55 protein-coding genes (2 of these 55 cut by a window edge) are annotated in these 55,827 nt (G+C 63.2%); 32 read left to right on the forward strand and 23 right to left on the reverse strand.

Features of this window, described 5'->3' with window-relative positions:
* The 3 genes in view from hisH to hisB are tightly spaced (at most 3 nt apart) and all read right to left on the reverse strand, a layout consistent with a single transcriptional unit that may run on beyond the window.
* A protein-coding gene (gene hisH, locus AC0L3H_RS05045; protein ID WP_473492737.1) for an imidazole glycerol phosphate synthase subunit HisH crosses the window boundary here: on the reverse strand, positions 1–117 show its beginning. The gene continues 534 nt to the left of window position 1, outside the view; only the first 117 of its 651 coding nucleotides appear in the window; the start codon lies at positions 115–117; the stop codon falls past the left edge of the window.
* A gap of 1 nt (position 118) precedes the next feature.
* On the reverse strand, positions 119–595 hold the full coding sequence (locus tag AC0L3H_RS05050) for a DUF2628 domain-containing protein (protein WP_473492738.1): 477 nt from the start codon (positions 593–595) through the stop codon (positions 119–121).
* A gap of 3 nt (positions 596–598) precedes the next feature.
* The gene (gene hisB / locus AC0L3H_RS05055; protein WP_091592962.1) at positions 599–1,198 is read right to left on the reverse strand and encodes an imidazoleglycerol-phosphate dehydratase HisB; all 600 of its coding nucleotides are present in this window, start codon (positions 1,196–1,198) and stop codon (positions 599–601) included.
* A gap of 238 nt (positions 1,199–1,436) precedes the next feature.
* On the opposite strand from hisB, the gene hslV reads away from it, so the two are divergent.
* The 5 genes from hslV to AC0L3H_RS05080 all read left to right on the forward strand — a co-directional run bounded on the left by hslV (position 1,437) and on the right by AC0L3H_RS05080 (position 5,754).
* The gene (gene hslV, locus AC0L3H_RS05060) at positions 1,437–1,988 is read left to right on the forward strand and encodes an ATP-dependent protease subunit HslV (protein WP_473584706.1); all 552 of its coding nucleotides are present in this window, start codon (positions 1,437–1,439) and stop codon (positions 1,986–1,988) included.
* Positions 1,989–2,061: 73 nt separating this feature from the next.
* Positions 2,062–2,592, forward strand: a complete 531-nt coding sequence (locus tag AC0L3H_RS05065) for a GNAT family N-acetyltransferase (RefSeq protein WP_473584856.1) — start codon at positions 2,062–2,064, stop codon at positions 2,590–2,592.
* Positions 2,593–2,632: 40 nt separating this feature from the next.
* A complete protein-coding gene (locus AC0L3H_RS05070) occupies positions 2,633–3,232 on the forward strand; it encodes a DUF2585 domain-containing protein (protein ID WP_023796925.1) in 600 nt (199 codons plus the stop codon).
* Positions 3,233–3,236: 4 nt separating this feature from the next.
* Positions 3,237–4,550, forward strand: a complete 1,314-nt coding sequence (hslU, locus tag AC0L3H_RS05075; protein ID WP_023796926.1) for an ATP-dependent protease ATPase subunit HslU — start codon at positions 3,237–3,239, stop codon at positions 4,548–4,550.
* 244 nt (positions 4,551–4,794) lie between these two features.
* The gene (locus tag AC0L3H_RS05080; RefSeq protein WP_473584707.1) at positions 4,795–5,754 is read left to right on the forward strand and encodes a DUF1402 family protein; all 960 of its coding nucleotides are present in this window, start codon (positions 4,795–4,797) and stop codon (positions 5,752–5,754) included.
* 236 nt (positions 5,755–5,990) lie between these two features.
* Here the strand turns inward: AC0L3H_RS05080 and AC0L3H_RS05085 are convergent, their stop codons facing one another.
* Genes AC0L3H_RS05085 through AC0L3H_RS05095 form a run of 3 tightly spaced genes read right to left on the reverse strand, consistent with a single transcriptional unit; the run spans position 5,991 to position 8,705 of the window.
* Positions 5,991–7,220, reverse strand: a complete 1,230-nt coding sequence (locus AC0L3H_RS05085; RefSeq protein WP_473584708.1) for an NAD(P)/FAD-dependent oxidoreductase — start codon at positions 7,218–7,220, stop codon at positions 5,991–5,993.
* Positions 7,221–7,225: 5 nt separating this feature from the next.
* Positions 7,226–7,540 (reverse strand): Rieske (2Fe-2S) protein, encoded by a 315-nt coding sequence (locus AC0L3H_RS05090; protein WP_128244598.1) that lies wholly within the window; start codon positions 7,538–7,540, stop codon positions 7,226–7,228.
* A gap of 55 nt (positions 7,541–7,595) precedes the next feature.
* Positions 7,596–8,705: a fatty acid desaturase family protein gene (locus AC0L3H_RS05095; RefSeq protein ID WP_473584709.1), complete on the reverse strand. Its 1,110-nt coding sequence runs from the start codon at positions 8,703–8,705 to the stop codon at positions 7,596–7,598.
* Between the two features lie 165 nt (positions 8,706–8,870).
* Here AC0L3H_RS05095 and AC0L3H_RS05100 point away from each other — a divergent pair, with 165 nt between their 5' ends.
* From AC0L3H_RS05100 to AC0L3H_RS05130, 7 genes are all read left to right on the forward strand, one after another.
* Positions 8,871–9,902 carry a LacI family DNA-binding transcriptional regulator gene (locus AC0L3H_RS05100; RefSeq protein ID WP_023796930.1) on the forward strand — a complete coding sequence of 344 codons (1,032 nt, stop codon included), beginning with the start codon at positions 8,871–8,873 and terminating at the stop codon, positions 9,900–9,902.
* Positions 9,903–10,272: 370 nt separating this feature from the next.
* The gene (locus AC0L3H_RS05105; RefSeq protein ID WP_077374705.1) at positions 10,273–11,214 is read left to right on the forward strand and encodes a sugar ABC transporter substrate-binding protein; all 942 of its coding nucleotides are present in this window, start codon (positions 10,273–10,275) and stop codon (positions 11,212–11,214) included.
* Positions 11,215–11,372: 158 nt separating this feature from the next.
* The gene (locus AC0L3H_RS05110; RefSeq protein WP_473584710.1) at positions 11,373–12,449 is read left to right on the forward strand and encodes an ABC transporter permease; all 1,077 of its coding nucleotides are present in this window, start codon (positions 11,373–11,375) and stop codon (positions 12,447–12,449) included.
* Between the two features lie 2 nt (positions 12,450–12,451).
* Complete coding sequence (locus AC0L3H_RS05115) at positions 12,452–13,219, forward strand: ATP-binding cassette domain-containing protein (protein ID WP_023796933.1); 768 nt, start codon at positions 12,452–12,454, stop codon at positions 13,217–13,219.
* A 129-nt stretch (positions 13,220–13,348) separates the two neighbouring features.
* Positions 13,349–14,350 carry an inositol 2-dehydrogenase gene (gene iolG, locus AC0L3H_RS05120; RefSeq protein ID WP_473584711.1) on the forward strand — a complete coding sequence of 334 codons (1,002 nt, stop codon included), beginning with the start codon at positions 13,349–13,351 and terminating at the stop codon, positions 14,348–14,350.
* Positions 14,351–14,373: 23 nt separating this feature from the next.
* A complete protein-coding gene (locus tag AC0L3H_RS05125) occupies positions 14,374–15,168 on the forward strand; it encodes an SDR family oxidoreductase (protein WP_473584712.1) in 795 nt (264 codons plus the stop codon).
* Between the two features lie 214 nt (positions 15,169–15,382).
* A complete protein-coding gene (locus AC0L3H_RS05130; protein ID WP_473584713.1) occupies positions 15,383–16,474 on the forward strand; it encodes a 3-deoxy-7-phosphoheptulonate synthase in 1,092 nt (363 codons plus the stop codon).
* Between the two features lie 174 nt (positions 16,475–16,648).
* On the opposite strand, the gene AC0L3H_RS05135 is transcribed toward AC0L3H_RS05130, so the two are convergent.
* Positions 16,649–17,758, reverse strand: a complete 1,110-nt coding sequence (locus AC0L3H_RS05135) for a Gfo/Idh/MocA family protein (protein ID WP_473507880.1) — start codon at positions 17,756–17,758, stop codon at positions 16,649–16,651.
* A 154-nt stretch (positions 17,759–17,912) separates the two neighbouring features.
* Here AC0L3H_RS05135 and AC0L3H_RS05140 point away from each other — a divergent pair, with 154 nt between their 5' ends.
* The 9 genes from AC0L3H_RS05140 to phnN all read left to right on the forward strand — a co-directional run bounded on the left by AC0L3H_RS05140 (position 17,913) and on the right by phnN (position 27,472).
* Positions 17,913–18,758, forward strand: coding sequence for a MurR/RpiR family transcriptional regulator (locus AC0L3H_RS05140; protein WP_473507881.1), 846 nt, complete (start codon positions 17,913–17,915; stop codon positions 18,756–18,758).
* A 130-nt stretch (positions 18,759–18,888) separates the two neighbouring features.
* Positions 18,889–20,823: a bifunctional 5-dehydro-2-deoxygluconokinase/5-dehydro-2-deoxyphosphogluconate aldolase gene (locus AC0L3H_RS05145; protein ID WP_473584714.1), complete on the forward strand. Its 1,935-nt coding sequence runs from the start codon at positions 18,889–18,891 to the stop codon at positions 20,821–20,823.
* A gap of 35 nt (positions 20,824–20,858) precedes the next feature.
* Complete coding sequence (gene iolD, locus AC0L3H_RS05150; protein ID WP_473584715.1) at positions 20,859–22,709, forward strand: 3D-(3,5/4)-trihydroxycyclohexane-1,2-dione acylhydrolase (decyclizing); 1,851 nt, start codon at positions 20,859–20,861, stop codon at positions 22,707–22,709.
* A 44-nt stretch (positions 22,710–22,753) separates the two neighbouring features.
* Positions 22,754–23,671: a myo-inosose-2 dehydratase gene (iolE, locus tag AC0L3H_RS05155; RefSeq protein ID WP_473584716.1), complete on the forward strand. Its 918-nt coding sequence runs from the start codon at positions 22,754–22,756 to the stop codon at positions 23,669–23,671.
* Positions 23,672–23,719: 48 nt separating this feature from the next.
* The gene (locus AC0L3H_RS05160) at positions 23,720–23,938 is read left to right on the forward strand and encodes a DUF3329 domain-containing protein (RefSeq protein WP_473584717.1); all 219 of its coding nucleotides are present in this window, start codon (positions 23,720–23,722) and stop codon (positions 23,936–23,938) included.
* A gap of 6 nt (positions 23,939–23,944) precedes the next feature.
* The gene (iolB, locus tag AC0L3H_RS05165) at positions 23,945–24,757 is read left to right on the forward strand and encodes a 5-deoxy-glucuronate isomerase (RefSeq protein ID WP_473584718.1); all 813 of its coding nucleotides are present in this window, start codon (positions 23,945–23,947) and stop codon (positions 24,755–24,757) included.
* Between the two features lie 152 nt (positions 24,758–24,909).
* The gene (locus tag AC0L3H_RS05170; RefSeq protein WP_091592516.1) at positions 24,910–25,617 is read left to right on the forward strand and encodes a DUF1045 domain-containing protein; all 708 of its coding nucleotides are present in this window, start codon (positions 24,910–24,912) and stop codon (positions 25,615–25,617) included.
* 89 nt (positions 25,618–25,706) lie between these two features.
* The gene (locus tag AC0L3H_RS05175) at positions 25,707–26,846 is read left to right on the forward strand and encodes an alpha-D-ribose 1-methylphosphonate 5-triphosphate diphosphatase (RefSeq protein WP_473584719.1); all 1,140 of its coding nucleotides are present in this window, start codon (positions 25,707–25,709) and stop codon (positions 26,844–26,846) included.
* Complete coding sequence (gene phnN, locus AC0L3H_RS05180; RefSeq protein ID WP_473584720.1) at positions 26,843–27,472, forward strand: phosphonate metabolism protein/1,5-bisphosphokinase (PRPP-forming) PhnN; 630 nt, start codon at positions 26,843–26,845, stop codon at positions 27,470–27,472. The genes AC0L3H_RS05175 and phnN overlap by 4 nt, the downstream gene beginning before the upstream one ends.
* 49 nt (positions 27,473–27,521) lie before the next feature.
* Here phnN and AC0L3H_RS05185 read toward each other — a convergent pair whose 3' ends face one another.
* The 3 genes from AC0L3H_RS05185 to AC0L3H_RS05195 form a co-directional block, all read right to left on the reverse strand.
* On the reverse strand, positions 27,522–28,517 hold the full coding sequence (locus tag AC0L3H_RS05185) for an ABC transporter permease (RefSeq protein WP_077374661.1): 996 nt from the start codon (positions 28,515–28,517) through the stop codon (positions 27,522–27,524).
* An 82-nt stretch (positions 28,518–28,599) separates the two neighbouring features.
* Complete coding sequence (locus tag AC0L3H_RS05190; RefSeq protein ID WP_473584857.1) at positions 28,600–30,144, reverse strand: sugar ABC transporter ATP-binding protein; 1,545 nt, start codon at positions 30,142–30,144, stop codon at positions 28,600–28,602.
* Between the two features lie 222 nt (positions 30,145–30,366).
* The gene (locus tag AC0L3H_RS05195; RefSeq protein WP_023796948.1) at positions 30,367–31,329 is read right to left on the reverse strand and encodes a sugar-binding protein; all 963 of its coding nucleotides are present in this window, start codon (positions 31,327–31,329) and stop codon (positions 30,367–30,369) included.
* Positions 31,330–31,921: 592 nt separating this feature from the next.
* Between AC0L3H_RS05195 and AC0L3H_RS05200 the strand changes: the two genes are divergently transcribed.
* Positions 31,922–33,061, forward strand: a complete 1,140-nt coding sequence (locus AC0L3H_RS05200; RefSeq protein WP_473584721.1) for a LacI family DNA-binding transcriptional regulator — start codon at positions 31,922–31,924, stop codon at positions 33,059–33,061.
* A gap of 261 nt (positions 33,062–33,322) precedes the next feature.
* Here AC0L3H_RS05200 and AC0L3H_RS05205 read toward each other — a convergent pair whose 3' ends face one another.
* Positions 33,323–33,646 (reverse strand): winged helix-turn-helix transcriptional regulator, encoded by a 324-nt coding sequence (locus tag AC0L3H_RS05205; protein WP_473584722.1) that lies wholly within the window; start codon positions 33,644–33,646, stop codon positions 33,323–33,325.
* Between the two features lie 93 nt (positions 33,647–33,739).
* On the opposite strand from AC0L3H_RS05205, the gene AC0L3H_RS05210 reads away from it, so the two are divergent.
* Together AC0L3H_RS05210 and AC0L3H_RS05215 are read left to right on the forward strand one after the other, a co-directional pair.
* Positions 33,740–34,357 (forward strand): NAD(P)-dependent oxidoreductase, encoded by a 618-nt coding sequence (locus tag AC0L3H_RS05210; protein ID WP_473584723.1) that lies wholly within the window; start codon positions 33,740–33,742, stop codon positions 34,355–34,357.
* Positions 34,318–34,716, forward strand: a complete 399-nt coding sequence (locus AC0L3H_RS05215) for an imine reductase family protein (protein WP_473584724.1) — start codon at positions 34,318–34,320, stop codon at positions 34,714–34,716. The genes AC0L3H_RS05210 and AC0L3H_RS05215 overlap by 40 nt, the downstream gene beginning before the upstream one ends.
* Before the next feature lie 444 nt (positions 34,717–35,160).
* Here AC0L3H_RS05215 and AC0L3H_RS05220 read toward each other — a convergent pair whose 3' ends face one another.
* The gene (locus AC0L3H_RS05220) at positions 35,161–35,580 is read right to left on the reverse strand and encodes a hypothetical protein (protein ID WP_473584725.1); all 420 of its coding nucleotides are present in this window, start codon (positions 35,578–35,580) and stop codon (positions 35,161–35,163) included.
* A 234-nt stretch (positions 35,581–35,814) separates the two neighbouring features.
* On the opposite strand from AC0L3H_RS05220, the gene AC0L3H_RS05225 reads away from it, so the two are divergent.
* The 3 genes from AC0L3H_RS05225 to AC0L3H_RS05235 all read left to right on the forward strand — a co-directional run bounded on the left by AC0L3H_RS05225 (position 35,815) and on the right by AC0L3H_RS05235 (position 40,029).
* Positions 35,815–36,180 carry a hypothetical protein gene (locus AC0L3H_RS05225; protein ID WP_473584726.1) on the forward strand — a complete coding sequence of 122 codons (366 nt, stop codon included), beginning with the start codon at positions 35,815–35,817 and terminating at the stop codon, positions 36,178–36,180.
* Between the two features lie 136 nt (positions 36,181–36,316).
* Positions 36,317–38,872 carry a protein translocase subunit SecDF gene (gene secDF / locus AC0L3H_RS05230; protein ID WP_473584727.1) on the forward strand — a complete coding sequence of 852 codons (2,556 nt, stop codon included), beginning with the start codon at positions 36,317–36,319 and terminating at the stop codon, positions 38,870–38,872.
* 188 nt (positions 38,873–39,060) lie between these two features.
* Positions 39,061–40,029 carry a LysR family transcriptional regulator gene (locus tag AC0L3H_RS05235; RefSeq protein WP_473584728.1) on the forward strand — a complete coding sequence of 323 codons (969 nt, stop codon included), beginning with the start codon at positions 39,061–39,063 and terminating at the stop codon, positions 40,027–40,029.
* Between the two features lie 174 nt (positions 40,030–40,203).
* Here the strand turns inward: AC0L3H_RS05235 and AC0L3H_RS05240 are convergent, their stop codons facing one another.
* A complete protein-coding gene (locus AC0L3H_RS05240) occupies positions 40,204–40,806 on the reverse strand; it encodes an ArsR/SmtB family transcription factor (protein ID WP_473584729.1) in 603 nt (200 codons plus the stop codon).
* Between the two features lie 234 nt (positions 40,807–41,040).
* Here AC0L3H_RS05240 and AC0L3H_RS05245 point away from each other — a divergent pair, with 234 nt between their 5' ends.
* Positions 41,041–41,433: a GFA family protein gene (locus AC0L3H_RS05245; protein ID WP_123146189.1), complete on the forward strand. Its 393-nt coding sequence runs from the start codon at positions 41,041–41,043 to the stop codon at positions 41,431–41,433.
* A 45-nt stretch (positions 41,434–41,478) separates the two neighbouring features.
* Here AC0L3H_RS05245 and AC0L3H_RS05250 read toward each other — a convergent pair whose 3' ends face one another.
* Positions 41,479–42,984, reverse strand: coding sequence for a winged helix-turn-helix domain-containing tetratricopeptide repeat protein (locus tag AC0L3H_RS05250; RefSeq protein WP_473584730.1), 1,506 nt, complete (start codon positions 42,982–42,984; stop codon positions 41,479–41,481).
* 134 nt (positions 42,985–43,118) lie between these two features.
* Here AC0L3H_RS05250 and AC0L3H_RS05255 point away from each other — a divergent pair, with 134 nt between their 5' ends.
* The gene (locus AC0L3H_RS05255) at positions 43,119–43,364 is read left to right on the forward strand and encodes a DUF1127 domain-containing protein (RefSeq protein WP_473584731.1); all 246 of its coding nucleotides are present in this window, start codon (positions 43,119–43,121) and stop codon (positions 43,362–43,364) included.
* A gap of 137 nt (positions 43,365–43,501) precedes the next feature.
* On the opposite strand, the gene AC0L3H_RS05260 is transcribed toward AC0L3H_RS05255, so the two are convergent.
* The 3 genes from AC0L3H_RS05260 to AC0L3H_RS05270 all read right to left on the reverse strand — a co-directional run bounded on the left by AC0L3H_RS05260 (position 43,502) and on the right by AC0L3H_RS05270 (position 45,473).
* Positions 43,502–43,768 carry a hypothetical protein gene (locus AC0L3H_RS05260; protein ID WP_473584732.1) on the reverse strand — a complete coding sequence of 89 codons (267 nt, stop codon included), beginning with the start codon at positions 43,766–43,768 and terminating at the stop codon, positions 43,502–43,504.
* A 339-nt stretch (positions 43,769–44,107) separates the two neighbouring features.
* On the reverse strand, positions 44,108–44,986 hold the full coding sequence (locus tag AC0L3H_RS05265; RefSeq protein ID WP_473584733.1) for an ankyrin repeat domain-containing protein: 879 nt from the start codon (positions 44,984–44,986) through the stop codon (positions 44,108–44,110).
* Between the two features lie 163 nt (positions 44,987–45,149).
* Positions 45,150–45,473, reverse strand: a complete 324-nt coding sequence (locus tag AC0L3H_RS05270) for a winged helix-turn-helix transcriptional regulator (protein ID WP_027152084.1) — start codon at positions 45,471–45,473, stop codon at positions 45,150–45,152.
* A gap of 409 nt (positions 45,474–45,882) precedes the next feature.
* Here AC0L3H_RS05270 and AC0L3H_RS05275 point away from each other — a divergent pair, with 409 nt between their 5' ends.
* From AC0L3H_RS05275 to AC0L3H_RS05285, 3 genes are all read left to right on the forward strand, one after another.
* Positions 45,883–46,854: a quinone oxidoreductase family protein gene (locus AC0L3H_RS05275; protein ID WP_473584734.1), complete on the forward strand. Its 972-nt coding sequence runs from the start codon at positions 45,883–45,885 to the stop codon at positions 46,852–46,854.
* 53 nt (positions 46,855–46,907) lie between these two features.
* Entirely contained in the window at positions 46,908–47,036 is a 129-nt protein-coding gene (locus tag AC0L3H_RS05280; protein WP_023796963.1) for a hypothetical protein, read from the forward strand.
* A gap of 470 nt (positions 47,037–47,506) precedes the next feature.
* Complete coding sequence (locus tag AC0L3H_RS05285; RefSeq protein WP_473584735.1) at positions 47,507–49,252, forward strand: adenylate/guanylate cyclase domain-containing protein; 1,746 nt, start codon at positions 47,507–47,509, stop codon at positions 49,250–49,252.
* A gap of 259 nt (positions 49,253–49,511) precedes the next feature.
* On the opposite strand, the gene AC0L3H_RS05290 is transcribed toward AC0L3H_RS05285, so the two are convergent.
* The 6 genes from AC0L3H_RS05290 to AC0L3H_RS05315 all read right to left on the reverse strand — a co-directional run.
* Positions 49,512–50,588 carry an S-adenosylmethionine:tRNA ribosyltransferase-isomerase gene (locus AC0L3H_RS05290; RefSeq protein WP_473584736.1) on the reverse strand — a complete coding sequence of 359 codons (1,077 nt, stop codon included), beginning with the start codon at positions 50,586–50,588 and terminating at the stop codon, positions 49,512–49,514.
* A complete protein-coding gene (locus AC0L3H_RS05295) occupies positions 50,585–51,307 on the reverse strand; it encodes an SDR family NAD(P)-dependent oxidoreductase (protein WP_473584737.1) in 723 nt (240 codons plus the stop codon). Before AC0L3H_RS05295 ends, AC0L3H_RS05290 begins: the two co-directional genes overlap by 4 nt.
* Positions 51,308–51,651: 344 nt before the next feature.
* Positions 51,652–52,047 carry a (R)-mandelonitrile lyase gene (locus AC0L3H_RS05300; RefSeq protein ID WP_473584738.1) on the reverse strand — a complete coding sequence of 132 codons (396 nt, stop codon included), beginning with the start codon at positions 52,045–52,047 and terminating at the stop codon, positions 51,652–51,654.
* Positions 52,048–52,184: 137 nt separating this feature from the next.
* Complete coding sequence (locus AC0L3H_RS05305; protein ID WP_473584739.1) at positions 52,185–54,302, reverse strand: xanthine dehydrogenase family protein molybdopterin-binding subunit; 2,118 nt, start codon at positions 54,300–54,302, stop codon at positions 52,185–52,187.
* A complete protein-coding gene (locus AC0L3H_RS05310; RefSeq protein WP_473584740.1) occupies positions 54,299–55,297 on the reverse strand; it encodes an FAD binding domain-containing protein in 999 nt (332 codons plus the stop codon). The genes AC0L3H_RS05305 and AC0L3H_RS05310 overlap by 4 nt, the downstream gene beginning before the upstream one ends.
* 3 nt (positions 55,298–55,300) lie before the next feature.
* Positions 55,301–55,827: the 3' portion of a (2Fe-2S)-binding protein gene (locus tag AC0L3H_RS05315; protein ID WP_027152089.1), read on the reverse strand. Its footprint extends 112 nt past the window's final position; 527 of the gene's 639 nt are visible here — the last part of the coding sequence; its start codon lies beyond the right edge, outside the window — the gene reads right to left on this strand; it ends in the stop codon at positions 55,301–55,303.

The following is a 55,827-nucleotide window of genomic DNA, read 5'->3' on the forward strand; positions in this document are numbered from 1 at the left end:
GGCGTCGGCGGTCAGGTCGATGGCGGCGGCGATGCCGGCCTCGTGCGCGGCGCGCTCGAAGGCCTTGGTGGCCGAGCGCAAATTGCCCGAGCCATAATCGATGATCGCGACCCGCATGTCAGGGTCTTCCCGGCGTGTGCGTCAGTCCGAGCACCAAGCCTGTGTGTGCCGGCCGGGCATGGGCAGCGTCCGGAACGATGCGCGGCACCGGCGCTGGCTCATCCGCACGCGCTTCGGCTTCCAGCACATAGCGCGTATCGGCATCGTCGAGCCTGTCGGCCTCGACGACGCCCCATTCGTGCCAGCCACGACGGCGCAGTGCGGCGATCCGCAAGGCCTGCCCTTCCAGCCCGACATAAAGCGATACCAGCAGCGACAGCAGCGGGCCGGCCAGCCCAAGGCTCAGCCCTTCGGCAAGCATCGAAAGCAGAGCCATAGCGACAAACGCCAGTGCTGCCTCGATCCACAACCGGTGCCAGAGCAGCCACAGCGGCGGCACGAGGAAGCCAAGCCAGGAAAACCCATCACGGACAAAGGCCGTTGTGTCAGGCTTTTCGCCGCGGCCCGGCGGTTCCATCACGACATAGACGGCCATGGCCTATCCCTTCAGAGATCCCTTGGTGGAAGGAACCGCGTCAGGCTGGCGCGGGTCGCTTTCAAGCGCGAAACGCAGCGCACGCGCCACCGCCTTGAAGCAGGTCTCGGCGATGTGGTGATTGTTGGCGCCGTAATGGTTGGTGACATGCAGCGTGATGCCGGCATTTTGCGCCAGGGCCTGGAAGAATTCGCGCACCAGTTCGGTGTCGAACGTGCCGATCTTCGGCGACGAGAACACAACGTTCCAGACAAGGAAAGGACGGCCGGAAACGTCGATCGCCGCGCGCGTCAGCGTCTCGTCCATGGCGAGATCGATCGAGGCATAGCGCATGATGCCGCGCCGCTCGCCCAGTGCCTTGGCCAGCGCCTGACCGAGCGCGATGCCAGTGTCCTCGACCGTGTGGTGGTCGTCTATGTGGAGGTCGCCCTTGGCCTTGACCGTCATGTCGATCAGCGAATGGCGCGACAGCTGGTCCAGCATGTGGTCGAAGAAGCCGACGCCCGTCGAGATATCGGATTTTCCCGAGCCGTCGACCTGGACCGATACGGAGATGTCGGTTTCCCTGGTCTTGCGGCTTGCGTTGGCGGAACGGGGCGGCATGCTCATCCTTGTCCAGAGTTCAGGCGTTCAAGCGTCCACATGCTTGAAAGCGTCCACATGCTTGAAAACGAGAGCCTTCTAGCAGCATGATCCGGTGATTGCCAGTTGCCGTGCCAAGCAGTATCGAGCCTGGCCGATGACCGGTTGGCAATCGTCGGACCTATGCATACATAGGGTCGATCAAGTCACTCGTAATGCGCCAATCGCCTTGTCGGGACCGGTGCTGATCGGAGCAGAGATGTCGAACGAACTGACCATGCACGCCACGACGATCCTGACCGTGCGCAGGGGCGGCAAGGTGGTGATCGCCGGTGATGGCCAAGTCAGCCTTGGCCAGACGATCATGAAAAGCAACGCCAAGAAGGTGCGCCGAATCGGCAAAAGCGGCAATGTCATTGCCGGTTTCGCCGGCGCCACCGCTGACGCCTTCACGCTTCTGGAGCGGCTGGAGGCCAAGCTCGAACAGTATCCGGAGCAATTGACGCGGGCCTGCGTCGAACTCGCCAAGGACTGGCGCACCGACCGCTATCTGCGCCGGCTGGAAGCGATGATGCTGGTTGCCGACAAGTCGGTCTCGCTGGCGCTGACCGGCACCGGCGACGTGCTCGAACCCGAACATGGCGTCATGGCGATCGGCTCTGGCGGCAATTATGCGCTGGCCGCGGCGCGCGCGCTGATGGACACCGACAAGGATGCCGAAGAAATCGCCCGCAAAGCGATGCAGATCGCATCCGACATTTGCGTCTACACCAACAACAATTTTGTCATCGAAATCCTCGATGCCGCCTGAGCCGGCCGCTGGCCATGATCCCGAAAAGTGGAAATCGGTTTTTGCTTCGCTGACCTTCGGTTCGCATGAGATCATGGCCAAACAAGAAAATAGATATGATTTTCGACCGGTGACCGAGGCCGACCTGCCGATGATCGCGGCATGGCTGGCCGAGCCGCATGTCGCGGAGTGGTGGGACGATCCCGAGACGGAGATCGCCCAGATCCGCGAGCATATCGACAGCATTTCCGTCGAGCCGCTGATCATCGAGCTCGACGGCGAGCCGATCGGCTACATGCAGAGCTACGATCCGCATCTGGAGGACGGCCACCCCTACAGCGACCAGCCTTTCGGCACGCTCGGCATCGATCTGTCGATCGGCAGGCCCGAGCTTGTCGGACGCGGCCACGGCTCGGCAATTATCCGGCAGTTCGTGGAACAGCTGTTCGAGGAAGGGGCACCGCGTGTCATCATTGACCCGGATCCATCCAACGGACGAGCGATCCGTGCCTATCAAAAGGCCGGGTTCAGAGCTATCGATCGCAGGCAATCGGAATATGGCGACGCCGTGCTGATGGCAATTGACGCCGAAGAGGGCGACGCCCAAGAGGGCAATATCGAATAGGGTGACGCCGAATAAGGCGCCGAAGAGGGGCAGTAACAGCATGAGTACAAGCGGCGCCGACAAGACCGTCTCGGCCTATGAAGACAGCTGGCGGATGGGACTTCTGCTCGTCCTCGGCCTGATTATATTCCAGGCTGGAGCCCTTTACGGCATGGGCCGAACGCCGATCTGCGAATGCGGCTATGTCAAGCTGTGGCACGGCATCGTGCAGAGCTCGGAGAATTCCCAGCATATTTCCGACTGGTACACATTCTCGCACCTCATCCACGGCTTCCTGTTCTACGCGCTGGCGTGGGCTCTGTTCCCGCGCTCGCCGATCGGGCTCAGGCTGGCTTTTGCCGTCGTCATCGAGGGCGGCTGGGAGCTTCTCGAGAACAGCCCGTTGATCATCGAGCGCTACCGCGCCGGCACGATCTCGCTCGACTATTACGGCGACAGCATCATCAATTCGGTGGCGGACACGCTGGCGATGGTGCTGGGATTTGTGATGGCGCGCAGGCTTCCTATATGGGTGATCGTGACCCTCGCTCTCATCTTCGAATTCGGTGTCGGCTACATCATCAGGGACAATCTGACACTCAACGTGATCATGCTGCTGCATCCGTTCGAGTCCATCCGGCAGTGGCAAAGTGGAATTTAGCGACATGACCACATTCTCGCCCCGCGAAATCGTTTCGGAACTCGATCGCTTCATCATCGGCCAGAAGGACGCCAAGCGCGCCGTGGCCATCGCCTTGCGCAACCGCTGGCGCCGCCAGCAGCTCGAAGGCCAGATGCGTGAAGAGGTGATGCCGAAGAACATCCTGATGATCGGCCCAACCGGCGTCGGCAAGACCGAGATCTCGCGCCGCCTGGCGCGCCTTGCCGGTGCGCCGTTCGTCAAGGTCGAGGCGACCAAGTTCACCGAGGTCGGCTATGTCGGCCGCGACGTCGAGCAGATCATCCGCGACCTGGTCGAGATCGCCATCGGCCTGGTGCGCGAGAAGATGCGCGAGGACGTCAAGGCGCGCGCCCATATCAATGCCGAGGAACGCGTGCTGGAGGCGCTCGTCGGCAAGACGGCGAGCCCGGCGACGCGCGACAGTTTCCGCAAAAAGCTGCGCGACGGCGAGCTCGACGACAAGGAGATCGAGATCGAAGTGAGCGATACCGGCACCGGCGGCATGCCCGGCTTCGAGATCCCCGGCATGCCGGGCGCCAATATCGGCGTGTTGAACATCAACGACATGCTGTCGAAAGCGATGGGCGGCCAGAAGACCAAGACCCGCAAGACGACGGTGAAGGAATCCTACGCGGTGCTGGTCGGCGACGAGTCCGACAAGCTGCTCGACCAGGACGAGGTGGTGCGCAGGGCGCTCGAATCGACCGAAAACGACGGCATCGTCTTCCTCGATGAGATCGACAAGATCGCCTCGCGCGAAGGCGGCATGGGCGCCGGTGTTTCCCGCGAAGGCGTGCAGCGCGACCTGCTGCCGCTTGTCGAAGGCACCACGGTCGCGACCAAATACGGACCGGTGAAGACGGATCACATCCTGTTTATCGCATCGGGCGCGTTCCACGTTGCCAAGCCATCCGACCTGCTGCCCGAACTGCAGGGCCGTCTGCCGATCCGCGTCGAGCTGCGTGCGCTGGAGAAGGACGATTTCGTGCGCATCCTGACCGAGACCGAGGCCAGCCTGATCAAGCAGTACATCGCGCTGATGAAGACCGAGGGCGTCGATCTCGTCTTCACCGACGACGCCATCGATTCACTGGCCGGCATCGCCGTCGATCTCAACGCCAGCGTCGAGAACATCGGCGCCAGGCGACTGCAGACGGTGATGGAGCGGGTGCTGGACGAGATCTCATATGACGCGCCGGACCGCCACGGCACGTCGGTGACAGTCGACGCCGCCTATGTGGAGAAGCATGTCGGCGATCTGTCGAGAAACACGGATCTGTCGCGATTCATCCTCTAACAGGCGATCCATCCGCAAGAGTCGGACCGGCGGAGCCGGCACGTGTGGCCAAATGGAAGCATCTGGCCAGCTTTTGTCTTGCCGGGCGACGGGGCTCTCGACTCCCGTTGCAGCTTTACCTAGTTTGCCGGCAACACCAGCGCCGCGCAGCTTTTTGGATGCGCAAAGGACGCTGTACAGTTGGTTCTGCGCATGACCCCGAGAATCGGTTCCGAGGGTCATGCGTTGTTGCAGGCGGCGGCGCATGAAAAAAACGATCCTCGTCACTCTCGGGCTGACGCTGGCGACAGCCATGTTCGCCGCCGAAGCGGCGACGATGGTGCCGCCGGGCAACAGTCATGTCGAGCAGCCCAACATACCGGGCGCCTCAAGCCGGCGCACCCAGGCCACCAACACCACCTTCCAGTCGAAATACCGCAAGGTCTATGCGCTGCTGCAGCACGACGCCGGTCTTCGCGGCAAGATCGAGCAGGCAGCAGCGACCTATGGCATCGATCCTATGCATATCGTCGGCGCCATCGTCGGCGAGCACACCTACAATGTCGACGCCTACGACCGGCTGCAGACCTACTACGTCAAGGCGATCTCCTATCTGTCGAGCAAGCTGTCTTTCGCCTATGAAGGCGAGGACATCACCGATTTCGTGCAACGGCCGCAATTCCAGGAATGCGTCGGCAAATCGGATAGTTACGAGCTCTGGGAATGCCGCGAGCAGGTGTGGAACCTTTCCTTTCGCGGCAAGACTGTCGGCGGTGAGAGCTTCCCCGACGACCGCTTCGGCGCGACTTTCTTCCAGCCCTATTATGCCGGCCAGACCTTTGGCCTGGGCCAGCTCAATCCGCTGACCGCCTTGCAGATGAGCGATCTCGTGCACCAGGTGTCCGGCCTGCCGAAGCTCGACGTCGGCGATCCGAACGCGGTCTACAAGACCATCATGGATCCGGACCTGACCTTGGACTATGTCGCGGCGACGATCCGGAAATCGATCGATGCCTATCAGAGCATTGCCGGCTTCGACATATCGAGCAATCCCGGCATCACATCGACCCTCTACAATGTCGGCAATCCGGAACAGCGTGCGCATGCGCTGAAGGCCGAAAACGACAGGCGCCGCGCCGCGGGCGAACCGGAGAAGCTGCCCGAGGAAAATTACTATGGCTGGCTGGTCAACGACAAACTGCCGGAGCTCAACGCGCTGTTTTAGTGGGTGTTGAGATCTGGACTTTGAGCTCGAAGTCGCCTCTTCGCCGTTTGCGCTGCCCCTCATCGCCCTGCCGGGCACTTCTCCCCGTATAGCGACGGGGAGAAGGACGCCTTCGCAAAGGATTTCCCCAATCGCCCAGGGTTGCAGAAAGAACGCCAAGGTTGCGGCCAGCTTCTTTCTCCCCGTTTACGGGGAGAAATGCCCGGCAGGCTTTCGACAATCGGCACGCACCAGGCTCACGCCGCCAGCAGCGACTTCAGCTTGATCGTTTGCGAACCGAGCGCCTCAGGCGCCGGCTTCGCCCTTTTTGCGATCAGCATCTCGGCCAGCCTGATGTCGCGGGCGACAGAATTGCCCGGACCGATTCCGCTCGCCGCGACCAGCCTGCCGTCTTGCGCCAGGTGAAACAGGATGAAGGCGCCGTCGTCGAGGTCGCGGCGCACGACCTTGCTGCCCTCGTCCGACAGCCCAGATATCTGCAAGGTCAGGCCGTATTGATCCGACCAGAACCATGGCACAGCCGAGTGGACCTCACCGGCGCCAAGCATGTTGCTGGCCGCAAGCGCGCCCTGCTCCTGCGCGTTGCGCCAGGCCTCCAGCCGCACGCGCCGGCCGCCATAGACGGCAAGCGGAAACGAGCAGCAATCGCCGGCGGCAAAAATGTCCGGATCGCTGGTGCGAAGCGCGGCATCGACGGCTATGCCGTTGTCGATCGTCAGGCCCGCTTCTGCGGCAAGTCCGGTCACCGGCACAGCGCCGATGCCGATCACCGCCAGGTCGGCGACGATGTCCTGCCCGCCGGCAAGCGCGATGCGCACCTCGGCGCCGTCATCGGCAATCGCGGCGATGGCGTCGCCGCACAGGATTTTGACGCCTTCGGCTTCATGCGCCTGGTGGATGATTTTGGCGATCTCGGCCGGCACGCCGCGCATCAGGATGCGCGGCTGCGCCTCGATGACGGTGACAACGACGCCCAGTCTGCGTGCCGCGGCGGCGAGCTCAAGACCGATAAAGCCGCCGCCAATGATGGCGATGCGGTTTCCGGCGCGGAGATGGGCGCGAATGGCCAGCGCGTCGTTGAAGGTCCGGAGATAGGCACAACGCGGCCCGAGGCCCGGCATTGGCAGTCTGCGCGGCAGGGAACCGGTCGCCAGCAGCAGCTTGTCGTATGGCAGCGCCGAGCCGTCCGGCAGGCGCACGACATGCGCAGCACGGTCGATCGCCACCGCCTGAACCGAATGGATATGCCTTATCGATCTCTCGGCCAGGATTTTGTCGCTGGCGATCGCCTTGATCACCGGGGCATCGCCGGCCATCGCGTCCTTCGACAGCGGCGGCCGCTCATAGGGCAGATGCGGCTCGTCGCCGACCAGCGTCACCGGGCCATCATAGCCGAGATCGCGCAGCGCCAGGGCAGCCCGCCCGCCGCATTCGCCGGCGCCGATGATGAGCATTCCTTTCACCATCACCGTCACCCGATCTGAATGAGGATTTTGCCGGCGTCGAGTTTGACCGGATAGGTCCTGAGATTGACGCAGACCGGCGCGCCCCTGGCTGCACCGGTCTTGTAGTTGAAGCGGCCATTGTGCTTCGGGCATTCGATGATGTCGTCCATCACCAGCCCGTCGGCCAGATGCACCTTCTCATGCGTGCAAAGGCCGTCCGTCGCGAAATATTCGTCGTCGGGACTGCGATAGATGGCGAAGGTGCGGCCGCCATGGTCGAACCGCATCACGTCCTCTTCGTCGATGTCATCGGCACCACAGGCCTCGACCCAGTCGCTCATTGGTCCTCCCGGCAGAATTTTGCTTGGTCAACATGCCCCGGCACAGGCGCGCAAATCATTCGGCTGCTGCCGCGACAGCATCGTTGTCGTTGTGGAATTCCTCGCGATAAGGCTTGGCGGTCGGCGGCAGTTCGCGCTTGAGAAAATAGTCTTCATTGCGCAGCTGGCGCAGGAAGGCAGGCACCATCTCGCGATAGCCGGCCAGGATCGATGGCGTCGGCGCCGGCAGGTCCTGCTTGATCAGCTCATGCAGCCTCGGCAGCGCGTGATAGGGCACCATCGGGAACATGTGGTGCTCGACATGGTAGTTCATGTTCCAGTAGATGAAGCGGCTGATCGGGTTCATGTGGACCGTGCGGCTGTTGAGGCGGTGGTCGATGACATTTTCGGCGAGGCCGCCATGCTGCAGCAGGCCGGTCATGACGTGATGCCAGGCGCCGTAAAGCCTGGGCAGACCGACCAGCATCAAGGGCAGGAACGAGCCGCTATAAAGTGCCAGCGCGATTGTCGCGGCATAGATCGCGGTCCAGATGCGGGCAATGCGGATCGCCTTTGGCTGCTCCTGCTCGGGAATGAAGGTCTTTTCCGCCGGGCTGATGATGCCGGCCGCATTGCGCACCATGTCGCTCATGGCATGCCAGGCATCGACAATGCCGAAGAAATTGAGCACGACGCGCAACAGGTCCGGCGGGCGCATCACCGCGATCTCCGGATCGCGGCCGACGATGATCGTGTCAGTGTGATGCCGCGTATGGCTCCAGCGCCAGGTCACCGGGTTGCGCATGATCATGAAGCAGGCGATCTGATAGACCGCATCATTCATCCACTGCGTCCTGAAGGCGGTGCCGTGGCCGCATTCGTGCCAGCGTGAATCGGTGGAAGAGCCGTAGAGCACGCCATAGACGAAGAAGAATGGCACGCACCACCATGTGCCCCAGAACCAGGTGCCGCCGGCGCCGCTCAGGACCAGGGCGGAGAGCCAGATGATGGTGTCGCGGATCGCCGGCCCATCGGAGCGCTGCATCAGCTCCTTCATCTGCTTGCGGGGCACGTCGGTATGATACCATTCGGCCGCCGCCAGCCCGGTCTCGACGGCGCGCTTCGCGTCGCGGCCGAGCAGGCTGTAGTCTCGCCGGGACGGCATTGCGGATACTGTCGCTTCCATTGAGGCTGCCTCCGTCGGCATCCGTCGGAACGGGTGCCTCTGCCACAGGTGCTTATGCCCTAAAATAACGCCAAGCCGTGATAGGCTCAACATCATGAAGATAGTTTCTATCATTTCCCATCAGAATGATGTATAGCCTATGCCAGGCAATCAGGCAGGAAGCGTATGGCAAAACGGCCAACCATCACCGATCTGGCACGGATTTCGGGGGTCAGCGTCGCCACCGTCGATCGGGTGCTGAACAATCGCCTGCCGGTGCGCGAGGAAACCGCGCGCCGCGTCTATGAGGCCGCCACCAGCATCGGCTACCACGCCGCCGGGCTGATCAAGCAGCGGATGCGCCAGGAACTGCCGGAATACCGGCTCGGCTTTCTGCTGCTGAGGGGCAATGATGTTTTCTACAGCGATTTCGCCCGCGAGATCGAACTGGCTGTCTCCCAGTCGCAGCGCTTCCGCGGAGTCGCCACCATCGATTTCGCCAGTTCGCTGGCCCCGGACGAGATCGCCGCGCAGATGCGCAAGCTGGCGGCGAAATCCAGGGCAGTCGCCCTTGTCGGTCCGGACCATCCAACGCTGACGGCGGCCGTCGAGACCCTGAAGGCGAGGGGGCAACCCGTCTTCTCCCTGCTATCCGACTTTGCAGCCGGCATCCGCGAGGGCTATGTCGGCCTCGACAACCGCAAGGTCGGTCGCACCGCGGCCTGGATGATCGCCAGAGCGGCGAGGAAGCCCGGCAAGGTCGCCCTTTTCGTCGGCAGCCATCGCTTCCATGGCCATGAGCTGCGCGAGATCGGCTTCAGATCGTTTTTCCGCGAGCATGCGCCGGAATTCACGGTGATGGAGACGCTGGTCAACCTGGAAGCCAACCAGGTGACCCATGATGCAATGATCGATCTTCTGGCGCGGTACCCGGATCTGGCCGGCTGCTATGTCGCTGGCGGCGGCATGGAAGGCGCGGTTTCCGCGCTACGGGCGGCCAGGCCGGCAAACATGCCAGTGGTCGTCTGCAACGAGATCAACGCCGAATCGCGCGCGGCGCTCGCCGACAACATCCTGACCATGGTGATTTCGACGCCGCTGGCAGCACTATGCCGCGAACTTGTCGGGCTGATGGTGCATGCCATCGAGGCAGGCGCCGCCAATGCGCCGGGCCAGACCTTCCTGCCCTTCGACATCTATCTGCCGGAAAACATCTAGGCTCGGGCAGAACATCTGGGCTCAGCCAAGACATCCTGTTTAGATCGGGGCGTCGGCAGTGATGTGAACCATCAGCCTGATGGATTCTTGCAGAAGGTTTGCCGGCCCTCAGCCGCGTTGTCCGAAAAATCCGGCAGCCGCTTTCGGATTCTCCTTGACGCCCGCCCGAAGAATGGAATAAATATTTCACCAACTAGGTATTTTGGTTCTTTCGTTCCGGACATGCGTTTCAACGTAGGGCTCGGCCTCCCCAGCCAACGCGGAAATCGCCATCGGAAACGGAGAAGCAATCGGGAGAGATTCCCTGGGAGATCGGGGATTCCGGGTAGATCGGTGCAGCCGGACACCAATTCTGTGGAGGAGAAATAGAATGAAAAAGCTGCTGTTGGGCGCCGCATTCCTGGCGCTGATGAGCTCGTCCGCCCTCGCTGCCAAAATCGGCGTCTCAATGGCATTGTTCGACGACAATTTTCTTACCGTGCTGCGCAACGGCATGATCGAGCAGGCCAAAGGCATGGAAGGCGTCGAACTGCAGGTCGAGGACGCGCAGAACGACGTCGCCAAGCAACTCGACCAGATCAAGAACTTCGTCGCCTCGGGCGTCGACGCGATTGTCGTCAATCCAGTCGACACCTCGGCCACCCAGGCAATGTCGGATGCCGCCGCTGCGGCCAACGTTCCGCTGGTCTATGTCAACCGCGAGCCGGTCAATGTCGACACGCTGCCGGACAACCAGGCTTTCGTTGCCTCGAACGAGGTTGAATCAGGAACTCTCGAGACCCAGGAAGTCTGCCGGCTGTTCAAGGAAGCCGGCAAGACCGAGGCCAATGTCTATGTGATCATGGGCGAACTGTCGAACCAGGCCGCGGTGCAGCGCACCAAGGACATTGACGATGTGATCGCCACTCCCGAATGCAGCTTCATCAAGATCATCGACAAGCAGACGTCGAACTGGAAACGCGAGGAAGCACAGAACCTGATGACCAACTGGCTGTCGACCGGCGCGCCGTTCGATGGCGTGATCGCCAACAATGACGAGAGCGCCATCGGCGCCATCCAGGCCATGAAAGCTGCCAACATCGACATGAAGTCGGTTGTTGTCGGCGGCGTGGACGCCACCCAGGACGCGCTTGCCGCGATGCAGGCGGGCGATCTCGACGTCACCGTGTTCCAGGACGCGGCCGGCCAAGGCGCCGGGGCGCTGGACGCGGCGCTCAAGCTTTCCAAGGGCGAGGCGGTCGAGCAGAAGGTCTACATCCCCTTCCAGCTGGTCACGCCGGCAAACATCGACAAGTTCCTGCAGAAGAACTGAGGCAGAGGACCATTTTTCGATAGGGAGCGGCGCGTCAGAGCATCGAACCGTTTTGAGAATCCGATGTTCGAAGGACAAAAAACAGCGCCGCTCCTCTTTCGCTCATCGCCGTGGACAGCCGGCGGGAGGGCGACTGCTGCTGATGGAGGAAGCAAGAGTTGACACAGACAACCCATGGCGTCGGCGGATTGAGCTATGATGCGAAAAAGCGGACATGGCCTGCCGAATTCAACGTTTTCCTGGCGCTCATCATCCTGGTCGGCGCCTTCGAGCTGATAGGCCGCGTCTTTCTTGGCGACAGCTTTCTGTTCAACACCCGCCCCAATGTCGATACGATCTTCAACGAGGCGCGCCTGCAGATCATCATCCTGCAGGTGTCGATCGTCGGCATCATCGCCATCGGCGTGACGCAGGTGATCATTTCCGGCGGCATCGACCTTTCCTCTGGTTCGATCGTCGGCGCCACGGCGATGATCGCCATGAGTTTCGCCCAGGTGGCGACGGTCAACGGCAACCCTAATCCCAAGGCGGTGTTCCTCGCGCAAGGCTGGACCGACCTGCCGGTGATCGTGCCGGTGCTGGTCGCGATCGGCTGCGGCCTGCTGGCGGGCCTGGTCAACGGCACGCTGGTCGCCTACACGCGCATTCCGCCGTTCATCGCCACGCTCGGCATGATGGTCACGGCGCGCGGCATCGCCAAATGGTGGTCCAAGGGGCAGCCGATCTCGTTTCCCACCGAAAGTTTCGCCGCCATCGGCAAGGGGCTGATGCCGGTCATCATCTTCATATCGCTGGCGATTCTGTTCCAGCTGATCCTGTCATACACCAGGTACGGCAAGCACTGTTATGCCATCGGCTCCAACGAGGACGCCGCGCGCATGTCCGGCATAAATGTCCAGAACCACAAGATCCTCGTCTTCGTCATTGCCGGTATCCTCGCCGCGCTGGCCGCCGTGGTGCTGAGCTCCAAGAACCTCACCGCTCAGGCCGGCATGGGCGTGATGTACGAACTGGACGCGATCGCCATGGCGGTCATCGGCGGCGTCTCGCTGTCGGGCGGCCGCGGCTCGATCATCGGAACGGTGATCGGTGCGCTGATCTTCGGCGTCATCATCTCCGGCTTCACCTTCCTGCGCCTCGACGCCTACTACCAGGAGATGGTCAAGGGCGTGATCATCATCGGCGCAGTCGTTCTCGACCAGTGGCGCCAGCGCCTGCGGGCAATGAGGGCTTGATCATGTCAGACATCGTCCTGAAGACCGAAAACCTGACCAAATACTATGGCGGCGTGCATGCGCTCGAAAGCGCGAATTTCGAACTGCGCAAGGGCGAGCATGTCGCCATCATGGGTGACAACGGCGCCGGCAAATCGACCTTCGTGCGCCAGATCACCGCCGTCGAGCAGCGCACCAGCGGCAAGGTCTGGTTCGACGGCAAGGAAGTGAACTTCGCCGGCCCGATCGCGGCGCGCGAGGCGGGCATCGAAACGGTGTTCCAGAACCTGGCGCTTGCCGACGATCTCGACGTGCCGTCGAACCTGTTTCTCGGCCGCGAGAAGGTGCTGTTCAATCTCGGGCCTTTCTCGATCCTCGATCGCAAGTTCATGCGCAAGGCGACCGAGGCAGCGTTGATCCGCACGGCGGTCAAGATTCCCAACCTTTCCAACACCATCCGACACATGTCGGGCGGCCAGCGTCAGTGCGTGGCGATCGCCAGAACCGCTACCTTTGCGTCCAAGCTCATCATCATGGACGAGCCGACGGCAGCACTTGGTGTGCAGGAGACGATGCAGGTCGAAAACATCATCCGCACGCTGAAAGCCAATGGCGAGCCGCTGATCCTGATCAGCCACAACATGCGCCAGGTGTTCGACCTCGTCGACCGCATCGTGGTGTTCCGGCGCGGCCGCATCGTCGCCAATCTGCGCAAGCAGGACACCGACGGCAACGACATCGTCTCATACATCACCGGCGCCAAGACCGGGGAGGCCGAACTTGCGGCCTAGGGCGGATGCCGGCGCGGCGGGTCATCGGCCCGTCGCCGATCAGCCGAAATAAGAAAATCTACTGCGCCTTGCCCTGAACGGTGCAGTAAAGACGCACTTCCATTTCGAACCATCCCAAAGGAAATTTTCATGTCTCTCCGCTTCGCTCTTCTCGGCGCCGGCCGCATCGGCAAGGTCCACGCCCGCGCCGTCGGTTCCAATCCGCAGGCCAGGCTGGTCGCAGTTGCCGATGCCTTCGAGAAGGCGGCGACCGATCTGGCGTCGGCCTATGGCGCGGAAGTGCGCAGCATCGACGCCATCGAAAAAGCCGGGGACATCGATGCGGTCATTATCTGCACGCCGACCGACACCCATGCCGATCTGATCGAGCGGTTCGCCAAGGCCGGCAAGGCGATCTTCTGCGAGAAGCCGATCGACCTTGACGCCGGCCGAGTGGAAGAATGCCTGGCCGTGGTCGACAAGGCCGGCGCCACTTTGATGGTCGGCTTCAACCGCCGCTTCGATCCGCATTTCGCCGCCGTGCGCAAGGCGATCGACGACGGCGCCATCGGCACGGTCGAGATGGTGACCATCACCTCGCGCGATCCCGGCCCGCCGCCGCTCGACTATATCGGCCGCTCGGGCGGCATCTTCCGCGACATGACCATCCATGATTTCGATATGGCACGCTTCCTGCTCGGCGAGGAACCGGTGGCGGTCAGCGCCCACGCCTCGGTGCTGGTCGACAAAAAGATCGGCGAGGCCGGCGACTTCGACAGCGTCAGCGTCATCCTCGAAACCGCCTCCGGCAAGCAGTGCATCATCTCCAATTCGCGACGCGCCACTTATGGCTACGACCAGCGCATCGAGGTGCATGGCTCGAAAGGCATGGTTGCGGCCGAGAACCAGCGGCCGGTGTCGGTCGAGCTGGCCAATGAAAAGGGCTATACGCGCCCGCCGCTGCACGACTTCTTCATGACCCGCTACCTCGACGCCTATGCCAACGAGATCGCCGCCTTCATCGCGGCGGCGACGTCAGGCAACAAGGCGGCGCCGAGCGGTGCGGACGGGCTGGTCGCGCTGCGGCTGGCGGACGCGGCGCTGAAATCGGCGAGGGAAGGCAAGACCGTCCGCCTCGACAAGACAGTCTGACCATCAAGCACAGGAGCAAGGCGATGAACGGTTCCGCCGGTCGCAATTCAGAAACACGCGCCATCGTCACCGGCGGCGCGCAAGGCATCGGCTTCGCCGTCGCCGAGGTGCTGGCCGACGAGGGCTGCCGCGCCCTGGCGTTGGTCGGCCGTTCCAGGGAGAAGGGCGACAAGGCGGTCGCCGCACTTGCGAAAGACGGCGTCGACGCCATCTTCATCAGCGCCGACGTCTCAGTGGTGGCCGACTGCAAGCGGGTCGTGGAAACGGCGATCGCTCATTTCGGCACCGTCAATGCGCTGGTCAACGCCGCCGCCACCTCGGCCCGCGGCTCACTGGTCGAGACCTCCGAGGATCTTTTTGACCAGATCTTCCAGACCAATGTGCGCGGCCCCTTCTTCCTGATGCAGGGTGTGGTGGCGCATCTGCTCGACCGCAAGGCGCCCGGCTCGATCGTCAATGTGCTGTCGATGTCGGCGCATTGCGGCCAGTCGTTCCTGGCGCCCTACTCGTCGAGCAAGGGCGCACTGGCGACGCTGACCAAGAATGTCGCCAATGCCTATCGCAACAATCGCATCCGCTGCAACGCCGTGCTGCCCGGCTGGATGGATACCGAGGGCGAGGCGATCGTGCAGAAGAAATGGCACGACGCGCCGGACGACTGGCTGGAAAAGGCCGAGGCCGCGCAGCCGATGGGCCAGTTGGTGAAGCCGGCGCAGCTTGCCCGGCTGATCAGCTATATGATCAGCCCGCAGTCCGGCGTCATGACCGGCTCGCTAGTCGACTACGACCAAACCATTGCAGGGTCTTCGCCGGAGTAGCGTCATCTGAACGTGACAAGCGCCCCGGCTTCGGCTATAGGGCTGGCATGATCCACCTGACCGCCTCGTTCTGGTACTTTAGCTACGGCAGCTCGCTGGCGGCGGGAGGATTGCGCTCGATCTGAAGATTGCAGCAACAACATCCGAACAGCCGCCAGACCTGGCGGCTTTTTTGTTTTCAGCCGGCAGGTCTCCCAACCAGGAGCAGAAAGCCGTGTTGACCACCACAGATGATCTTCGGGTCAAGGAAATCCGAGAGCTGAGTACGCCGGACGACGTGATGCGGGAGATACCGCGCACGCTGACGGCGACGCGCACCGTTGCCGCGTCACGCAACGCTATCCACGCCGTGCTGACTGGCGCTGACGATCGGCTGGTCGTCGTCGTCGGCCCCTGTTCGATCCACGACCCGGTCGCTGCCGTCGACTATGCCAGCCGGCTGGCGGCGCTGCGCGAGAGCCTGTCGGACCGGCTGGAAATCGTGATGCGCGTGTATTTCGAGAAGCCGCGCACGACGGTTGGCTGGAAGGGCCTGATCAACGATCCCGACCTGGACGGCAGCTTCGACATCGACAAGGGCCTGCGGATGGCCCGCAACGTGCTCTCTGCTGTCAACAATCTTGGCCTTCCGGCGGCGACCGAATTCCTCGACATGGCCACCCCACAATACATTGCCGACCTCGTCGCCTGGGGTGCGATCGGCGCGCGCACGACAGAGAGCCAAATCCATCGCGAACTCGCATCCGGCTTGTCCTGCCCGGTCGGCTTCAAGAACGGCACCGACGGCAATTTGCGGATCGCCGCCGAGGCGGTGAAGTCCGCCGCCCAGCCGCACCATTTCATGGCGGTGACGAAGGGCGGGCGCAGCGCCATCGCGACGACGACCGGCAACCAGGACTGCCACGTCATCCTGCGCGGCGGCATTGTGCCGAACTATGACGCAACGAGCATAGCTGCCGCCTGCGCGGAACTCGGCCGGATCGGCGTAGCACCACGGCTGATGATCGACGTCAGCCACGCCAACAGCAACAAGAAGCCAGAGAATCAGCCGAAGGTAGCGGCTGACGTGGCGGGCCAGGTCGCGGCAGGCGACGAACGCATCATCGGCGTCATGATCGAGAGCAACCTCGTCGCCGGCCGGCAGGAGGTCATGCCTGGCAAGCCGCTCGTCTATGGCCAGAGCATCACCGACGGCTGCATCGACTGGACAACCACCGAGACGGTGCTGCACGGCCTTGCCGACGCCGTCGAGCGGCGCCGGTCAGCGCGACGCGCCCTGATCGCCAGCCGTCCGGGAGCCGCCTGAGGCGGTTGGCACGGAATGTTGCGGGCGGTTGCTACCTTGCTGCTTGGCTTTGAAAGGCCGGCGCCGCCCCTCATGGGCAATGAGGGGCTGCGTCAATATCGACAGTTGGCGCTCTCCAACACAAGCTCTCCCTTGCTCTGGCATGGGTGGCGTCGAGGCTCGGATTGCGGGTCGTTACCTCACATCCACCCAGCGCTGCTCCTCGAACGAGCGCGCCATGGCATGCACCGTGCGCTCGATCTCGAGGCCTTCGTCGAAATCGATGATCCGCGCCGGCTTGCCGGCCAGCCGCGTCAAAAGCTCGCGGCATTCGATGATCTTGAGGTCGTTGAAACCGAGGCCGTGGCCGGGCGCCGGCAGGAAGGCGTCGTAGGGCTTGTGGTGCGGCGCCACCAGGATGGTGCGATAGCCTTGCTCGGTCGGGCGGTCGGCTGTCACGTAAAGCTGGAACTCGTTCATCCGCTCCTGGTCGTACAGGATCGAGCCCTTCGAGCCGAAGATCTGAATGGCGATCCGGCCCTTGCGGCCCCAAGCCGAACGGTTGACCAGCAGTGTGCCGGCAATGCCGTTTTCGAGATGCATCAGCACGCTGGCGATGTCGTAGGTCTCGACCGCGCGACGCCCGCCTGATGCGACGCGGCGATCGGCATAGGGTTTTGCCATGTCGCACATGACGCGGGCGACGCGGCCGAACAGCACCGAGACCAGCGACAACGGATGCACGGCGAAATCGTCGAGCGCGCCGTAACCGGACGCCGCCTCGTGCTTCCAGAAGAACAGCGCCTCCGGGTCGGCCATGAAATCCTCGTCCATCTCGATGCGCAGATGATTGATTTCACCGATGATCTTTTCGTCGAGCAGCGCACCGATATGGCGGATGACCGGATTCTGGATGTAGTTGTAGCCGAGCGCGGCCACCTTGCCGGACTTTTTGGCCGCGGCCGCCATGGCTTGCGCCTCGGAAAAACTCGGCGCCATCGGTTTTTCGCACCACAGATGCTTGCCGGCTTCGAGGACGGCGATGGCCATCTCCGGGTGGAACTGGTTCGGCGTGGTCAGCGAGACGATATCGACGTCCGGGTCATCGACGACGGCGCGCCAGTCGCCGGAGCCCTTGGCGAAGCCGAACTCAGTTGCCCGGCGCTTGGCAAGGTCGTCATCGACCTCGCCGAGATGGACCAGCCTTGGCTTGGCCACGTCGGGAAAGATGGTGCCGACCGCGTTCCAGGCGATGGAATGGCACTTGCCCATGAACCCCGTGCCGATAAGACCGACTCCGACCATTTCCTTGTCTCCACTGCCAGAAAGGTTGCGTGGATGAATTAGTCCATTTTTTCCAGAAATGGAACGCATGGCTCATTTTTTATGGCCTTCTTGCACAGGCTCGCTATGATGGGGCATCACACGGCATCGACTGATGGACCTGGGCGGAGCGACGATGGACGAACGGGTGCCCCGCGATTTCGAGACGCTGCGTACGACGATCCTGGAACGGCGCCAGAGCCTGCCCAAGCGCATCGCGCAGATCGCCGCCTATGCGCTCGACAATCCCGACGATATTGCCTTCGGCACCGCCGCCAGCATCGCCGCCTCCGCCGGCGTCCAGCCTTCGACCTTGATCCGCTTCGCCCAGCAGCTCGGCTTCGACGGCTTCACCAGCCTGCAACTGGTGTTTCGCGAGCGCCTGCGCGAGCGCAATTCGTCCTATGATGAAAGGCTCGCGGCATTGCGCGCCAAGGCCGAGGAAGGCGCCGGTCACCGGGCGATTTTCAACGGCTTCGTCGCCGCGGCGAGTACCTCGCTCAACGATATTTCAGGCAGGTTGAACGAAGACCATTTCGAAGCTGCCATCGCCTTGCTGGCGAACGCGGAGACGATTTATGTGCTGGCCAAGCGCCGCTCCTATCCGGTCGCCTCCTACATCGCCTATGCGCTGGGCAAGCTCAAGATCCGCAACCAGCTGATCGAATCAGCCGCCGGCCTCAACGCCGAGATGATCAGCTTTGCTTCGCCCAGGGATGCCGTCATCGCCATCAGTTTCTCGCCCTATGCCCCGGCGGCAATCGAGGAGGCGCGCCTCATCTCGGAGCAAGGCGTTCCGATCGTAGCGATCACCGACAGTTCCTTTTCCCCGCTCGCCCAGTTCGCCAAAGTCTGGTTCGAGGTCGCCGAGGCCGATTTCGCCGGCTTCCGCTCGCTGTCGGCGACGATGGCGCTGGCCATGGCGCTGACCGTTGCGGTTGGCGAAAAGCGGCGCGACTCCGGCGGGAAGCGCAGGGCCTGACAGGCTACTTTTCAGCAAAGGAACGCGCGTTCCATATTGACTATCGATTGGAATTATTATTTCATATTGCCGGCGCCACGCTGCCGCTCGCGCGTGTTACCCAAGACAACAAGGCTGATGGGAGGTTCGAATGAGCGAAGCCGTGGACGCGAAACATGCGCCGCTCGACGTCATCACCATCGGCCGCGCCTCGGTCGATCTTTATGGCCAGCAGATCGGCTCGCGCCTGGAGGACATCACCTCCTTTGCCAAGTCGGTCGGCGGCTGTCCGGCCAACATCTCGGTCGGCACGGCGAGGCTCGGCCTGCGCTCGGCGCTGCTCACCCGCGTCGGCGACGAGCAGATGGGCCGCTTCATCCGCGAGCAGTTGACGCGCGAAGGGGTTTCGGTTGACGGCCTCAGGACCGATCCGGACCGGCTGACCGCGCTGGTGCTGCTGTCTGTCGAGGACGAGGGCGTGTCGCCGATGATCTTCTATCGCACCGACTGCGCCGACATGGCGCTTTCGGAAGACGACATCGATGAGACGTTCATCGCTTCGGCACGCGCGATCGTCGTCACCGGCACGCATCTTTCGCGGCCCAACAGCGACGCCGCGCAACGCAAGGCGATCCGTGCCATCAAGGCCACGGGCGGCAAAGTGGTGTTCGACATCGACTACCGCCCTAATCTGTGGGGCCTTGCCGGCCATGCCGAAGGCTTCGAGCGCTATGTGAAATCCGACCGGGTCTCCGCCCAGCTGAAGACAGTGCTGCCCGACTGCGACCTGATCGTCGGCACCGAAGAAGAGATCATGATCGCCTCCGGTGCCGATGATTGCCTGAGCGCGTTGAAGACGATCCGCTCGCTGTCCAAGGCCACGATCGTCTTGAAGCGCGGCGCCATGGGCTGCATCGTCTATGACGGGCCGATCAGCGACGACCTCGAGGACGGGATCGTTGGCAAGGGTTTTCCGATCGAGGTCTACAATGTGCTCGGCGCCGGCGATGCCTTTATGTCGGGTTTTTTGCGCGGCTGGCTCGGCGGCGAAAGCCTGGAGACGGCAGCGACCTGGGCCAACGCCTGCGGCGCCTTCGCCGTTTCGCGGCTGCTCTGTGCACCGGAATACCCGACCTTCGAGGAATTGCAGTTCTTCCTGAAGAACGGCAGCAGGCACCTGGCGCTGCGCAAGGACGAGGCGATCAACCATATCCATTGGGCGACGACGCGCCGACGCGACATACCCTCGCTGATGGCGCTGGCCTGCGATCACCGCATCCAGCTTGACGATGTCGCCGCGAAGGCAGGCGCCGACCCGTCGCGCATCCATGATTTCAAGGTGCTGACGGTCAAGGCGGCGGCAAAGGTTGCCGCCGGCCGCGCCGGCTATGGCATGCTGCTCGACGAAAAATACGGCCGCGAGGCGATGTTCGAATTCGCCCGCCATCCTTTCGCCTGGCTTGGCCGGCCAGTCGAATTGCCCGGATCGCGGCCGCTTCGTTTCGAATTCTCGCAGGATATCGGCTCGCAACTGATTGAGTGGCCGGTCGACCATTGCATCAAGTGCCTGTGCTTCTACCACCCCGACGACCCGGAGGCGCTGAAGACCGAGCAGCAGCAGAAGCTCAAAAGCCTGTTCGGGGCCGCGCGGAAAGTAGGCAGAGAACTTCTCATCGAAATCATCGCCGGCAAGCACGGCGAGCTCGACGACACGACGATCCCGCGGGCGCTGGAGGAACTCTATTCGCTTGATATCAAGCCCGACTGGTGGAAGCTTGAACCGCAAGCCTCAGCCGGGGCCTGGGCGAAGATCGAAGCGGTGATCATGAAGAACGATCCGTGGTGCCGCGGGGTTGTGCTGCTCGGCCTCGAAGCGCCGCAGGACGAGCTGGAAGCGGCCTTTGCCGCCACCGCCAAGGCGCCCATCGTCAAGGGCTTCGCCGTCGGTCGCACCATCTTCATCAACGCGGCCGAACAATGGCTTGCCGGCAAGATGTCGGACGAGGAGGCGGTGGCCGACATGGCGTCGCGCTTCGAGGGGCTGACCGAGGCATGGCTTGCCGCGCGCGGCCGCAAAGCAGCGTAAGAAGGCGCGGCACAAGGACTGCGGAGGAAAACAACATGACCAAGACAATCCGCCTGACGATGGCGCAGGCGCTGACCCGCTTTCTCGGCTGCCAGATGACCGAGATCGACGGCAGGAAAATGCCGATCTTCGGCGGCGTCTGGGCGATCTTCGGCCACGGCAATGTCGCCGGCATCGGCGAGGCGCTTTATCAGGTGCGCGACGAATTGCCGACTTTTCGCGCCCACAACGAACAGGCCATGGCGCATGCGGCGATTGCCTATGCCAAGGCCAATTTCCGCCGCCGGTTCATGGCGGCGACCAGTTCGATCGGCCCCGGCGCGCTCAACATGGTGACGGCGGCGGCACTTGCGCATGTAAACCGGTTGCCCGTCCTGTTTCTCCCCGGCGACGTCTTCGCCAATCGTATCCCCGATCCCGTGCTGCAGCAGGCAGAGGATTTCTCCGACGGAACGGCGACGGTCAATGACTGCTTCCGGCCGGTGTCGCGCTATTTCGATCGCATCACCCGGCCCGAGCAGATCATCCCGGCGCTCAACCGTGCGATGCAGGTGCTGACCGATCCGGCCGAATGCGGACCGGTGACCTTGGCGCTCTGCCAGGACGTGCAGGCCGAGGCCTTTGATTACCCCGAGAGCTTCTTTGCCGAACGGGTCTGGCATCAGCGCCGGCTGCGTCCGGACCGTGGGGAATTGGCGGCCGCCGTGGCGGCGCTGAAGGCGGCAACAAAGCCCTTGGTGATTGCCGGCGGCGGCGTGCTCTATTCGCAGGCTTCCGGCGAATTGGCGAAGCTGGTGCAAGGCGCCGGCATCCCGGTCTGCGAGACGCAGGGCGGCAAATCCTCGCTGCCGGACGATCATCCGCTCAACATGGCGGCGGTCGGCGTCACCGGCACTTTGGCGGCCAATAGGCTGGCCGAAGAAGCCGATGTCGTGCTCGCCGTCGGCACCAGGCTGCAGGATTTCACCACCGGCTCGTGGGCGCTGTTCAAGAATTCCGGCAAGACCATCATCGGGCTGAACGTCCAGCCTTTCGACGCGGGCAAGCACCAGGCGTTGCCGCTGGTAGCCGATGCGGCGGAAGGGCTGGCCGAGCTCGGCGCGGCGCTGAATGGCTGGCAGGCGCCGGCTGCCTGGACCGACAATGCGGCCGGGGGGAAGAAAGAATGGCAGGCCGAATCCGGCAAGGTGACGGCCTCGACCAATGCCGCCTACCCGTCGGATGCGCAGGTGATCGGCGCCGTGCAGCGCGCCATGGGCTCCGACGTGATATTGCTTCATGCCGCCGGCGGCCTGCCCGGCGAATTGCACAAGCTCTGGCAGGCGGGCGCGCCCGGCTCCTACCACGCCGAATACGGCTTCTCGACCATGGGCTACGAGATCGCTGGCGGGCTCGGCGTCAAGATGGCCAAGCCCGACCAAGAGGTCGTCGTCATGATCGGCGACGGCTCCTATCTGATGCTCAATTCAGAGATCGCAACGTCGGTCATGCTCGGCCTCAAGCTGACCATCGTGCTGCTCGACAACAGGGGCTACGGCTGCATCAACCGGCTGCAGATGGCAACCGGCGGCGCCAACTTCAACAATCTGCTGAAGGACGCCCGCCACGAGATTATGTCCGACATCGACTTCGCGGCGCATGCGGCAAGCCTCGGCGCCATCGCCGAGAAAGTTTCGTCGATCGCCGGGTTGGAAACGGCGCTGGCAAAAGCGAAAAACAATAGCAAGACGACGGTACTGGTCATCGACACCGACCCACTGGTGTCGACCGATGTCGGCGGCCATTGGTGGGACGTCGCCGTGCCGGAAGTTTCTTCGCGGCCGCAGGTCAACGCCGCACGCAAAGCCTATGAAGAAATGCGGCGGATGCAGAGTGTTGGTGATTGATGTCGGCGAATGAAAATTGAACGAACTGACATTGGAGTGACGACTTGAAAGCCAAACTGGGCATGTCCCCCATTGCATGGTGGAACGACGATCTTGCGGAACTCAGCGATGACGTGTCGCTGGAGGAATGCTTGGCGCAGTCGCGCTCGGCGGGCTTCACCGGCATGGAAATGGGCCGCCGTTTTCCCAGTGATCCGAAAATCATGCTGCCGATCCTGAAGAAGGCCGACGTGACGCTCTGCGGCGGCTGGTTCTCCGGTACTCTGGTCGACGAAGACATGGCCAGGAACAAGGATCGGATCCAGCCGATGATTGATCTGTTCAAGGCGGTGGACGCGCCCTGCATCGTCTATGGCGAGGTCGGCCGCTCCATCCAGGGTGACCGCTCAAAGCCGCTCGCCACCAAGCCGAGGCTTTCGGACGACGAGATGAAGGCCTATGCGAGGCGCCTCACGCAGTTCGGCGAATGGTGCGCCGATCAAGGCATGCCGCTCTCCTACCACCATCATATGGCGGCGGTCGTCGAGACCGAGCCGGAGCTCGATGCGTTCATGCGCTATTCGGGAGAAGGCATTCCACTGCTGCTCGACGCCGGTCATCTGGCTTTTGCCGGCGGTGACGTGCTGCGCGCCGTCGACAATCATCACCGGCGCATCAACCATGTCCATGTGAAGGACGTGCGGATGGAGGTGATCGAGAAACTCGATCGCCAGAAGCAATCCTTCCTTGATGCCGTGGCGCTCGGCGCCTTCACGGTGCCGGGCGACGGTTCGCTGGATTTTGGTGCCATTGTGGAAAGGCTGGCGAACTACGGCTATGAAGGCTGGTTCGTGGTCGAGGCCGAGCAGGACCCCAAGAAGAATCCGCCGCTCAGGATGGCGCAAGTCGGCTACAAGGAATTGATGCGGGTGATGGCAGCCGCCGGCTACACGGTTGAAACGCAGGGCTTCCCCAATGCTTGAGCGACTCTATTCCCGGCGACGGGGCGATCCGATGCGGGGGCTGATCCGATGAAGGACTCCGAGCATCCCTTCTTCAGGCCGCTGTGGCGGCGCGTTGCCATCGTCGCCGTCTGCCTGGTCTGGGCCGTGGTCGAGTTTGCCACCGGCGCGCCGTTCTGGGGCACGATCGCGCTCGGCTTCGCCGGCTATGCCGTCTGGCAGTTCTTCTATCTCTACAAGCCGGCCGACAGCGGCAAGGGTTCGGCCGACGCCGAACCAAAGGAGTGAAGTGCGATGTCGAAACTGCTCGTCAAAGCCGATAAGGGCCATGGCCGCGTCGCCCATGTGACGCCGCAAAACGCCGGCTGGACCTATGTCGGTTTCGATCTGCATCGATTGCGGCCCGGCGAGACCGTCTCCGGACAAACCGCGAGCCGTGAAGTCTGCCTGGTGTTCGTCACCGGCAAGGGCAAGGCCAAGGCCGGCGGCAAGGATCTCGGCCCGCTCGGCGAACGCATGTCGCCCTTCGAAGGCAAGCCGTGGTCGGTCTATGTGCCGCAGGGCTCTGACTGGTCGGTGACCGCCGACACCCGTCTCGAACTCGCGGTCTGCTCGGCGCCGGGGCTTGGCGGTGGCCTGCCGGTCCGCGTCATTGCGCCAAAAGATCTCGGCCAGGAGGTTCGCGGCAAGGGCACCAACACGCGCTATGTCACCAACATCCTGCCGGAAGGCAAGCCGGCCGATTCATTGCTGGTGGTCGAGGTCATCACGCCCGGCGGCCACACGTCGAGCTATCCGCCGCACAAGCATGACCAGGATAATCTGCCGGCCGAATCCTATCTCGAGGAGACCTATTACCACCGCCTCAATCCGCCGCAGGGCTTTGCCTTCCAGCGCGTCTACACCGATGCCGACCGGAACGGCGCTCGTTCGCTCGACGAGGCGATGGCGATCGAGGACGGCGACGTTGTGCTGGTGCCCATGGGCTATCACCCTTGCGCCGCCTGCCATGGCTACGACCTCTACTACCTCAACGTCATGGCCGGGCCGAAGCGGACGTGGAAATTCCACAACGCGCCCGAGCACGAATGGCTGATGAAGGCCTGAGGCGCTGCCCGTCCGGGTCGGCAACTGGCCCAAGCCGAAAAAATCGTCGGCTAATGACCCGCGGGAACAAGTTTGTTATCAGGAGCGATCATCAGCTTCGTCATTTCGTCATGCAAATCGCCTATGGCAGCGGGAGTTGACGAGGACTTTCGATGCGCTACGCTATCTATTTCACCCCCCGGCAGGACGAACCGCTGGCGCGGATCGCCGCCAATTGGCTCGGCCGTGACCCGTTCGGCGCTGCCACGAGGCCGGTCGAGGCCGTGGGCGAACTGTCGGCGGCAGAAGTCGCCTTCCATACCGCTTCGGCGCGCCGCTACGGCTTTCATGCGACGCTGAAGGCGCCCTTCCGGCTGGCTTCGAACGAAACGGAAGCCGCGCTTCGCGCGGCACTGGACGATTTCGCCGAAACGACGCCGGTGGTGACGATCCCACGGCTGGTCGTCAGCCAGATCGACGGCTTCTTCGCGCTGGTGCCGGAAGGTCCGCTGCCGGCGCTCAACCGCTTCGCGGACGACGTCGTGCGCGACTTCGACCGTTTTCGCGCGCCGCTGAGCGAGGCTGAGATCGAACGGCGCAGCCCTGACTCGCTGAAGCCGGCTGAATTCCGCAATCTCTGCCAGTGGGGTTACCCCTATGTCTTCGAGACCTTCCGTTTTCATATGACGCTGTCCGGCCGGGCCTCGTCACAGGAAAGCCCTCGTCTTCGCGCAGCAATCGACAGCCTGTTTGCGGGAGTCCTGCAGCGGCCGGTGCCGGTGGACGCGCTGACCCTGTTTGTCGAAACCGAACCTGGCGCCCCGTTCATGGTGCTTTCCCATCATGCGCTCGGGCGCCGCCCGGCGAGAAAAACTGCCTGAAAACTACTTGTTTTAACCGCTTTTGTACGACGCCAACTCATCCCAATCGGTGATTAAATTGGCTGCAAATGCTCCAAGGACTGCCTGAAATGACCGTCGAGACCGTTCTCAACAATGCCCGCATGGTGCTTGCCGACGAGATCGTCGAAGGCTCGATCGTGCTGCGCGACGGCTTGATCGCCGGGATTGATGCCGGCGCCGGCCGGAACGGCGAGGACATGGCCGGCGATTTCATCATTCCCGGGCTGGTCGAGCTTCATACCGACCACCTGGAGGGTCACTACGCGCCGCGGCCGAAGGTGCGCTGGAACCCGATCGCCGCCGTTCTCGCCCACGACGCGCAGGTGGCGACTGCCGGCATCACCACCGTGCTCGATGCCTTGCGCGTCGGCATGGACGACGATGCCGACATGAATTCGGCCGACATGCGCAAGCTGGCCGATGCGATCGAGGACAGCGTCCAGCAGGACCGGCTGCGGGCCGACCATTTCATCCATCTGCGCTGCGAGGTTTCGGCGCCGGATTGCCTCGCAGCCTTCGCGCATTTTGACGGCGATGACAGGATCAAGCTGGCGTCGCTGATGGACCATGCACCGGGACAGCGTCAGTTCGTCGATTTGGAAACCTATGCCTACTACTACCAGCGCAAGCTGAAGCTGACGGATCGCGAATTCCAGCAATTTTGTGAGAAGCGGATGGCGGAGTCGGCAACGAATTCTGGGGCGAACCGCGCCTTCATCGCTGCTGCCTGCCATCAGCGCGGCATCGTGCTGGCCAGCCATGACGACGCCACGACCGGCCATGTCGACGAGGCGATCGAACAAGGCGTCCGCGTCGCCGAATTCCCGACCACCAAAGAGGCCGCAAAAGCTTCGAAGGCGGCAGGGCTCGGGGTGCTGATGGGCGCCCCGAACGTCATGCGCGGCGCCTCGCATTCGGGCAATGTTTCAGCCCGGACACTCGCCGGCGAAGGCTTGCTCGACATATTGTCGTCCGACTACATCCCCTTCAGCCTGATCCAGTCGGCGTTTTTCCTCGGCGACGTTGTCGACGGCATCTCCCTGCCGCAGGCGGTGGCGATGGTTTCGAAGAACCCGGCCGAGGCAGTCGGCCTCGCCGACCGTGGTGTCATCGAGCAGGGCCGGCGCGCCGATCTGGTTCGCGTCCGTCTTGACGATCATGTCCCGGTTGTCCGCACGGTCTGGCGGCAGGGACGTCGGGTCGCGTGATGGTGTCGGCCTCGATCGAGCGTGAATTGTCCGCCGCGGCGTTTCCGATCCGCGACGGGGTGTTCGTCGCTGTCGTCGGGCCGAGCGGCGCCGGCAAGGACACGGTGATCGGCTATGCCCGGTCGCTGTTTGCCGACGAGACCCGGCTGGAGTTCGTGCGCCGGGTCATCACCCGGCCGAGCGACACGACGAGCGAGGATCACGACACGCTGGCCGATGCGGCCTTCGTCGAGGCGGAAGCGGATGGCGCCTTCGCCATCTCGTGGGAGGCGCATGGCTTGCGCTACGGCATCCCGGCTGAAGTCGACCGGTCGGTGGCCAATGGCCGCGTCGCCATCGCCAATGTCTCCCGCGCCATCATCCCGGCGCTGCGTGATCGCTATGCCAATCTGGCTGTCGTCGAGATCACCGCATCGCCGCAGATCCTGGCCGAACGACTGGCGATGCGCGGCCGCGAGTCGCGCGGCGAAGTGCTGGCGCGGCTGGCGCGCAGCGCCAATGTGGCGTTGTCCGGGCCAGGCGTCACCCCGATCGACAATAGCGGCCAGCGCGAGGCGGCCGGCGAGCGTTTTGTCGACGTGCTGCGCAAGGCAATGGCCTTCTCCGACCGGTCGGGCACGATTTAAGCCGCCTCTTACCTTCTCCCTCTGTGGGAGAAAGGGAGAGGCGGAGCCGCTACTCCGCTGCCGCGCCGGCCGCGCCCTTGCGGGTTGCCTCCAGCATCAGCCGCCGCTCCCGGTACACGCCCCATTGCTGGTCGACCAGCACGCCGATCAAGATCACGCCGCCCATCACCGCGAAATTGAGCGAGGACGGGATGCCGAGCAGGTTGACGAGGTTTTGCAGTTCCTGCAGCAGGACCGTGCCCAGGATCACGCCGATCAGCGAGCCTTCGCCGCCGCGCAGCGAGAAGCCGCCTAGCACGGCTGCGGCAATGGCGTAGAGTTCGTAGAACTGGCCGTGGCTGGCCGGCGAGATCGAGCGCGTGTACATGGCGAAATAGATCGCCGACAGCGCCGTCAGCACACCGCAGATGACATAGGCAGCCATGACGACGCGGCCGGTGCGGATGCCGGAATATTTCGCCGCCTCCTCGTTCTTGCCGATGGCGTAGAGGTAGCGGCCGAACACCGAACGGTGCAGCACCACCCACATCACGATGGCGATGACGATCAGCGCGATGAAGCTGTTCGGCACGCCATAGGATCGCCCGGCGGTCAGGAATTCGAGCTCCGGGAAATTCTGCCCGAACGCGAAGCCCGCCGTGCCGTCGGCTGTGTAGAACCGCGCCACGCCGCGATAGATCAACAGGCCGCACAGCGTCACCACGAAAGGCTGCAATTTGAGCCGCGTGATCAGCCAGCCATGTGCCAGCCCGATGATGCCGCCAAGCACCAGGATCAGCGGCAGTGCCACCGGCCATGCCATGCCGCGCGTGGCGATGAAATCGACGAACAGGACGCCGAGCAGCGCGACCACCGAGCCGACCGACAATTCGATGCCGCCGGTGATGATGACGAAGGCCTGGCCGATCGCCAGGATGCCGAACAGCCCAATCAGGTTCGAGGTGTTGGCGAGGTTGATCGGCAGCAGGAAGCGCGGGTTGATGATCGCCACCACCGCTCCGACCACGAGGATCAGGATCAGCAGGCCGAGATCTTTCTTGCTCATCGTCTTCTCCCCAATGCCTGCCTAAGCAGGTTCCGCAAAAGTGTTGCGCGGTTTTGCGACCGGAACCTGCGCCAAACAAAAGCTATTTCGGCTGCTTGCCGACGGCCAGCAGCAGCACGTTTTCCTGGCTGAACTGTTCCTTGTCGAGGATGCCTGAGATCTGGCCCTCATGCATGACGGCGATGCGGTCGGAGACGCCGATCACCTCCTCCATGTCGCTCGATATCATCAGCACGGCGACGCCGGCATCGGCCAGCGCCCGCATCAGCACGTAGATCTCCGCCTTGGCGCCGATGTCGATGCCGCGGGTTGGCTCGTCGAGGATCATCACCTTGGGGCTCATGGCCAGCCACTTGGCCAGCACCACCTTCTGCTGGTTGCCGCCGGACAGCGTGCCGGTGCGCGTCGCCACCGAGGGCGCCTTGATGCCGAGATTGCGTTTCTGCTTCTCGGCGGTGACGACTTCGGCGCGGGCAGAGACCAGGGATCGCCGGGCATGGGCCGGCAGATTGGGGAGCGAAATATTCTGGGCAATCGACAGGTCGAGCAGGATGCCGGTCAGCTTGCGATCCTCGGGGACGAGGAAGATCCCGTTGGCCACAGCGTCGGCCGCCGAACCAAGAACCAGATCTTTTCCATCAAGCTGGAGCGCGCCGCCAAGGCTCTTCTCGATGCCGAAAAGCACGCGCGCCAGTTCCGTGCGGCCGGAGCCGACAAGACCCGCCAGGCCAAGGATTTCGCCGCGCCTGACGCCGAGATCGACCGGTCGGTCTGGATAGGCGCTGGTGCGAACGGCCTTGGCCGACAGTGCGACGGCGCCGGGCGGGCGGGCCGATTCTGCGGCCTTCTCCCGCTCCTTCAGCATGCGGCCGATCATCAGTTTGACCATAGAGTCGTGGTTGATGGCGTTCTTCGGCAGCGTGCCGGCAAGCATGCCGTCCCTCAGCACGACGACGCGATCGGCAACCCGCTCGACCTCGTGAAGGCGATGCGAGATGAAGATGACGCTGATGCCGTCGGCCTTCAGCGCCTTGATGACATCGAGCAGCTTGTCGGTTTCGGCAAGGGGCAGGCTCGACGTCGGCTCGTCGAGGATGACCAGCCGCGCCTCGATCGACAGCGCCTTGGCGATTTCGACCATCTGCTGCTGGGCAAGCGACAGCGCCGATACCGGGGTGTTTGCCGAGAAATTGGCGCCCACGCGTTTGAGCAGCGGCGCCGCCAGCGTGCGCAGCGTGGTGCGGTCGACAAGCCTGAGCGGACCGGCGCGCAACGGCTCGCGGCCGAAAAAGATGTTGGCGGCAACGTCGAGGTTTTCGAACAGGTTGAGTTCCTGGTGGACGAAGGCGATGCCGGAACCGATGCTGGCCTCGACCGTCAGCCCGTCATGGGCGACGCCGTCGACGGTGATCGTACCGGTGTCGGGTGTGGTCACGCCGCCGAGGATCTTCATCAGCGTCGACTTGCCGGCGCCGTTTTCGCCGACGAGGCCGATAACCTCGCCAGGCCTGACCTCCAGCGAAAACCCGTCCAGCGCGACCACGCCGGGATAGGTCTTGCGCACGGCCTCGAGACTGAGGAACGGGGCAATCGTGGATGCGCCGATGGATGCGTCGGAATAGTTCATCATGCCTGATAGCAGTTGGCGGGCCAGCCTCCCCGCAGATTGACGAGCCTGATCAGGCCCGTCAATAACAAGCGGAGCCAGTCACGCCAGCGTCGCGCTGCCCTCACCCTAACCCTCTCCTCTCCCCGTAAAAAAACGGAGGATTCGCCAGCGTTGCAACCACTGCCCTTCTCCCCGTTCTGCACGGGAAGAAGGGGGATGAGGGGCCAGCGCCAACGACGCTCAGTTTCCGGACATCGCCTTCAGATTGGCGGCATAGGCGTCGACGTCGTCCTTGCCGATGATCTTGGTCGGGATGATGATCAGGCCGTTCTCCGGAATGCCCGACTTGTCGCCCTCGAGATAGGCCGCCATCAGCTTCATGCCCTGGTAGGCCCATTCGAAGGGCTGCTGCACGACGGTGGCGGCAACGGTGCCTTCCTTGACGCCGCCGAGCGTGATCGGATCGTCGTCGAAGCCGACGACCGTGATCTGGCCGAGCTTGCCGGCGTCGCGCAGCGCTTCATAGATGCGCGGCGTGTTGTAGGAATAGAAGCCGACCATGCAGGTGACGTCTGGGCTGGCGACCAGCGCGTCCTCGACGTTCTTCTTGGCGCGGGCCTGGTCGATGTCGTCGCCACGCACGTCGATCAGCTCGATCTTGGTGCCGGCGAGCCCTTCCTTCATGCCTTCGATGCGCTCTTTGGCATTGTCGGCGCCGAGCAGGCCGACGAAGCCGAGGCATTTGCCGCCGTCGGGCATCGCCTTCTTGGCGATCTCGGCCGCCTGCTTGCCGGCATCGATGTTGGACGAGCCGATATAGGCGATACGCTTGGTCTGCGGCGCGTCGCTGTCGGTGGTGAACAGCGCCGTCTCCGAGGCGATCTTGTTGAGCCCGTCGGTCGAGGTCTTGGGATCGACGGCCGAAACCATGATCGCCTTGACGCCGGCCGTCACCAGATCATCCATCAGCCGCTGCTGGATGGCGACCGACGACTGTTCCGGATATTTGAGCTCGAGATTGTAGTTGGGCAATTCGGCCTGGGCCTTCTTGACGCCGGCTTCGGCCGCCTTCCAGAAATCGGAAGCGCCGTTGACGACGAAGGCCAGCGTCGGTTTGTCCTGGGCACCGGCGATCGCCGTGAAGGACAGACCGAGAGCCAGGGCCGCTGCGGCGACGGACACATTTCGTATCGCAGATTTCATGTTCAACCTCCCGTTTGATTCAGTCATTTTCGCTGATCTGAACTTTGTCGAATGCGGCTTGGACGCCCTCCTCCTCAAGGGTGCTGGCAGCGAAAGAACGGCGCCATCCCAGCAGCGATTTTGGACTTTAGAGACTCATTGGCAGTTCGTATAGTCGGATTTGTCTGACATTTCAGTAATTGCGTGGCGTTGCTTTGCCGGCCCAAGAGCCCGGATGCCGCGCCACACGCCTGCTTCCCGTCATGGCCCGTTCGGTCCCGAGCCGGGCATGACGAATTGAGAATAGAACGCTTACTGCTATTAGTAAATAGTATTAGTCTCTGGTTGGAAACCTGGTTGTCGCTGGCGAATGGCTGCCTGCCGTGTGGTGAGAAAGGGAACCTTGAAATTGGATCACGTTCCCAGCAATCGATCTTCCAGAACCGCGTATCGCTGTCTCCGCGCTGCTAGCCATTCGGCTGTCAGGATGATAATAATGATTAATCGAGTGCCTGTTTTATAAATGCGAAGCGCCGTCGGCCGTCCTGCCGTCTTTAATGATGTCCCAGAACGACCGCTGGTTAGCCAAGCCGGGAATATGGAATACAATGCCATGAGCGAACCAACGGATCTGCGCGATCCTCCCCTCGAAGCCTCCCGGCGCCGAAAGCCATCGGCCAAGAATCCCAAGAGTCGCGTCACCATGACCGATATCGCCAGGGCCGCCGGCTGCTCGCAGGCAACGGTTTCGTTCGTCCTCAACAACACGCCGGGCATAAGGCTCTCGCAGCAGACCCGCGATCGGGTGATTGAGGCCGCGCGGGGTCTCGGCTATGCGCCACCAGCCTTCTCTGCTCTTCGCAGCCCCATCGCCTCGTTCGAAGGGCTGGACGGGGTGATCGGCTTCGCAGTCGATCAACTGGCGACCAGTCCCGAGGCAGTCGTCGCCATAGAAGGAGCGCGCCAAGCCTCGTGGAATGCCGGGAACGTCGTGCTGGTCGCTCAGACTTTGGGTGATTCCGTCATGGAGCCGCGCGCGATTGCGGCACTGACCAAGCGAGGCATTTCGGCGCTGATCTACATGACCATCTTCACGCGCGAGATCGCCGCGCCCGACTATCTCTACGACCTCGATATCCCGGTCATCCTGCTCAATTGCTATACCGCCGACTACGCCTTCCCCGCCGTTGTGCCGAGCGAAATCGCCGGCGGGCAGAGTTCCACCCGCCACCTGATCAGCCATGGCCACCGCCGCATCGCCACCATCACCGGCGAGCCGTGGATGCAGGCGGCACAGGATCGGCTGAAGGGCTACCGCCGGGCGCTGGCGACGGCCGACATCCCGTTCGATGCGGAGCTGGTGGTCGAGGGCGACTGGTCAGCGAGCGCCGGCTACGCCGCGACCGTCAAGCTTCTGGCGCTCAAGGACCGCCCAACCGCAATCTTCTGCCAGAACGACCGAACCGCGATCGGCTGCTACGAAGCGCTGAAGGAAGCCGGCCTGCACATCCCTGGGGATATTTCCGTGATCGGCTATGACGACGAGGAAATCGCCCGGCATCTGTTCCCACCTTTGACGACGTCGATCCTGCCGCATATGGCGATGGGGCAATGGGCGATCGAGCAATTGGAAGTCCCTGCACCGCCCGGCCGCGGCCGCTACCCCATTACCAAGCTTGAATGCCCGCTGGTCGAGCGGGAATCGGTCAGTGCCGTGGCGCCTGGGCGCACACACGGACTGACAGCCAGCTGAGCACCTCCAGACTTCCGTCAATGCAAACGCCGTACTGATGCCGCTCCAAGCCAGACAAGCGCCCCGCAAAGGGCGGTGGCCCCGAAATTGTCGCCTGGCGTGGTGGATCGGCATCCTTGTGTCCAGAGTTCTGCGGATTGACATACAGTTTCGCCGTCTTCATGCGCCGCAACGATATCGCCCGGTATTGGCTGTCGCTGTTTCCGGCCCGAGGGCGAAGCGCCATGAGCCAACTTCCAACTCGCATGGCGAACGGCATCCTTAAGCATCGGTGCGGGAAGGGAATTGCTCACCCCAACGGCATAACGCCTCTGCTCCAGCATTGAGCGCCGCTCCGCTTTCTGTCAACGAATAGACGACCTTGGTCGGCGATCCCGGATAGACTTCTCGGTTCACAAGCCCGTCAGCCTCCAGTTCGCGTAATTGCTGCGTCAGCATCTTTTCACTGATCGCCGGAATGGACTGCCTCAATCGGCCGAACCTGCGAGACGCCGTTCCAAGCTCACAAAGACTATCCACTTTCCACTTCCCTTCGATCTCCTTGATCGCCGTTGCGAAGCCGCAATTGCCCGTCGGCTCATTCATGATGCTCTCCTTACCGTTGGGTAACCACTTACCTCCAGGTGCGTATTGTGCGCCCCATTCACTCCGACATACCTCTGCCCTTGACGGCAAACATTGGCGCCGCTCGCCTATTGGCGTCTATTGGCATGGAGTGATGCAATGAAGCTTTCAATCAGCGTTGTCGGGACGGGTCGTATGGGATCGGCGCTCGCCCGCGCCCTGCTCCGGTCGGGATATCGGACGACGGTCTGGAACAGGACGAAACAGAAGGCCGAACCGCTGGCCACGCTCGGCGCCACTGTCGCGGGGTCCGTCCTGGAAGCTGTCAATGCGGCTGAAATTGTCATTGTGAACGTAAGCGACTACCAGGCAACCGCTGCAGTTCTGCACGACGATGCTGTTGCTTCAGCTATTCGCGGCAAGCTGGTCGTGGAACTCACTTCGGGAACGCCGCATGGCGCACGTGAAGCCGCTGAATGGTTTGCCGAGCACGGAGCCAGCTATCTCGATGGCGCAATCATGGCCACGCCGGATTTCATCGGCACAGATGCCGGGACGATACTGATCTCGGGGCCAAGCCAGGCTTTCGACGCGAACGAGGAGATGTTTCGTGCCTTGGGCGGCAATGTCCAGCATATCGGGGAAGAGCCGGGACGTGCGAACGCGCTTGATAGCGCGCTGCTTGCTCTCATGTGGGCGCGCTGTTCGGCACGCTGCATGCGATCGCCGTGAGTCAGGCCGAAGAGATCGACCTCGGCGAGTTGGCTCGGCAGTGGACCGCAACAGCGCCTGTTGTTGACGGGCTTGTCGCCGACCTGATCAAGCGAACGGATGCTGGCCGTTTTGCCAGCGACGATGAGACGCTCTCGTCGATCTCCCCGCATTACGGCGCATTCCAGCATCTTTTGGAGCTGATGGAGGCGCGCAAGATCGACCGCTCTGTGGCCGACGGTTACGACGCGATCTTCCAACGGGCGATTGCAGCTGGCCACTTACATGATGATTTCGCAGCGTTGTCGCAATTTCTGGGAAGTCCGGATAAGAGATCTCTCCGATCTGGAGTGCGAGGCGGATCCCTTCTGACTGGCTGAGCGGATTTGGTCTCCGGCCTTATTGAGGCGGACCACGCTTTGCCGTCAGCCAGCGGGATCGGGCTTTGTTGTCCGAGCATGGGCCGGTCAGGCATGGGCCGGTCAGACCAGTGACCTACTTGGGGGAATAGAAATGCCTTTGACGCTTCTCATCGATTCGTATTGTGCTGCTTGGTCCGATCAGAACGCCGAGCAGCGGCGGGCATTGCTGTTACCGATCTGGAGCGATGGCGCGACATACACAGACCCTACAGTCCATGCGACTGGCGCGGAAGAACTGCTCGCGCACATCGCAAGAGTTCTGGCCAAGCGTCCCGGTGCCCGTATCCTACGGACAAGTGACGTGGATGTTCATCATGGGATCGCACGCTTTGCGTGGAAGTTTGTGATGCCTGATCGATCGTCCTTCCCTGAGGGTTTGGACATAGCCTTCCTCGACCCTGGTCATAAGCGAATAACGCGTATCGTCGGCTTTTTTGGGCCGTTGGCACGGTCAAGCTGATCGACCAGCGCGTGCCAGCCCGTGCGCCACCAGCCGATCGATAATCTCGCAATAGCGACGCCGCTTGCCGCCATCGCCTTGGAATACATGCTGATATCGGTGGCGAGGATGGGACGGAATGCGACTGGGGCGAAGTGCTGGCCTGGGAACCGCCAAACCGCATCGTCCTGGCATGGCGGATTCGCGCCGACTGGCAATATGATCCGTCGCTGCTGACCGAAGTCGAGGTCAAGTTCTCCGAGGCCGGCGAGAACGCGACTCGCGTCGAGCTCGAGCATCGTCAGCTTGAGAACATGGGCGCGGCCGGTGAAGCGGTGCGTGAGATCTTCGAATCCGATCGTGGCTGATGCGGTATCCTGCAAAACTATGTCCGGTTGATCGAGAAGCGGTAGGCTGCCAACCGATCGGCCAACTGACTTACCCTTTGAGTACGTGAAAGCTGCGCTTCAATTCGCAACGCAAGTGCTATAGTGAGACCAGGAAAGCGGCTCGCCGCTTACCGAGGCAACGAAAGCGAAAGCGTATTGGTCGCAGTGTATGAAAGCCGTCCCGATGGGATGAGACGAAGCGGCCGAGGACGGGACGGGCCTGGCGTCGTGCTCAGCCTGGGTGCCGGTCTGCGGCTGCTGGCTTCGCTGCTCTTTCTGATCTGGACCATTCCTGCGGCAACAGCCGACCAGGTTGCGCATGACCTTGCCGAAGGCCAAATCGGCGCGACCGAACCGGTCACACACCCGACTGTCCTTGCCCGCAGCATTGCGCGCCACGTCGGTGCTGAGACTTCCCGTGTCAAGACACCTGTCATTGCGAGAGATGGCAAACCGTTTTGCATTATCGTGGATTTGCGGCTGCCGCTCGAAACTGCGTCAGCCGCACCGTTTGGCATATGGTCCGAAGACCGGCCGGAACTGTCGCCGATCCACGCCTTCGATGCGCGCGCGCCTCCGCTTCTCACGGCGTGAACCTGGCCGCGCGACCGCGGCTCTAGACTCGCAAAACTTCACATCGCGTTCCGTTCGTCGAGTTGCTCGCCGATCGGAACGCCAAAGCTCTTGTCGGAGGCGGTTTGCGCCCGATATGGGCTGAACGGACAAGAACATGCTGCATTTTTCGCGCTGGAAGACCATTCTCATCTGGCTGACGGTCCTGGCCGGTATTCTTTACGCAGCTCCCAATCTGGTTCCCGCCTCCACTCTGGCATCGCTGCCGAATTGGCTGCCCAAGCAGCAGCTGACGCTGGGGCTCGACCTGCAGGGCGGCTCGCACATCCTGCTCCAGATCGATCGGCAGGACCTTGCCAACGAACGCCTCGAATCGGCACGCGACGAGGTCCGCACATCGCTGCGCGATGCCCAGATCGGCTATACCGGGCTTGCCGGCACCGCCAGTTCCATCCAGGTCCGCATTCGCGACCAAGGCCAGATCGAAGCGGCGAAGAGCGCGCTCGAAAGATTGGCGCAGCCGATCTCGACGGGCATGTTCATGAGCGGCTCGGTGACCGAGATGGAGATGACCGAGCCGGAACCGGGCCTGCTGCGCTTCACGCTGACCGAAGCCGGGATCGACTACCGGATCGCCGCGGCGCTGACCCAATCGATCGAGGTGGTGAGCCGGCGCGTCAACGAACTCGGCACGACCGAGCCGATCATCCAGCGCCAGGGATCGGACCGCATCATGGTCCAGGTGCCGGGCCTGCAGGATCCGCAGCGGCTGAAGGATATCCTCGGACAGACGGCTAAGCTGACCTTCCAGATGGTCGACCAATCGATCCCGGTCGAGGAGGCGATCTCCGGCCGCCCGCCGGCGGGCTCGACGGTGATGTATTCGACGGAAGAGCCGCGGGTTCCGCATCTGATCGAGAACCGGATCATCGTTTCCGGCGAAAACCTTGTCGATGCGCAGGCAACCTTCGACCAGCGCACCAACGAGCCGGTGGTCTCGTTTCGCTTCGACAGCCGCGGCGCCACCCGCTTCGGTCAGGCTACCCAAGCCAATGTCGGGCGCCTGTTCGCGATCATCCTCGACAACGAGGTGATCTCCGCGCCGCAGATCCGCGAACCGATCCTGGGCGGCACCGGGCAGATATCCGGCAGTTTCACGGTGGAGAGCGCGAACGATCTTGCGGTCCTGCTGCGCGCCGGTGCACTGCCTGCCGACCTCACTATCGTCGAGGAGCGCACCGTCGGTCCGAGCCTCGGCAGCGATTCGATCGAGGCGGGCCAGTTCGCGGCAATCATCGCCGGGGTCCTCGTCGTCGGCTTCATGCTGTTCGCCTATGGGCGACTGGGGCTGATCGCGAATATCGCGCTGCTGGCGAACGTCGCACTGATCATCGCCGTCCTGTCCGTGCTCGGGGCGACGCTGACGCTGCCTGGCATCGCCGGCATCGTGCTGACGACGGGCATGGCGGTCGACTCCAACGTCATCATCTTCGAGCGCGTCCGCGAAGAGAACCGCCAAGGGCGCTCGATCGTGCAGTCGATGGATTCCGGGTTCAAACAGGCGCTGGCGACTGTCGTCGACGCCAATGTGACGACGCTGATTGCCGCCGTCATCCTGTTCTTCCTCGGCTCGGGGCCGATCAAGGGGTTTGCCGTCACCCTCGCCATCGGTATCGTCACCACCGTGTTCACGGCGTTCACGCTGACGCGTTGGCTGGTCGCGTTCTGGCTTCGCCGGCAGCGGCCGAAAACCATGCCCGCCGGTGTCATGCGGCTGGTGCCCGACGACACGCGCGTGCCGTTCATGGCCTTCAGAAAATACGCCTTCACGCTGTCCGTGCTGTTGTCGATCGCTTCGGCGGTGCTGTTCTTCACTGTCGGCATGAACTACGGCATCGACTTCCGCGGGGGTTCGAGCATCGAGGTGCAGGCAAAGGGCCAGCAGGCCGACATCGGCGACATCCGTGAGCGGCTGACGGGTCTCGAACTGGGCGAGGTGCAGGTGCAGGAGTTCGGCTCGGCCCGGGATGTGCTGATCCGCATCGGCACCCAGGGGGGCGGCGACGTTGCCGAACAGTCCGCCGTCGAGAAGGTAAGAAGCGCGCTCGAAACCGACTACGAGTTCCGCCGCATCGAGGTTGTCGGTCCGACAGTGTCCTCCGAACTCGCGTTCAACGGCACAATGGGCGTGCTCGCCTCGCTGCTGGCGATGCTCGTCTACATCTGGATCAGGTTCGAGTGGCAGTTCGGGCTCGGCGCCATCATTTCGACGTTCCACGACGTGATCCTGATGGTCGGCTTCTACGTCGTCGCCGGCATAGAGTTCAATTTGACCTCGATTGCCGCGATCCTGACTATTGTCGGCTATTCCATCAACGATACGGTTGTCGTCTATGACCGGGTCCGCGAGAATCTGCGCCGCTATAAAAGGATGCCGATTGCCGAGCTGCTCGACCTGTCGATGAACCAGACGCTGGCGCGAACGGTCCTGACCGGCGTGACCACGCTGTTTGCGCTGGCGGCGCTTTCGATCTGGGGCGGCGAGGTGATCCAGTCCTTCACAGTCGCAATGATCTTCGGCATCCTCGCCGGGACCTATTCCTCCATCTTCGTCGCCGGGCCGCTGCTGATCCTGTTCAAGCTCCGGCCGGGCGCCCTCAGCCAGGAGGAAGCCGCAGTGGCGAAAGAGCCGCCAGCGCAACAGGCCTTGTAATGGGCGGTGCCATCTCTTTGGGTCCGCTGTAGCTCCAGCGCGGCCGCCTGCTCCAGGCTGACACCCGGGACGAGCGGGTCCGCGTGACGGTGCTCGAGCCGCCATTCGCGTTCGTCCGAGCGATGCACCGCTCAGCCGGCAGAATTGCATGTTGATCTTGATGAAGCCGATGATATGATTTCAGGAATATGCTGAATGAAACTGATCTTTCGCGCACCGATCTCAATCTCCTCGTCCTCTTCGAGGCCGTGCTCGGAGAGGGCCACGTGGGCCGGGCGGCGGACCGGCTTAACCTGACGCCATCGGCAGTCAGTCACGGACTAGGCCGGCTGCGCCGGCTCCTCAACGATCCGCTGTTCCTGAGAACGCCCAAGGGCGTGGTGCCGACGGCGCGTGCTACGGAACTCGCCGCGCCGATCGCCGACGTTCTGGCGCGCGTGCGCAGCGTGATGGCGACTGCCGCGCCCTTCGATCCCGCCACGGCCATCCGCCGGTTCGCAATCGGCGCACCGGACGGTGTCTCAGCCGTGATCCTGCGCCCGCTCCTCGCCGAACTCAGCCGGATTGCGCCACGCATCGACGTCGGCGTGCGTCAGATCTTGCCCTCGCCAGCCCGCGTCTGGCGGAGCGCGATTGTCGATCTCGAGGCGCACGCCATCGATATCGCGATCATTCCGTCCGATGACATCCCGCCTCGCTTCGAAAAGCGCTGCATCTACGAAGAGGACTTTGTCATTGCCATGCGCCCTGGACATCCGTTCGCGCGTGATCCGAGCCTGGAGCGATACTGCAGCATGCAGCATCTGGTCGTCTCGGACAGCGGCGATCCTTACGGCTTCGTCGATGAACAACTGGCCAAGCAAGGCCGGGCGCGACGGGTTGCGTTGACGGTTCCGAACTTCATGTTTGCGCTCGCGGTCATCGCCGAGACCGACCTCATCTCGGCCCTGCCGCGGCGGTTCGTTGCCATGCATGCGGCGCGTTTCGGCGTGCTGAGCCTCGATGCCCCGTTGCCGTTGCCCGGCTTCCGGCTCAACGCCGTCGCTCCCAAGGTCGCGATGATGGATGCGGGCGTGGCATGGCTCTTCGATCTGCTTGCGGAGCAGACTGCGCAGAACCACCCCAGCGGCTTGCCCGCACGAAGTCGGCAATCATAGCTCGGAAAGCTTCGTCGGCGCCGCCAGCGTGGATGAAACTGACAATTGCGTTTCCCCTGCAGCGCTACTCCGCGGGAGTTGGGAAGTGCTTTCCAAGCCGGGTTCGCCATTTTGGCTCCTCCCGTTTTGCGATGCTTGCTGCATCGACCGATGCGATCGCCGGCAGCATCTTTTTTACTGAACCTCCTTTCCTTGCGGGTTGGCTGGTGACGGATGCGCCGTCACGACAAGGCGATGCGACCGTCCCTGCGGCGCAGTTTCGTCGTGATAGCGTGCCGCCAGCGTGGTGATGGCCTCAGTCAATTCACGCGTGAACGAGGCGCGGTCGGCGGCGGAGCGGAAGCGGATTTCGGTGTCGATCGCCAAGGTCGCCAAGCGCTTGCCGGCATCGGTGGCGGCGCGCTGGAGAACTCCGATCTCCCGCACCAGCCGGGCGCCGAGCGCGATCAGGTAGCTTGCCGACAGGCGGTCCGGGGTGCTGTCCGGATCGGCGCCGACCGGACCCAGTGCGCTCGTCGAGACGACATAGCTTGTGGCGCTCGCCACCATCAGCCGCTCCGTCAGGCCACCCCACTTGCGCGTGTCTGCAACTTGGACAAGCCCGTGCTCCTCCAGAGCATGCAGGTGGTAATTGATCTTCTGCCGCTTGAGGCCGAGGCGTGTGGCGAGGGTAGCGGCCGAGGCCGGCTCCCGCAGTTCTGAGAGGAGTTGACTCCGAACGGGCTCCAACGCGGCGGCCGCCGCGCTCGGCCGATCTATGACTTCGATATCGAGCATGCAGCCCTCACATTGACAATCTTTCCTGTCAATGCGCGTTGACGAGTGTAATTGTCAAGAGCGAAAAGGCCGCTTCGTCCGAACTGTCCAGCTGGCTGCGGCTGCAGCAAGCGAGCCAGCTATCGCTCACTGCGGAGTCGATGCGTCCCGCAGACGGCCCCGCACGGGGCAATTGCAATGACGGTGCCGTTCGTTGTAGCCATTGCGACCGCTTGATTTTGGAGGAGACGCAGCATGGACCGATTCACTGGCGGTTGCCTGTGCGGCAACGTCCGGATTGTGGCGTCGGGACTCCCATACCGGGTCGGCATTTGTCATTGTCTCGACTGCCGCAAGCATCATGGCGCCCTTTTTCACGCTTCCGCGGTGTTCCCCCAGGATGCGGTGACGATCGAAGGTGAGACGCGCGACTACGCCGGGCGGTTTTTCTGCCCCCGCTGCGGTTCGACAATTTTCGGACGCACCGCCGACGAAATCGAAGTGAACCTGGGATCCCTGGATGCCCCTGACCAACTGATGCCAACCTACGAAAGCTGGATAATCCGTCGCGAGTCCTGGTTGCCGCCGTTTCCGCTCACGAGGCGGTACGAGCGCGATCGTGACGCCACGAGTCGCTTTGAGGAATAGTCGCACGAACGCTGCGAAAGCGTTTTGGGAGGTCACGCCGGCACGTCACTCCGGAAGACCGGCCTTGCGGAAGCCATCGACGAAATGCTCGAGCGTCACAGCGTCGCGGAATGGCTCCGTCGCGGCCCAGTGGCGGGTGGTGAAATGCGGGTTGCCGACGAGGAACAGTTCGGCCTCTGCGCGCGCCTCGTCGAGGCGGCCCAGTTGGGCAAGGCTTGCCGCCAGGAAGCGGCGCGAGCTTGTACGATAAGTCTCGTCCCTGCGCAGTGTTTCGACAGCCGCTTCGTATTGGCCGGCGGCATATTGCGCCTGGCCAAGCGTCAGATAGTACCAACTTGCCGGAAACGGGTTCAACCGGAATGCCTTGCGAATGTGCTCAAGGCCTTCCTTGACCCGTCCGGCCAGGACCGCGATGTCGGACAATGCCGCCCAGGCATCGGCCTCGTTCGGATCGAGCTCGATCGCCCTGGCGAATTCCGCATCCGCCTCGGCGAAGCTGCGCTCATAGGCAAGCAGGTAAGCCAGAACCCAGCGGCAGCCGGCATCGTTCGGATCGATCGCCACGGCTTTGCGCGCCAGTTCCAACGCAACGCTACGGGACGTTTCGGTAGGTCCGCCGGAATGCACCCATCCCATCCAGTGGTTCATGGCAAGCCAGCGATAGGCCTCGGCATATTCCGGATCGAGCGAAACCGCGCGGGTGAGCATCAGATGCGCTTCGCGCGCCGTCTGCGGCGTGTCATCCATCAGCTTGCGCGCCCGCACGCAGAGGTCGTAGGCCTCAAGACTTTTGGGCCGGTTGCGCGGCGGCGGTGCGCGCAGCCTGCCGAGCAACGCCTCGACGATCTTGCCGGTGACCTCGTCCTGAACGGCAAAAATGTCTTCCAGGCTGCGATCGAAGCGCTCCGCCCATAGATGGTCGCCACTCACTGCGTCGACCAGCTGGGCGTTGATGCGCACGCGCCCCGCAGCACGTCGTGCGCTCCCCTCCAGCAAGTAGCGCACGCCGAGATCCTGCGCGATATCGCGCACGTCCATCGCCTTTCCCTTGTAGGCGAAGGCCGAGTTGCGTGCGATGACGAACAGTCCGGAGACCCTGGACAGGTCGGTGATCAGGTCTTCGGTCAAGCCATCCGCGAAGGATTCCTGCTCGGGATCGTTGCTGACATTGACGAAGGGCAGCACCGCTATCGATGGCTTGCCGGGCAGCGGCAAAGGTTTTCGCTTCGCGCCGAGCTGTTCGACGGCCCCCGTGAAGCGGTAGCCGACGCGCGGAACCGTGGCGATCCATTCGCCGCCATCTGCAGCCGGGCCAAGCAGCTTTCGCAGCACCGCGATCTGTACGGTGAGGTTGCCTTCCTCGACAGCCGTGCCCGGCCACGCCGCGTCCATCAACTCGGCCTTCTCAAGGATTTCGCCGGCTCGTCCAACGAGCGCCGCAAGCAGCTTTAGCCCGCGGTAGCCTACGGCAACGGGGACATCGTTGCGAAGCAGCGTTCCCGCACCGGAATCAAGCACGAACGGACCAAAGGCAAAGCGCGATCCCTGCATGCGGCGTATCTATAGCCCGTTTGGAAGTTTTGAGAACTATTTGGCAGAGCTTAATTACGGCGCTGTTCGTATCCTGCAGAATTCAGCCTCTTTCAGGTCAAAGGTCCCTGGACCTCAAACCTATGGAGGTTGCTATGAACGATACTCTTGCATCGGCCCCGCATCAGGCAGGGGCAACGCCCGTCGAGCCGGCGGGAATATTGCGTCGGCAACACGGCCTGGCGACCCTGCGAAGCATTATCGCGGCGTGGGACGAGCGGAAACGCTTTCGCTGGGAACTTGAGCAAATGGCGAAGGACAATCCCCATTTGATCGACGACATCGGTCTGACGAGACGGCAGGTCGAGGCAGAGATCGCCAAGCCCTTCTGGCGGCGATAATCCTTGTCGCCGCAAAGTCGCGAACCTGTCATCCTCGTCCTGGCTGGGCCAAAAATTTCGGAACGATGCGAGAAGCTGGGCCGCCGATCCGACGCCAAGATCGGGCCTTGGCATGCGTCAGCGGCCCGGCTTCTTCCCTAGTCGTCGTCGTCATCATCCGTGTAGCGGTCGCGATAGCGGCGACGATCATAGTCCCTGTAACGACGGGAGGATCGGTCCTCCTGGTAAACCCTGCGTTTGACGTAGGTCTCGCAATAGTCATCTTCACAGTAGGTCTCGACAATCCGCTCACGCACAACGCCGTTGTTCGACGAGCTATTCGAACTGGTGTTCGAGGACTGGCTGCCGGCGTGGGCAACGACTGTCGCCATCATCGTAGCTGATGTCACCAGTAGGAACTTCATACGCATGGCTGCCTCCATTTTTGGCTAGATAGCGCAACGCAAAGCCAAGTCGAGGTGAACTCAACGGCTGGGCATGCGGAGCGTGCACTGCAGTCCAGCCCAAAGTGTGGCTTGGCGCGCCGGACAGGATGAAACTGGGGTCTCGTACATTGTTGCTGCGCCTTTCTGAGATCACCGCTCGGAGCGGTCCGACTTGCGCCCCATAAACTGCCCTCGCCGCCCAGCCAAGATCGGACCAACCGGTCATTGGTCAAGGGGACGCGAAGTGACCTCCATGCAGAATTCGAGCGCTCATCGGCTTCGGCGCAACCCGGCCGCGCCACTCCTGGGCGCGAGGGCTCAGGGTAGCGGGATTGGCTTGTCACTGAGTGTGCGCAAGTAGGCAATTATGTTTGTTCTTTCAGTCTCGTCCGGAGCACCCGGCACCTCCATGTAAACGCCCGGCGTGGTGAGCATGGGCTCAAGCAGAAATTTGTTCAGGTCCTCATATGTCCAGACACCCTGCCATGCCAGCAAGGCGTCGGAGTAACGCCTCTTGGCCACAGATGCTTTGTCGCGACCGACGACGTTCCACAAAGTCGGTCCCTGATTGGCCCCTTCGTCCGGCACGGCATTGTGGCAGTAGGCACAGAGGCGGGAGAAGGAGGCTCGGCCTTTCTCCACGTCGGCGGCAGCCAACTTCTTCGCGATCGGGGCTGGCGTTGGCAAGATGACGCCGTGCGCGATGAGATAATCAGCCACTTCGCGTTGCCCCTTGAATTTCGCCAGATGGAGCGGTGTCTTGCCGTCCTTTGTCTTCGCATTCACATCCGCGCCGGCCTCAACCAGTGCCTTCACGCAATCGAGGCAACCGGATCTGGCGGCGATGTGAAGGGCGTTTTCGCGGTTGCGCTGCGAATTTGGATTTGCGCCCCTCTCCAGCAACAGATTGATCAAATCGATCCGGCGTTTTGCCAGAGCCGGCATGAGGGCAGGACCCAAACCCGGCGTCGGGGCGGCGTTGACGTCGGCACCGCGTTCGATGAGCAGTTTTGCCGCCGCAAAATGCCCGCCCCTGACCGCAAGATAGAGTGGTGTGGCTTGCCCATCGCTCTCATCGACATCGGCGCCTGCGTCGAGCGCTGCCGCAATCGCCGCGACATCGCCCGTTTTCGCGGCGTCGTGGATGGCGGCGGCATGCGATGCAATCGGTGCAAGCACCAACAGAATGAACAGCAAAACCCCGCGCATCCGGCACCCCACTGTCAAACTGGAGGACGGCCAACAAGGCGCTGGTTCGACAGTTCGTCGACGATATCCTCGTCATCGGCCGTTGGAAAGTCTCGTCGGGTATATCGTCAGCGACGTGAAAGTGCGAACCGCAGTCGCTTCATCGCGGCGATCATTCCGGCTGACCCGAGCAATGGAACTGTTCACCCCAGCGGCATAAGCCCTCTGCCCCGGCACAGAGCGTCGATCCGCTTTCCGTCAACGAATAGACGACCTTCGCCGGAGAACCCGGATGGACTTTTCGGTTCACAAGCCCGTCTGCCTCAAGTTCTCGCAGCTGCTGCGTCAGCATCTTTTCGCTGATCGCCGGAATTGACTGCCGCAGCCGGCCGAACCTGCGTGGTGTCGCGCCGAGTTCGCAGATGATGTCCAGCTTCCACTTGCCGGAGACCATCTTTATCGCGGTTGCAAAACCATTCTCGGTGGGTTTGTTCACCTTGCCCTCCTTACCGGCAGGTAACCACTTACGCATCCGTGCGTATTGGTGTCGCGCTTCCCAAATCATAGCTCTTCCTCGGAACGACAAGCGAGCCGAGCGTTGCGCCAATCAAAATATGGGATGTCGGAATGATGCCTGCAATCGGTGCCTGGACACTGGACGTATGGGATAGGCGCTCGCCCGCGCGCTGCTTGAAGCGGAATATCGCACGACCGTCCGGGACAGGACAGCAAAAGGGACAGGAAGGCGATCCAAGCCTTCATCATCAACCAATCATGGGACGCCTCCGAAAAGCGAACACCTGCTTCGCCGGCGCGAAACAACAAATCACGTCGGCGAGGCTCGATTGACGACCGCTGGAAGCGGTGGCCGTTTCATGACCAACAGTATTTTTAGGAGAAAAAGCATGAGGAATGCAAAACCGGATACAATGCAGGCCGCCGCCATCGACCGGTTCGGTGGAGCCGAGCTGGTTACTGTGCGAGCCGTGCCAGTGCCCGAGGTCGGGCCGAGCGATGTCCTAATCCGCGTCGAAGTGGCGGGCGTGGCCTCGTGGGACGCGCTCGAGCGTGAGGGTCTCTACGACGGGGCTTTCGGAATGCCGTCGACATTCCCCTATGTGCTCGGCTGGGACTGCGCGGGCGCAGTCGTCGCCGTTGGCAGCCAGGTTAGCCGCTTCAGGGAAGGCGACCGGGTGTACGCTGCATCCATGCCGCTTCCCAAGGGTGGAACCTATGCCACCTACGCAGTGACGGATGCGGAGAACGTTTCGCTCATCCCCGCCAAGCTCACGATCGAGCAAGCGGGCGTCATGGGCTGGGATGCGTTGACCGCGCTCAGCGGCCTGGAAGAAGTCGGCCTAAAGCAGGGCGATACAATAATGATCTTCGGCGCCAGCGGCGGTATCGGTCACATGGCCATCCAACTCGCAAAACGATTGGGCGCCCGCGTATTGGCGGTGGCTTCAGGCGATGACGGCGTGGCGCTATCGCAGCGATTGGGCGCCGACGCGGTCGTCAACGGGCGCAAGGACGATGTGGTGGCGGCCGCTCGTGAATTCGCCGCCGGCGGCCTCGACGCTGCCCTTGTCACCGTAAGCGGTGAGGCGGCCGACCGCGCGCTGAGGTCAGTGCGCGACGGCGGTCGGGTCGCCTGCCCGCACGGCGCGATGCCCGACCCAAAAGTCCGGCCCGGCGTGGAGCTCATTCGCTACAACGGCGCCCGCAGCCAGGACGCGACCGACAAGCTTAACCGCCTGATCGACTCTGGCCCGTTCGACGTCCATGTCGCCGGTACATTCCCGTTCGACAGGGTTGTCGATGCGCACCGGGCGCTTTCCACCCACTACGTCGGCAAGCTCGCTTTGCGGGTGAGTTGAGCAAAGGTGGATCCATCAGACATCACCAGGCGTTGCGACGGCGGAACAGGATTATGACAGCCATGGAAATGTGCTGGCGCTTTCCCATCCGCCGATCGCCGCTGATCTGCCAGAAACAAAAAAATGTGCTGCCGTTTGCGGTCACCGACTATCGGCTGCAAATGGCGCGCCGGAGAGGATGAAACTGGGCACTCGTATGTGATTGCTGCGCCCATTGATTTCTAAGATCACTTCTCGGAGCGGAGGATCGGCTTTGCGCCACTTGCCGACGTCAGCACCTCTAAGCGCGAACGTCTGGTGTGATGCGGGCGTTCGTAAGGCATCTCGCTGTTACATCGCGGTGACAAAGCACCCGCCACGGTGGCGTCAACCGGTTACACAGAGCAGGAAGTATTTCCGGCCTTCTGGGAGAGTGGTCAGCGTCCCAGAGGCTGCGTGGGCGTGTCGTCGGTTGGCTGTTAGCGCGGCGACTGGAACGCTCCACGTCTCGCAAGCGGGATAGCGAAGTCTCGTGAAGGCAAGGTCAGCTGCGTTCTCCGTTCTGTATCGGCGGCGACTGGGAGAGATGGATACCATGCAAGTAGGGCGTCCGGAAGTTGGCAGGATATGGACGCGGGGCGGCCCGCGTGCTGGCGCTTGGCTGGGCGATGCAATGACCACGCAGCGCCGCCTCGCAGCGATCCTGGCTTGCGGCGTGGTCGGCTATTCGCGCCTGACAGAGCGCGACCAGCGCGGCACGCTCGAGCGGCTGAAGATCTACCGCAAGGACCTCCTCGAACCGCTGGTCTCCGAGCACCAGGGTCGGATCGTCAAGCTCACCGGCGACGGCATGCTGTGCGAGTTCGCGAGCGTCGTTAACGCGGTGACCTCGGCGATGGCGATCCAGCAGGCCCTGGCAGAACACGAGGCGGAGACGCCCGAGGAAGAGCGGATTCGCTTCCGCATCGGCGTCAATCTCGGTGACGTGGTCTGCGAGGAGGACGGCGACCTCTACGGCGACGGGGTCAACATCGCCGCCCGCCTCGAAAGCATCGCCGATCCCGGCACCGTGGTCGTCTCGGGCACCGCCTACGACCACCTTCAGGGCAAGCTCGACTGCGGCTTCACGCCGCTCGGCGACCTGCGTCTCAAGAACATCGAGCGGCCTGTGCGCGCCTACCGCGTCGAGACCGACGCCAGCGCCTCGGCGGCTGCACTGCCTCCCCTGCCCGACAAACCCTCGATCGCGGTTCTGCCTTTCACCAACATGAGCGGCGACCCCGACCAGGAATACTTCGCCGACGGGCTGGTGGAGGACATCATCACGGGATTGAGCCGGGTGAACTCCTTCTTCGTGATCGCCCGCAACTCGTCCTTCACCTACAAGGGCCGGGCGGTGGACCTGCGCCAGGTCGGGCGCGAGCTGGGCGTTCGCTACGTGCTCGAAGGCAGCATCCGCAGAGCAGGATCGCGGGTGCGCATCAGTGGGCAGTTGGTGGACGCGATCAGCGGACACCATGTCTGGGCCGACCGCTTCGAGGGCGACGTGAGCGACATCTTCGACCTGCAGGACAAGGTGACCGAGAGCGTCGTCGGCGCCGTCGAGCCGAGCATCCTGCTGCAGGAGATCAAGCAGGCGCGCATGAAGCCGACCGACTACATCAGCGCCTACGACCTCTACCTTCGCGCGCTGCCGCGCTTCTACAGCATGACGCGCGAAGGCTTTGCCGACGTGCGCCGGCTCACCAACGAGGCGCTCAGCATCGACCCCAGCTTCAACTTGGCGAAGGCACTCGGCGCCTATATCCGCAGCCTATCCGTAAGCCAGTGCTGGCACGAGCCCGACGATATCCGAGTCGCCGCGCGCATGGCGCGCGAGGTATTGGCTGAAGCGCGCGACGACCCCACGAGCCTACGCTTCGCCGCGCAGGTGATCGCCTACAGCGCGAAGGACTACGAGATGGCGCTGGGCACGATCGAACGATCCCTGCTACTCAACCCCAATTCGGCGCAAGGCCATACGGGCAGCGGCTGGGTGAACGCACATTCCAGCCGCCCGCTCGTCGCGATCGAGCACTTTCACAGGGCAATGCGGCTGAGCCCGGTCGACCCCGAGAAGGGCATCGCGCTCTCCGGCATCGGGATGAGCTACCTGATGCTCGAGCGCTACGAAGAAGCGCTGGCATGGGGAGAGCGCGCGCTGCACGAGATGCCGAACTACGGCTCCTCGCACCGGGTGGTGATCATGGCGCTGGTCAAACTCAACCGGCTGGATGAGGCGCAGGCGGCGGCGCGGCGGCTGATGGAGGCGTTCCCGACCTACACGCTCACCCTGCAGAGACAGATCAACCCGTGGCGAGACAAGGTGTTCGCCGAGAGTTACGTCGAGGCGCTGGGCATCTCCGGCGTGCCGGAGTGATCGTCGCGGTTGCAAAGATGCCCTCTCCTGCGCGTCACGTCCGGCTAGGCGACGTCCCTTGATCCCGCGTCGCTTCTGGAAGGACAGTTCTCTGGCCGGCTTGTCCGAGGACTGAGCGCTCCGATTGGCGCGCCGAAGAGATTCGAACTCCTGATCCCCAGATTCGTAGTTGCTAATGTCAATATAGTCGTTTTAAATCAATTGTTTAGTTAAAACATTGTTTTCCCAGAAGCCTTGGAAACTAAGATCATCGGATCGCCTATAGAGTGGAGGCTGCGTCTCGCGCACGGTTCGGGTCGTGCGACCAATCCAGGGGTTGCCGATTGAGCAGCATGGAATCGCCGAACTCATGCGCGCGGTATCGGTGCGCGGCGAAGGCTGCGGAGGCCTCGGCGAGCCGAGCATCGTCGGCAAAGGCGCGCAGGAGCTCGAAATGGCTTTCGCCCGGCTGGTGGACGCCTGTGAGAATCGCATCGACCACGCGAAGCGGCGTGCCCCGCGCGACGCGGCCCGTCGCAATCCCATTTCCTGCACGCACGCTGCCATCGGGATTGGCGGCCGCCTCAAGCGCGCGCACGACGCTCGTGCCGACCGCGATGATGCGGCTGCCGCGCAGCTTCGCCCGCGCGACCTGCGCCGCTGTGTGCTCGGGGATGCGGTATAACTCGTCGAAGGGAAGGCGCGAGTCGAGCGCGTGGTCCCCGGTGGAGGAAATGCCCGCGGCATGGGTGAGTGTTGCGAAGCCGACATCATGCCGCCGCCAGCTTTGAAGCGTGCGCCAGTCGAGCGCAAAGCCTGCCGATGGCGCCTCGAACGCGATCGGCCGGGCGGCAATCTTCGTCCAAACATCCCAAAGTGCCAACGGCTCGGGAACATGCGCGTATTGGATCGGCCGGCCGTGCTGCGCCAGTCCTGCAAGCACAGCTGCGCGGTTGCCCAAGAAGCGCAGCTCGAGAAGGCGGGGATGGTCGAGAAGGCGCTCCACAACGGCTTCAAGCGGGCCGAGCCGGAGGCGATTGCCCGGTGACAGTGGAGGGGCAGGCAGCCGATCTTCGGTGCGCGTGCGGTGATCGCCCGCGCCGAAGGCAATCGCCACGAAACGCGTTGGATCGGCAAGTGACAGCCAGCCCGCCAGGCGGATCTCGATCGCTTCACTGCTTGGGACATGCGTGCCGTGCAAGCTGGCAGGCAAGGTCGCGGCGTCATTGGCGACGACCAGGTCGTCGGGCTCGAACAGCTTCGCGAGGTCGGCGCGCGGCAGGTCGGTCATCGCGCCGTCCGCCTTGACGACCAACAGCCTGGCGGAGCGCCGATCCGGATGGTCGGCGGCAATCATCCACGTGCCCCGGCGCGAAGTGCTGCGCCAGCCGGCAAGGCGTCAAGCATCGTTTCGATGATCTCGGCAGCTGCCAGATCGGGTTGCTTCAAGGTGGCCGGATCGGCGTCAGGAAGCGCCAGCGCGTGCAGCGGGGTGTCCATATCGCCGGGGTCGAGCGCGAGGAACCTTATGCCATCGTCTTTCGCCTCCTCGTCCCAGATCGCCGTCAGATGGGCAAGAGCGGCCTTGCTCGCACCATACGCGCCCCAGCCAGGATAGGCGTTCACCGCCGCGTCGCTGGAGATGTTGATCACCAGCGCGCCACGGCCCTCGCGCGCCGACGTGGCAAGCGCACCGAACAGCGCTTTGGTCAGGCGAAACGCGCCGACGAGATTAACCGCAAGCGCTTTTTCCAGATCCTCGCACTCGGTGTCGGCAAGCAGCGCAAGCGGCACCGGCCCGAGGCTCGATGCATTGTTGATAAGGACGTCGAGCCCGCCGAGGCTGGCGGTGACCTGCAACGCGATCGGGTAGATGTCGTGCTTTTTGCCGAGGTCGCCGACAATGCCGTGTGCGCCCGTCTCGTCAGCGATGCGCTCGACGTCCGCGGCAGTGCGTGCGACGAAGGCGACGCTCGCACCCTGCCCGGCGAGCTGCCGCACAAGCGCCAGTCCGAGACCGGACGTGCCACCCGTGACCGCTACGCGAAGTCCGTGGAAATCCATGTTCGTCAGCATTGCCGATGCTCCTTCGATCCGTGCAAGCCAATGCTACAAGCTCAAGTTAACTTGAGGTCAAGCGTTCATTGCGTGGATCGATGCGTGAACTTTCCTTCTCCCCTTGTGGGAGAAGGTGGATTGGCGCGCAGCGCCAAGACGGTTGAGGGGTGCTGGACGGAGTGCGGCAGAGCCAAGCTGGAACACCCCTCATCCGACCTCGCTTCGCAAGGCCACCTTCTCCCACAAGGGGAGAAGGAAGAGCGCATGCGCAGCCGCGATCGGTGCCGAGTCGGCAGCGTGCTCCATAAGATTTCGGAGCAGCGAGACCCCGCAACGCGCGAGACGCCGGGTGCCGCCGACGTTCAGCTGCGGTATTGTTCGTCGCTGACTTTCTCCAGCCATTCGACCGGCTTGCCATCAAGCGATTCCTGGATAGCGAGATGCGTCATCGCCGTGGTCGCAGACGCGCCGTGCCAATGCTTCACGCCAGGCGGAATCCAGACGACGTCACCTGGCCGGATTTCTTCTACTGGCGCGCCTTCGCGCTGGACCCGGCCGAGACCGGCCGTGACGATCAGCGTCTGGCCGAGTGGGTGCGTGTGCCACGCGGTGCGGGCGCCAGGCTCGAACGTGACGCTGGCGCCACCAACGCGCGCCGGCTCGGGCGCCTGGAAGAGCGCATCGATGCGCACGGTCCCGGTAAAGTAATCGGCCGGCCCGGGGCCGGACGGCTGTGATCCAACTCGCGTGATCTTCATTGTCTCATTCCTTCCTTGGACAGAGGCTGCGCCAACCTGGCCTGCTGCAGCCACAGCGGCGAAAGCACTCGTCGCGGCAAGGACGTCTCTGCGGGTGATGATCATGTCTCAAGCCCCTTCGTTTTCGACGAGATGGATCAGAGCAGCTTGCCCGGCGTGATCGGCAGTTCGCGGATGCGCTTTCCGGTAGCGTGGAAAATGGCATTGGCGATCGCTGGCGCGACGCCGACCAGCGCGATCTCGCCGAGGCCCTTCACGCCGAGCGGGTTCACGTGCGGGTCGTGCTCATCGACGAAGATCACGTCCATGACAGGCGGCGCGTCGGCGTGCACCGGCACGGCGTATTCGGCGAGATTGGCATTGGTGACGCGCCCGTTGCGGGGGTCGACAATCGAGTGCTCCATGAGCGCCATGCCGATGCCGCCGATCATCCCGCCGATGCACTGGCTGCGGGCGATCTTCGGGTTGACGACGCGGCCGGCGCCATAGGCGCCGACCATGCGCCGCACGCGCGTCTCGCCGAGATCGGGATCGACGGCCACCTCCACGAACACGGCGCCAAAGGCGTGCATGGAAAACCGCTTCGTCTCATCTCCGGGAGCGACGTCGGCCGTTGCCTCGATGACTTGGCCGAGACGCTCCATGGCCTCTTCGAGATCGTTGGCGCCGGCGCGTGCCAGCGCGTCGCCGCGCGCCTTGCGGCAAGCCGCCTGCACCGCACTGCCGACGCTCGCCATGGTCATGGAACCGCCGTGGATAGGGGCGCGCGGCAGGCGGGTGTCGCCAAGCGTGAACTTGACCCGCTCGATCGGCAGGCCCAGCGTGTCCGCCGCGACCTGCGTCATCGATGTCCATGTGCCGGGTCCCATGTCGCTCGCTGCGCTCATCACTTCGGCAGTGCCGTCCGGCAAGAGCCGGGCCATGGCCGAGGCGGGTGCATAGTTCATCGGATAGGTGGCGCTGGCCATGCCCCAGCCAATCAGCGAGCGCCCGTCGCGCATGGAGCGCGGCGCGGCGTTCCTTTGTGCCCACCCGAAACGCTCGGCGGCGGCCCGGTAGCACTCTTTCGTCGATCGGCTCGAGAACGGGAGATCCCTAAATTCGTCCCGGTCCGGCTCGTTGCGCAACCGCAGTTCGACGGGATCCATGTTCAGCGCGACCGCCAACTCGTCCATGGCCGATTCGAGGGCATAGATGCCGCTCGCCTCACCGGGCGCGCGCATGTAGGTCGGCGTGTGGACGTTCATCGGCGCGATGCGATGGCGCGTGTGGACGTTCGGGCAGGAGTGCAGGAACCGGGTCGCGCTGAGCAGCGCCTCGGTGAACTCCTCGTAGGTCGAGGTCTCCTGGTGGCCCTCGTGCCGGATGGCCTGGAGCTGGCCGTCACGGGAGGCGCCAAGCGCGGCCCGCTGCACCGTGTGAGGACGGTAGCCGACGCCGTAATACATTTCGCGCCGCGACAGCACCAGCTTGACTGGCCGTCCGGCTACACGGGCGCCCAGCGCGGCGAGCGTGACATGCGGCCAGCAGCGCAGCGCCGAACCAAACGCGCCGCCGACGAAGGGCGAGATGACACGCACGTTCTCGGCAGCGATGCCGAACACGGCGGCGATCTCCTCGGCGACGTTGTGCACCCATTGTGTCTTGTCCCACAGGGTCAGGCTGTCGCCCTGCCATGAGGCAATGGTGGCGAACATCTCTATCGGATTGTGGTTCTCGCGCGGGATCACATAGGTCTGGTCGACCCGGAATTCCGCTTGTTCGAAGGCGCTGTCGGGTTGGCCTCGCCGTATCTCCCACTCCGCCGGTTTCCCGGTAGGCAGAACTGGATCGACGCTTTCCATGTCGGTGGCCGCCGCTTCGTGCCGGTAGGTAACCCGCACGACCTCCGCCGCGTAAACCGCCTGTTCAAGCGTCTCGGCGACCACCAGCGTGATCGGCTGGCCCTGGTGGGTCACTCGGTCGTCCTGCAGCACATGCAGGCGCTCGCCAACGGCTGCGTCGGGGAGGCCCTTATGCGGCTGGTAGGCGAGCCTGGGCGCGTTGCGGTGCGTCACAACCGCGATTACGCCGGGCGCCCGTTCGGCCTCCGCCGTGTCGATGGATGCAATGCGGCCGTTCGCGACAATGCTCCTGACGACGGCGGCATGGGCGAGGTCGGGTACCTCGAACTCGGCGGCATAGGTCGCGGCGCCGGTAACTTTCAGGCGGCCATCGACGCGGCTGACGGATTTTCCGATCAAGGCAGCAGTCATGCGCGTGCTCCCGCGATTTCGACCGCACGCACGATGGCGCGCTGCATGAGTTCGATCTTGAAACCGTTGTCGCCGCGACCCCGTGTGCCGTCTGCTGCGAGCGCCGCCGCCTGGCGGAGCACCGCTGGCTCGAAGTCGGCGCCGGCGAGCGCGGTCTCGACGTTCGACAGGCGCCAGGGTTTCGTTCCAACGCCGCCGAGCGCTACGCGGGCCTGCCGGATGCGAGCGCCATCCGTCTCGATTGCGACTGCGGCCGAGACCACGGCGAACTCGAAGGAGGCGCGATCGCGTACCTTGAGATAGTGAGACCGCAGTCCTGCCGCCCTGGCCGGGACCGTGATCGCGGTGATCACTTCGCCCGGTTTCAGGACGGTTTCGAGGTGCGGCGTATCGCGGGGAAGGCGATGAAGATCGGAGAGCGGCACGGAACGGTCACCGCCAGCTCCTCGGAGCTCGACCGACGCATCGAGCGCCACCAGGGCAACCGCGAGGTCCGACGGGTGAACGGCGATACAGTCGTCGCTCGTGCCGAGCACTGCGTGCCAGCGGTTCTCGCCGTCCAATGCGGCGCAGCCGGAGCCAGGCACGCGCTTGTTGCATGCCTCGTAGCCGACATCGCGAAAGTAGGGACAGCGTGTGCGCTGAAGCAGATTGCCGCCCATGGTCGCCTGGTTGCGGACCTGCGGGCTCGCCGAATTCAGCAGCGCCTGGGATATCAGAGGGAACTGCTCGACCACAGCTTGATGGGCGGCCACCTCCGCCATCGTGGCGGCGGCGCCAAGCCTCAGGCCTTGCGGACCGATCTCGATGCCGTCGTCGAGAACTCCCGCGAGGCTCACAAGCCGATCCGGTCGGCGGACATTCTCCTGCAGAAGCTGCACCATGTCGGTGCCGCCGGCGATGTATTCGACCGGCGCATCATTGCGGCCGGCCTGGGCGCCGAGGGCGAGGACAGCGGAAAGGTCGCGCGGACGTTCGAGCACAAAGGGATGCATGGCTCAGCCTTCCTGCGTCGAGTTAGACACGGCGGCCGCGTCCTGGATGGCCGCGACGATATGGTCGTAGGCGCCGCAACGGCACAGATTGCCGCTCATCCATTCGCGGATCTCCTGCGGCGACCCGGCATGGCCTTCGCTGATGCAGGCGACGCCGGCCATGATCTGCCCCGACGTGCAATAGCCGCACTGGAAGGCATCGCGCTCGATGAAGGACGCCTGCAACGGGTGGAGCTCATCGCCCTGCGCCAATCCTTCGATGGTTTTGATTTCGCGGCCCTGAGCGAGCGCCGCGAGCGAGAGGCACGCCTTCACGCGCATGCCATCCATCAACACCGTGCAGGCGCCGCATTGGCCGAGGCCGCAGCCCTTCTTCGAGCCCGTCAGATGCAGGTGCTCGCGCAGCGCATCCAGCAGCGTCGTGCGCGGGTCGAGCGAAAGCCGGTGCTCCGTCCCGTTGATGCGCAGCGACACATCGAGCGGCGCCGTCGCGGCGCCAGCAGCCTGTGCCAGCGCCGGAGATATAGCTC

Source organism: Mesorhizobium sp. WSM4816 (assembly GCF_055811535.1).

Bases quoted from the DNA above. Each gene is read 5' to 3' on its own strand.
- AC0L3H_RS05260 (WP_473584732.1), bottom strand. From the start codon at position 43,768: ATGAAGTTCCTACTGGTGACATCAGCTACGATGATGGCGACAGTCGTT.
- AC0L3H_RS05070 (WP_023796925.1), top strand. From the start codon at position 2,633: ATGAGTACAAGCGGCGCCGACAAGACCGTCTCGGCCTATGAAGACAGC.
- AC0L3H_RS05160 (WP_473584717.1), top strand. From the start codon at position 23,720: ATGAAGGACTCCGAGCATCCCTTCTTCAGGCCGCTGTGGCGGCGCGTT.
- AC0L3H_RS05185 (WP_077374661.1), bottom strand. From the start codon at position 28,517: ATGAGCAAGAAAGATCTCGGCCTGCTGATCCTGATCCTCGTGGTCGGA.
- AC0L3H_RS05175 (WP_473584719.1), top strand. From the start codon at position 25,707: ATGACCGTCGAGACCGTTCTCAACAATGCCCGCATGGTGCTTGCCGAC.
- AC0L3H_RS05080 (WP_473584707.1), top strand. From the start codon at position 4,795: ATGAAAAAAACGATCCTCGTCACTCTCGGGCTGACGCTGGCGACAGCC.
- iolB (WP_473584718.1), top strand. From the start codon at position 23,945: ATGTCGAAACTGCTCGTCAAAGCCGATAAGGGCCATGGCCGCGTCGCC.
- AC0L3H_RS05170 (WP_091592516.1), top strand. From the start codon at position 24,910: ATGCGCTACGCTATCTATTTCACCCCCCGGCAGGACGAACCGCTGGCG.
- AC0L3H_RS05280 (WP_023796963.1), top strand. From the start codon at position 46,908: ATGACAGCCATGGAAATGTGCTGGCGCTTTCCCATCCGCCGATCGCCG.
- hisB (WP_091592962.1), bottom strand. From the start codon at position 1,198: ATGCCGCCCCGTTCCGCCAACGCAAGCCGCAAGACCAGGGAAACCGAC.
- AC0L3H_RS05050 (WP_473492738.1), bottom strand. From the start codon at position 595: ATGGCCGTCTATGTCGTGATGGAACCGCCGGGCCGCGGCGAAAAGCCT.
- AC0L3H_RS05240 (WP_473584729.1), bottom strand. From the start codon at position 40,806: ATGCTCGATATCGAAGTCATAGATCGGCCGAGCGCGGCGGCCGCCGCG.
- AC0L3H_RS05245 (WP_123146189.1), top strand. From the start codon at position 41,041: ATGGACCGATTCACTGGCGGTTGCCTGTGCGGCAACGTCCGGATTGTG.
- AC0L3H_RS05100 (WP_023796930.1), top strand. From the start codon at position 8,871: ATGGCAAAACGGCCAACCATCACCGATCTGGCACGGATTTCGGGGGTC.
- AC0L3H_RS05295 (WP_473584737.1), bottom strand. From the start codon at position 51,307: ATGCTGACGAACATGGATTTCCACGGACTTCGCGTAGCGGTCACGGGT.
- hslV (WP_473584706.1), top strand. From the start codon at position 1,437: ATGTCGAACGAACTGACCATGCACGCCACGACGATCCTGACCGTGCGC.
- AC0L3H_RS05275 (WP_473584734.1), top strand. From the start codon at position 45,883: ATGAGGAATGCAAAACCGGATACAATGCAGGCCGCCGCCATCGACCGG.
- AC0L3H_RS05235 (WP_473584728.1), top strand. From the start codon at position 39,061: ATGCTGAATGAAACTGATCTTTCGCGCACCGATCTCAATCTCCTCGTC.
- AC0L3H_RS05105 (WP_077374705.1), top strand. From the start codon at position 10,273: ATGAAAAAGCTGCTGTTGGGCGCCGCATTCCTGGCGCTGATGAGCTCG.
- AC0L3H_RS05085 (WP_473584708.1), bottom strand. From the start codon at position 7,220: ATGGTGAAAGGAATGCTCATCATCGGCGCCGGCGAATGCGGCGGGCGG.
- AC0L3H_RS05310 (WP_473584740.1), bottom strand. From the start codon at position 55,297: ATGCATCCCTTTGTGCTCGAACGTCCGCGCGACCTTTCCGCTGTCCTC.
- iolD (WP_473584715.1), top strand. From the start codon at position 20,859: ATGACCAAGACAATCCGCCTGACGATGGCGCAGGCGCTGACCCGCTTT.
- AC0L3H_RS05285 (WP_473584735.1), top strand. From the start codon at position 47,507: ATGACCACGCAGCGCCGCCTCGCAGCGATCCTGGCTTGCGGCGTGGTC.
- iolG (WP_473584711.1), top strand. From the start codon at position 13,349: ATGTCTCTCCGCTTCGCTCTTCTCGGCGCCGGCCGCATCGGCAAGGTC.
- AC0L3H_RS05140 (WP_473507881.1), top strand. From the start codon at position 17,913: ATGGACGAACGGGTGCCCCGCGATTTCGAGACGCTGCGTACGACGATC.
- AC0L3H_RS05290 (WP_473584736.1), bottom strand. From the start codon at position 50,588: ATGATTGCCGCCGACCATCCGGATCGGCGCTCCGCCAGGCTGTTGGTC.
- AC0L3H_RS05255 (WP_473584731.1), top strand. From the start codon at position 43,119: ATGAACGATACTCTTGCATCGGCCCCGCATCAGGCAGGGGCAACGCCC.
- AC0L3H_RS05190 (WP_473584857.1), bottom strand. From the start codon at position 30,144: ATGAACTATTCCGACGCATCCATCGGCGCATCCACGATTGCCCCGTTC.
- AC0L3H_RS05065 (WP_473584856.1), top strand. From the start codon at position 2,062: ATGGCCAAACAAGAAAATAGATATGATTTTCGACCGGTGACCGAGGCC.
- AC0L3H_RS05305 (WP_473584739.1), bottom strand. From the start codon at position 54,302: ATGACTGCTGCCTTGATCGGAAAATCCGTCAGCCGCGTCGATGGCCGC.
- AC0L3H_RS05135 (WP_473507880.1), bottom strand. From the start codon at position 17,758: ATGGTCGGAGTCGGTCTTATCGGCACGGGGTTCATGGGCAAGTGCCAT.
- secDF (WP_473584727.1), top strand. From the start codon at position 36,317: ATGCTGCATTTTTCGCGCTGGAAGACCATTCTCATCTGGCTGACGGTC.
- AC0L3H_RS05090 (WP_128244598.1), bottom strand. From the start codon at position 7,540: ATGAGCGACTGGGTCGAGGCCTGTGGTGCCGATGACATCGACGAAGAG.
- AC0L3H_RS05115 (WP_023796933.1), top strand. From the start codon at position 12,452: ATGTCAGACATCGTCCTGAAGACCGAAAACCTGACCAAATACTATGGC.
- AC0L3H_RS05145 (WP_473584714.1), top strand. From the start codon at position 18,889: ATGAGCGAAGCCGTGGACGCGAAACATGCGCCGCTCGACGTCATCACC.
- AC0L3H_RS05095 (WP_473584709.1), bottom strand. From the start codon at position 8,705: ATGGAAGCGACAGTATCCGCAATGCCGTCCCGGCGAGACTACAGCCTG.
- hslU (WP_023796926.1), top strand. From the start codon at position 3,237: ATGACCACATTCTCGCCCCGCGAAATCGTTTCGGAACTCGATCGCTTC.
- AC0L3H_RS05250 (WP_473584730.1), bottom strand. From the start codon at position 42,984: ATGCAGGGATCGCGCTTTGCCTTTGGTCCGTTCGTGCTTGATTCCGGT.
- AC0L3H_RS05200 (WP_473584721.1), top strand. From the start codon at position 31,922: ATGAGCGAACCAACGGATCTGCGCGATCCTCCCCTCGAAGCCTCCCGG.
- AC0L3H_RS05125 (WP_473584712.1), top strand. From the start codon at position 14,374: ATGAACGGTTCCGCCGGTCGCAATTCAGAAACACGCGCCATCGTCACC.
- AC0L3H_RS05205 (WP_473584722.1), bottom strand. From the start codon at position 33,646: ATGAATGAGCCGACGGGCAATTGCGGCTTCGCAACGGCGATCAAGGAG.
- AC0L3H_RS05300 (WP_473584738.1), bottom strand. From the start codon at position 52,047: ATGAAGATCACGCGAGTTGGATCACAGCCGTCCGGCCCCGGGCCGGCC.
- AC0L3H_RS05195 (WP_023796948.1), bottom strand. From the start codon at position 31,329: ATGAAATCTGCGATACGAAATGTGTCCGTCGCCGCAGCGGCCCTGGCT.